The sequence below is a fragment of the Bacillus sp. z50 genome, assembly GCF_058313585.1.
In genome coordinates, this window is sequence record NZ_JBZFQL010000003.1 from 576,713 (window position 1) to 632,852 (window position 56,140).

59 protein-coding genes, 3 pseudogenes and 1 riboswitch (2 of these 63 cut by a window edge) are annotated in these 56,140 nt (G+C 38.0%); of the genes and pseudogenes, 33 read left to right on the forward strand and 29 right to left on the reverse strand.

Annotation, left to right across the window (positions count from 1 at the left end; genetic code table 11):
- The 7 genes in view from mnhG to AC4G3N_RS12160 are tightly spaced (at most 7 nt apart) and all read right to left on the reverse strand, a layout consistent with a single transcriptional unit that may run on beyond the window.
- Positions 1 to 101, reverse strand: the beginning of a protein-coding gene (gene mnhG, locus AC4G3N_RS12130; protein WP_066106612.1) for a monovalent cation/H(+) antiporter subunit G. 253 nt of this gene lie to the left of the window's left edge; only the first 101 of its 354 coding nucleotides appear in the window; the start codon lies at positions 99 to 101; its stop codon lies beyond the left edge, outside the window.
- Positions 88 to 369 (reverse strand): Na(+)/H(+) antiporter subunit F1, encoded by a 282-nt coding sequence (locus tag AC4G3N_RS12135; protein WP_066106615.1) that lies wholly within the window; start codon positions 367 to 369, stop codon positions 88 to 90. The genes mnhG and AC4G3N_RS12135 overlap by 14 nt, the downstream gene beginning before the upstream one ends.
- The gene (locus tag AC4G3N_RS12140) at positions 369 to 845 is read right to left on the reverse strand and encodes a Na+/H+ antiporter subunit E (protein ID WP_066106620.1); all 477 of its coding nucleotides are present in this window, start codon (positions 843 to 845) and stop codon (positions 369 to 371) included. The genes AC4G3N_RS12135 and AC4G3N_RS12140 overlap by 1 nt, the downstream gene beginning before the upstream one ends.
- Before the next feature lie 7 nt (positions 846 to 852).
- Positions 853 to 2,337, reverse strand: coding sequence for a Na+/H+ antiporter subunit D (locus tag AC4G3N_RS12145; RefSeq protein ID WP_139892294.1), 1,485 nt, complete (start codon positions 2,335 to 2,337; stop codon positions 853 to 855).
- Positions 2,330 to 2,671 carry a Na(+)/H(+) antiporter subunit C gene (locus AC4G3N_RS12150; protein ID WP_066106626.1) on the reverse strand — a complete coding sequence of 114 codons (342 nt, stop codon included), beginning with the start codon at positions 2,669 to 2,671 and terminating at the stop codon, positions 2,330 to 2,332. Before AC4G3N_RS12150 ends, AC4G3N_RS12145 begins: the two co-directional genes overlap by 8 nt.
- The gene (locus AC4G3N_RS12155; RefSeq protein ID WP_066106630.1) at positions 2,671 to 3,093 is read right to left on the reverse strand and encodes a Na(+)/H(+) antiporter subunit B; all 423 of its coding nucleotides are present in this window, start codon (positions 3,091 to 3,093) and stop codon (positions 2,671 to 2,673) included. Before AC4G3N_RS12155 ends, AC4G3N_RS12150 begins: the two co-directional genes overlap by 1 nt.
- On the reverse strand, positions 3,090 to 5,498 hold the full coding sequence (locus AC4G3N_RS12160) for a Na+/H+ antiporter subunit A (protein WP_139892296.1): 2,409 nt from the start codon (positions 5,496 to 5,498) through the stop codon (positions 3,090 to 3,092). The genes AC4G3N_RS12155 and AC4G3N_RS12160 overlap by 4 nt, the downstream gene beginning before the upstream one ends.
- A gap of 319 nt (positions 5,499 to 5,817) precedes the next feature.
- Between AC4G3N_RS12160 and AC4G3N_RS12165 the strand changes: the two are divergent.
- Positions 5,818 to 6,282, forward strand: a pseudogene (locus AC4G3N_RS12165) (DUF5366 family protein).
- A 546-nt stretch (positions 6,283 to 6,828) separates the two neighbouring features.
- On the opposite strand, the pseudogene AC4G3N_RS12170 reads toward AC4G3N_RS12165, so the two are convergent.
- Positions 6,829 to 7,647: pseudogene (locus AC4G3N_RS12170) on the reverse strand (transglycosylase domain-containing protein).
- Positions 7,605 to 7,829 carry a hypothetical protein gene (locus AC4G3N_RS12175; RefSeq protein ID WP_066106641.1) on the reverse strand — a complete coding sequence of 75 codons (225 nt, stop codon included), beginning with the start codon at positions 7,827 to 7,829 and terminating at the stop codon, positions 7,605 to 7,607. The pseudogene AC4G3N_RS12170 and the gene AC4G3N_RS12175 overlap by 43 nt, the downstream one beginning before the upstream one ends.
- A 117-nt stretch (positions 7,830 to 7,946) precedes the next feature.
- Here AC4G3N_RS12175 and kapD point away from each other — a divergent pair, with 117 nt between their 5' ends.
- A complete protein-coding gene (gene kapD, locus AC4G3N_RS12180) occupies positions 7,947 to 8,567 on the forward strand; it encodes a 3'-5' exonuclease KapD (RefSeq protein ID WP_066106643.1) in 621 nt (206 codons plus the stop codon).
- A 41-nt stretch (positions 8,568 to 8,608) separates the two neighbouring features.
- Here the strand turns inward: kapD and kapB are convergent, their stop codons facing one another.
- Entirely contained in the window at positions 8,609 to 8,995 is a 387-nt protein-coding gene (gene kapB / locus AC4G3N_RS12185; protein WP_139892300.1) for a kinase-associated lipoprotein KapB, read from the reverse strand.
- 129 nt (positions 8,996 to 9,124) lie between these two features.
- Between kapB and AC4G3N_RS12190 the strand changes: the two genes are divergently transcribed.
- Both AC4G3N_RS12190 and AC4G3N_RS12195 read left to right on the forward strand, forming a co-directional pair.
- Positions 9,125 to 9,865, forward strand: coding sequence for a peptidylprolyl isomerase (locus tag AC4G3N_RS12190; protein WP_077248121.1), 741 nt, complete (start codon positions 9,125 to 9,127; stop codon positions 9,863 to 9,865).
- A gap of 151 nt (positions 9,866 to 10,016) precedes the next feature.
- Positions 10,017 to 10,220 (forward strand): hypothetical protein, encoded by a 204-nt coding sequence (locus AC4G3N_RS12195; RefSeq protein ID WP_066106649.1) that lies wholly within the window; start codon positions 10,017 to 10,019, stop codon positions 10,218 to 10,220.
- A 108-nt stretch (positions 10,221 to 10,328) separates the two neighbouring features.
- On the opposite strand, the gene AC4G3N_RS12200 is transcribed toward AC4G3N_RS12195, so the two are convergent.
- Positions 10,329 to 11,498 (reverse strand): MalY/PatB family protein, encoded by a 1,170-nt coding sequence (locus AC4G3N_RS12200; RefSeq protein ID WP_066106652.1) that lies wholly within the window; start codon positions 11,496 to 11,498, stop codon positions 10,329 to 10,331.
- Positions 11,499 to 11,730: 232 nt separating this feature from the next.
- Here AC4G3N_RS12200 and AC4G3N_RS12205 point away from each other — a divergent pair, with 232 nt between their 5' ends.
- Both AC4G3N_RS12205 and AC4G3N_RS12210 read left to right on the forward strand, forming a co-directional pair.
- Positions 11,731 to 12,231: an Lrp/AsnC family transcriptional regulator gene (locus AC4G3N_RS12205; protein WP_066106655.1), complete on the forward strand. Its 501-nt coding sequence runs from the start codon at positions 11,731 to 11,733 to the stop codon at positions 12,229 to 12,231.
- Positions 12,228 to 13,394 carry an aminotransferase gene (locus AC4G3N_RS12210; RefSeq protein ID WP_066106660.1) on the forward strand — a complete coding sequence of 389 codons (1,167 nt, stop codon included), beginning with the start codon at positions 12,228 to 12,230 and terminating at the stop codon, positions 13,392 to 13,394. The genes AC4G3N_RS12205 and AC4G3N_RS12210 overlap by 4 nt, the downstream gene beginning before the upstream one ends.
- 930 nt (positions 13,395 to 14,324) lie before the next feature.
- Here the strand turns inward: AC4G3N_RS12210 and AC4G3N_RS12215 are convergent.
- Together AC4G3N_RS12215 and AC4G3N_RS12220 are read right to left on the reverse strand one after the other, a co-directional pair.
- Complete coding sequence (locus tag AC4G3N_RS12215) at positions 14,325 to 14,669, reverse strand: helix-turn-helix domain-containing protein (protein ID WP_490552361.1); 345 nt, start codon at positions 14,667 to 14,669, stop codon at positions 14,325 to 14,327.
- A 49-nt stretch (positions 14,670 to 14,718) separates the two neighbouring features.
- Positions 14,719 to 16,056: a sodium-dependent transporter gene (locus AC4G3N_RS12220; RefSeq protein WP_140461709.1), complete on the reverse strand. Its 1,338-nt coding sequence runs from the start codon at positions 16,054 to 16,056 to the stop codon at positions 14,719 to 14,721.
- A 248-nt stretch (positions 16,057 to 16,304) separates the two neighbouring features.
- On the opposite strand from AC4G3N_RS12220, the gene yugI reads away from it, so the two are divergent.
- Together yugI and AC4G3N_RS12230 are read left to right on the forward strand one after the other, a co-directional pair.
- Complete coding sequence (yugI, locus tag AC4G3N_RS12225; protein WP_140461708.1) at positions 16,305 to 16,709, forward strand: S1 domain-containing post-transcriptional regulator GSP13; 405 nt, start codon at positions 16,305 to 16,307, stop codon at positions 16,707 to 16,709.
- A gap of 203 nt (positions 16,710 to 16,912) precedes the next feature.
- On the forward strand, positions 16,913 to 18,115 hold the full coding sequence (locus AC4G3N_RS12230) for an ornithine--oxo-acid transaminase (RefSeq protein ID WP_187393487.1): 1,203 nt from the start codon (positions 16,913 to 16,915) through the stop codon (positions 18,113 to 18,115).
- Positions 18,116 to 18,159: 44 nt separating this feature from the next.
- Here AC4G3N_RS12230 and AC4G3N_RS12235 read toward each other — a convergent pair whose 3' ends face one another.
- Complete coding sequence (locus AC4G3N_RS12235) at positions 18,160 to 18,402, reverse strand: DUF378 domain-containing protein (RefSeq protein WP_066106678.1); 243 nt, start codon at positions 18,400 to 18,402, stop codon at positions 18,160 to 18,162.
- Between the two features lie 140 nt (positions 18,403 to 18,542).
- On the opposite strand from AC4G3N_RS12235, the gene AC4G3N_RS12240 reads away from it, so the two are divergent.
- The 3 genes from AC4G3N_RS12240 to AC4G3N_RS12250 all read left to right on the forward strand — a co-directional run bounded on the left by AC4G3N_RS12240 (position 18,543) and on the right by AC4G3N_RS12250 (position 21,788).
- Positions 18,543 to 19,706: an iron-containing alcohol dehydrogenase gene (locus AC4G3N_RS12240; RefSeq protein ID WP_066106679.1), complete on the forward strand. Its 1,164-nt coding sequence runs from the start codon at positions 18,543 to 18,545 to the stop codon at positions 19,704 to 19,706.
- A 146-nt stretch (positions 19,707 to 19,852) separates the two neighbouring features.
- Entirely contained in the window at positions 19,853 to 21,205 is a 1,353-nt protein-coding gene (locus tag AC4G3N_RS12245; protein ID WP_066106687.1) for a glucose-6-phosphate isomerase, read from the forward strand.
- Between the two features lie 157 nt (positions 21,206 to 21,362).
- Positions 21,363 to 21,788, forward strand: coding sequence for a YugN family protein (locus AC4G3N_RS12250; protein WP_148630737.1), 426 nt, complete (start codon positions 21,363 to 21,365; stop codon positions 21,786 to 21,788).
- 2 nt (positions 21,789 to 21,790) lie between these two features.
- Here the strand turns inward: AC4G3N_RS12250 and AC4G3N_RS12255 are convergent, their stop codons facing one another.
- From AC4G3N_RS12255 to AC4G3N_RS12285, 7 genes are all read right to left on the reverse strand, one after another.
- Positions 21,791 to 22,564, reverse strand: a complete 774-nt coding sequence (locus tag AC4G3N_RS12255; RefSeq protein WP_066106697.1) for a potassium channel family protein — start codon at positions 22,562 to 22,564, stop codon at positions 21,791 to 21,793.
- 30 nt (positions 22,565 to 22,594) lie between these two features.
- Entirely contained in the window at positions 22,595 to 23,716 is a 1,122-nt protein-coding gene (locus AC4G3N_RS12260) for a Ger(x)C family spore germination protein (protein WP_148630739.1), read from the reverse strand.
- 3 nt (positions 23,717 to 23,719) lie between these two features.
- Positions 23,720 to 24,838 carry a GerAB/ArcD/ProY family transporter gene (locus AC4G3N_RS12265; RefSeq protein ID WP_139892311.1) on the reverse strand — a complete coding sequence of 373 codons (1,119 nt, stop codon included), beginning with the start codon at positions 24,836 to 24,838 and terminating at the stop codon, positions 23,720 to 23,722.
- A gap of 7 nt (positions 24,839 to 24,845) precedes the next feature.
- The gene (locus AC4G3N_RS12270) at positions 24,846 to 26,306 is read right to left on the reverse strand and encodes a spore germination protein (protein ID WP_491090268.1); all 1,461 of its coding nucleotides are present in this window, start codon (positions 26,304 to 26,306) and stop codon (positions 24,846 to 24,848) included.
- Between the two features lie 260 nt (positions 26,307 to 26,566).
- Entirely contained in the window at positions 26,567 to 28,030 is a 1,464-nt protein-coding gene (locus tag AC4G3N_RS12275; protein ID WP_140461706.1) for a hypothetical protein, read from the reverse strand.
- Between the two features lie 128 nt (positions 28,031 to 28,158).
- Positions 28,159 to 28,569 carry a hypothetical protein gene (locus AC4G3N_RS12280; RefSeq protein ID WP_140461705.1) on the reverse strand — a complete coding sequence of 137 codons (411 nt, stop codon included), beginning with the start codon at positions 28,567 to 28,569 and terminating at the stop codon, positions 28,159 to 28,161.
- Positions 28,570 to 28,701: 132 nt separating this feature from the next.
- Complete coding sequence (locus tag AC4G3N_RS12285; protein WP_225983623.1) at positions 28,702 to 30,783, reverse strand: penicillin-binding transpeptidase domain-containing protein; 2,082 nt, start codon at positions 30,781 to 30,783, stop codon at positions 28,702 to 28,704.
- Positions 30,784 to 30,973: 190 nt separating this feature from the next.
- Here AC4G3N_RS12285 and AC4G3N_RS12290 point away from each other — a divergent pair, with 190 nt between their 5' ends.
- Positions 30,974 to 32,410 carry an NAD-dependent succinate-semialdehyde dehydrogenase gene (locus AC4G3N_RS12290; protein ID WP_139892322.1) on the forward strand — a complete coding sequence of 479 codons (1,437 nt, stop codon included), beginning with the start codon at positions 30,974 to 30,976 and terminating at the stop codon, positions 32,408 to 32,410.
- A 24-nt stretch (positions 32,411 to 32,434) separates the two neighbouring features.
- A complete protein-coding gene (locus AC4G3N_RS12295; protein ID WP_373925484.1) occupies positions 32,435 to 33,358 on the forward strand; it encodes an MBL fold metallo-hydrolase in 924 nt (307 codons plus the stop codon).
- A 46-nt stretch (positions 33,359 to 33,404) separates the two neighbouring features.
- Here the strand turns inward: AC4G3N_RS12295 and AC4G3N_RS12300 are convergent, their stop codons facing one another.
- Both AC4G3N_RS12300 and AC4G3N_RS12305 read right to left on the reverse strand, forming a co-directional pair.
- Positions 33,405 to 33,632, reverse strand: coding sequence for a sulfurtransferase TusA family protein (locus tag AC4G3N_RS12300; protein ID WP_139892323.1), 228 nt, complete (start codon positions 33,630 to 33,632; stop codon positions 33,405 to 33,407).
- Between the two features lie 21 nt (positions 33,633 to 33,653).
- On the reverse strand, positions 33,654 to 34,718 hold the full coding sequence (locus AC4G3N_RS12305; protein ID WP_139892325.1) for a YeeE/YedE family protein: 1,065 nt from the start codon (positions 34,716 to 34,718) through the stop codon (positions 33,654 to 33,656).
- Positions 34,719 to 35,114: 396 nt separating this feature from the next.
- Here AC4G3N_RS12305 and AC4G3N_RS12310 point away from each other — a divergent pair, with 396 nt between their 5' ends.
- The 5 genes from AC4G3N_RS12310 to AC4G3N_RS12330 all read left to right on the forward strand — a co-directional run bounded on the left by AC4G3N_RS12310 (position 35,115) and on the right by AC4G3N_RS12330 (position 39,583).
- The gene (locus AC4G3N_RS12310; protein ID WP_066106731.1) at positions 35,115 to 36,071 is read left to right on the forward strand and encodes an ABC transporter permease; all 957 of its coding nucleotides are present in this window, start codon (positions 35,115 to 35,117) and stop codon (positions 36,069 to 36,071) included.
- Positions 36,058 to 37,014 (forward strand): iron chelate uptake ABC transporter family permease subunit, encoded by a 957-nt coding sequence (locus AC4G3N_RS12315; protein WP_066106734.1) that lies wholly within the window; start codon positions 36,058 to 36,060, stop codon positions 37,012 to 37,014. Before AC4G3N_RS12310 ends, AC4G3N_RS12315 begins: the two co-directional genes overlap by 14 nt.
- A complete protein-coding gene (locus tag AC4G3N_RS12320) occupies positions 37,011 to 37,775 on the forward strand; it encodes an iron ABC transporter ATP-binding protein (RefSeq protein ID WP_066106739.1) in 765 nt (254 codons plus the stop codon). The genes AC4G3N_RS12315 and AC4G3N_RS12320 overlap by 4 nt, the downstream gene beginning before the upstream one ends.
- Positions 37,776 to 38,151: 376 nt before the next feature.
- Entirely contained in the window at positions 38,152 to 39,189 is a 1,038-nt protein-coding gene (locus AC4G3N_RS12325) for a siderophore ABC transporter substrate-binding protein (protein WP_066106744.1), read from the forward strand.
- A gap of 61 nt (positions 39,190 to 39,250) precedes the next feature.
- Positions 39,251 to 39,583, forward strand: a complete 333-nt coding sequence (locus AC4G3N_RS12330) for an antibiotic biosynthesis monooxygenase family protein (RefSeq protein ID WP_066106747.1) — start codon at positions 39,251 to 39,253, stop codon at positions 39,581 to 39,583.
- A gap of 131 nt (positions 39,584 to 39,714) precedes the next feature.
- Here the strand turns inward: AC4G3N_RS12330 and AC4G3N_RS12335 are convergent, their stop codons facing one another.
- Positions 39,715 to 40,404, reverse strand: a complete 690-nt coding sequence (locus AC4G3N_RS12335) for a polysaccharide deacetylase family protein (protein ID WP_066106751.1) — start codon at positions 40,402 to 40,404, stop codon at positions 39,715 to 39,717.
- Between the two features lie 150 nt (positions 40,405 to 40,554).
- Between AC4G3N_RS12335 and AC4G3N_RS12340 the strand changes: the two genes are divergently transcribed.
- From AC4G3N_RS12340 to AC4G3N_RS12380, 9 genes and pseudogenes are all read left to right on the forward strand, one after another.
- Entirely contained in the window at positions 40,555 to 40,857 is a 303-nt protein-coding gene (locus AC4G3N_RS12340) for a DUF6509 family protein (protein ID WP_139892327.1), read from the forward strand.
- A gap of 26 nt (positions 40,858 to 40,883) precedes the next feature.
- Positions 40,884 to 41,077, forward strand: a riboswitch (cobalamin riboswitch).
- A gap of 110 nt (positions 41,078 to 41,187) precedes the next feature.
- Positions 41,188 to 42,153 carry an ABC transporter substrate-binding protein gene (locus AC4G3N_RS12345; RefSeq protein WP_139892328.1) on the forward strand — a complete coding sequence of 322 codons (966 nt, stop codon included), beginning with the start codon at positions 41,188 to 41,190 and terminating at the stop codon, positions 42,151 to 42,153.
- Between the two features lie 152 nt (positions 42,154 to 42,305).
- Positions 42,306 to 42,917, forward strand: coding sequence for a TetR/AcrR family transcriptional regulator (locus tag AC4G3N_RS12350; RefSeq protein ID WP_490552346.1), 612 nt, complete (start codon positions 42,306 to 42,308; stop codon positions 42,915 to 42,917).
- A 29-nt stretch (positions 42,918 to 42,946) separates the two neighbouring features.
- Complete coding sequence (locus AC4G3N_RS12355) at positions 42,947 to 44,119, forward strand: acyl-CoA dehydrogenase family protein (protein ID WP_148630748.1); 1,173 nt, start codon at positions 42,947 to 42,949, stop codon at positions 44,117 to 44,119.
- The gene (locus AC4G3N_RS12360; RefSeq protein WP_491090269.1) at positions 44,079 to 45,296 is read left to right on the forward strand and encodes an acyl-CoA dehydrogenase family protein; all 1,218 of its coding nucleotides are present in this window, start codon (positions 44,079 to 44,081) and stop codon (positions 45,294 to 45,296) included. The genes AC4G3N_RS12355 and AC4G3N_RS12360 overlap by 41 nt, the downstream gene beginning before the upstream one ends.
- A gap of 113 nt (positions 45,297 to 45,409) precedes the next feature.
- Positions 45,410 to 45,775 carry an SCP2 sterol-binding domain-containing protein gene (locus tag AC4G3N_RS12365; RefSeq protein WP_066106771.1) on the forward strand — a complete coding sequence of 122 codons (366 nt, stop codon included), beginning with the start codon at positions 45,410 to 45,412 and terminating at the stop codon, positions 45,773 to 45,775.
- A 224-nt stretch (positions 45,776 to 45,999) separates the two neighbouring features.
- Positions 46,000 to 47,877 carry an AMP-dependent synthetase/ligase gene (locus AC4G3N_RS12370; protein WP_140461698.1) on the forward strand — a complete coding sequence of 626 codons (1,878 nt, stop codon included), beginning with the start codon at positions 46,000 to 46,002 and terminating at the stop codon, positions 47,875 to 47,877.
- 35 nt (positions 47,878 to 47,912) lie between these two features.
- A pseudogene (locus AC4G3N_RS12375) lies at positions 47,913 to 48,239 on the forward strand (steroid 3-ketoacyl-CoA thiolase); the annotation flags it as partial.
- Positions 48,239 to 49,018 (forward strand): enoyl-CoA hydratase/isomerase family protein, encoded by a 780-nt coding sequence (locus AC4G3N_RS12380; RefSeq protein WP_140461696.1) that lies wholly within the window; start codon positions 48,239 to 48,241, stop codon positions 49,016 to 49,018. The pseudogene AC4G3N_RS12375 and the gene AC4G3N_RS12380, both read left to right, overlap by 1 nt.
- A gap of 91 nt (positions 49,019 to 49,109) precedes the next feature.
- Here the strand turns inward: AC4G3N_RS12380 and AC4G3N_RS12385 are convergent, their stop codons facing one another.
- Positions 49,110 to 49,583: a hypothetical protein gene (locus tag AC4G3N_RS12385; protein ID WP_139892333.1), complete on the reverse strand. Its 474-nt coding sequence runs from the start codon at positions 49,581 to 49,583 to the stop codon at positions 49,110 to 49,112.
- Positions 49,584 to 49,697: 114 nt separating this feature from the next.
- Here AC4G3N_RS12385 and AC4G3N_RS12390 point away from each other — a divergent pair, with 114 nt between their 5' ends.
- Complete coding sequence (locus tag AC4G3N_RS12390; RefSeq protein ID WP_491090270.1) at positions 49,698 to 49,895, forward strand: YwbE family protein; 198 nt, start codon at positions 49,698 to 49,700, stop codon at positions 49,893 to 49,895.
- 80 nt (positions 49,896 to 49,975) lie between these two features.
- Here AC4G3N_RS12390 and AC4G3N_RS12395 read toward each other — a convergent pair whose 3' ends face one another.
- Entirely contained in the window at positions 49,976 to 50,713 is a 738-nt protein-coding gene (locus tag AC4G3N_RS12395) for a YqcI/YcgG family protein (protein ID WP_139892335.1), read from the reverse strand.
- 185 nt (positions 50,714 to 50,898) lie between these two features.
- Positions 50,899 to 51,396 (reverse strand): cupin domain-containing protein, encoded by a 498-nt coding sequence (locus AC4G3N_RS12400; protein WP_066106790.1) that lies wholly within the window; start codon positions 51,394 to 51,396, stop codon positions 50,899 to 50,901.
- Positions 51,397 to 51,837: 441 nt separating this feature from the next.
- On the opposite strand from AC4G3N_RS12400, the gene AC4G3N_RS12405 reads away from it, so the two are divergent.
- Together AC4G3N_RS12405 and AC4G3N_RS12410 are read left to right on the forward strand one after the other, a co-directional pair.
- Positions 51,838 to 52,368: an HD domain-containing protein gene (locus AC4G3N_RS12405; RefSeq protein ID WP_066106793.1), complete on the forward strand. Its 531-nt coding sequence runs from the start codon at positions 51,838 to 51,840 to the stop codon at positions 52,366 to 52,368.
- 183 nt (positions 52,369 to 52,551) lie between these two features.
- The gene (locus AC4G3N_RS12410; RefSeq protein WP_066106796.1) at positions 52,552 to 53,358 is read left to right on the forward strand and encodes a formate/nitrite transporter family protein; all 807 of its coding nucleotides are present in this window, start codon (positions 52,552 to 52,554) and stop codon (positions 53,356 to 53,358) included.
- Between the two features lie 314 nt (positions 53,359 to 53,672).
- On the opposite strand, the gene AC4G3N_RS12415 is transcribed toward AC4G3N_RS12410, so the two are convergent.
- Entirely contained in the window at positions 53,673 to 53,879 is a 207-nt protein-coding gene (locus AC4G3N_RS12415; RefSeq protein WP_066106799.1) for a hypothetical protein, read from the reverse strand.
- A 138-nt stretch (positions 53,880 to 54,017) separates the two neighbouring features.
- Between AC4G3N_RS12415 and AC4G3N_RS12420 the strand changes: the two genes are divergently transcribed.
- Positions 54,018 to 54,527 carry a GNAT family N-acetyltransferase gene (locus AC4G3N_RS12420; RefSeq protein WP_180349988.1) on the forward strand — a complete coding sequence of 170 codons (510 nt, stop codon included), beginning with the start codon at positions 54,018 to 54,020 and terminating at the stop codon, positions 54,525 to 54,527.
- 254 nt (positions 54,528 to 54,781) lie between these two features.
- On the opposite strand, the gene AC4G3N_RS12425 is transcribed toward AC4G3N_RS12420, so the two are convergent.
- Complete coding sequence (locus AC4G3N_RS12425) at positions 54,782 to 55,387, reverse strand: hypothetical protein (RefSeq protein ID WP_491090271.1); 606 nt, start codon at positions 55,385 to 55,387, stop codon at positions 54,782 to 54,784.
- A gap of 216 nt (positions 55,388 to 55,603) precedes the next feature.
- Between AC4G3N_RS12425 and AC4G3N_RS12430 the strand changes: the two genes are divergently transcribed.
- Together AC4G3N_RS12430 and AC4G3N_RS12435 are read left to right on the forward strand one after the other, a co-directional pair.
- Positions 55,604 to 55,783 carry a hypothetical protein gene (locus AC4G3N_RS12430; protein ID WP_066106805.1) on the forward strand — a complete coding sequence of 60 codons (180 nt, stop codon included), beginning with the start codon at positions 55,604 to 55,606 and terminating at the stop codon, positions 55,781 to 55,783.
- Between the two features lie 204 nt (positions 55,784 to 55,987).
- Positions 55,988 to 56,140, forward strand: the start of a protein-coding gene (locus AC4G3N_RS12435) for a kinase (protein WP_441294135.1). It continues 345 nt past the right edge of the window; the window shows 153 of its 498 coding nt (coding positions 1–153); its start codon is at positions 55,988 to 55,990; its stop codon lies beyond the right edge, outside the window.

Below are 56,140 nucleotides of genomic sequence, written 5' to 3' on the forward strand. Positions count from 1 at the left end.
TAGACATCGGGTAAACGGAGTATTCCAAGAGCTGATACAACGGTTAATATAGAACCGATTAAAACGATACAAACAAAAATATAGGAACTAATTTCGTTCATTTTCTATGATTTCCCCTTTCTCCAGGAATTTCGAAAAGGCAACCGTACCAGTGAACGAAAGAATACTGATCAGAAGGATAACCTCTAAAAACATGGATGTGCTGAGCAATAAAGATAGTATGGCAATCATGCAAATTAAGTTCATGCCAATAGCATCCAATGCCATTACACGATCAGGGATGCTTGGTCCCTTAATTACTCTATAAATTAGAATGAGCATCGAAATAGCTATACAGACTAAAGAAAGCTGAAGGATGAAATTAATCATTACTCACTCACCTCCAGAATAAGCCGCTCAAATGAATTTTTTATACTTTCTTGCATCTCTGGAATCTCCGATATGTTTAATGCATGGATGAATAATGTTTTGTTATCAGAAGAAATATCCAGAACTAATGTACCGGGAGTTAAGGTAATCAGACAGGACAGAAGAGTGATCTGCCAATCCGATTTAAGTTTGGTTTCATAAGTAAAAATTCCTGGCTTCAGTTCAAGCTTTGGTCTGATGATTGTTTTAAAAACGTCGAAGTTTGCAATCAATAATTCTCGTATAAATATCCCCAGAAGGTGAAGGACAGCCACTACCTTATGCAAATAAAACCGAGTCGAAAAAAAGCGTCTGAATAGAAAAAGAATAATCGCCCCAATTAAATAGCCGATAATAAAGGAAGCGGCTGTATTTGACGTCGTCAGGAACATCCAGGTCAAGGCTAGAATTACATTTAATAATATTTGATAAGACATATCTTCATCACTCCTTTAGTACGGCCTGAATGTAATCTGATGGATTCATTAAAACATCAACCGCATCAGAAACATACGTATAAACAACTTCAGAGCCCAATCCGTACAATATTGAGACTACAAGTAAAATGCCGATCGGCAATAGTAAAAAACGGTTATCTTTCTTGGAGAAGTTCTCATCGTAAACTTTTTTCTCTCCCCAGAACGCGAATATGAAAATGCGCATCACGGAATATAAAACAATTAAACTTGAGAATAGGACTACCAATCCTCCTACGTAATGCCTTTCATCAAAGGCACCCTGAATGATTAGTAATTTTCCTGTAAAACCGCTGAAAGGTGGAACCCCTGCTAACGATATAGCCGCTATGAAGAACATCCAAGCTAAAAGTGGAGATTCGTGAATTAACCCACCCATGCGCTTAATATTACTTGTCCCTGTTTTGGCCATCATTACTCCAATAAGCAGAAACAGGGCTGCTTTAATCATCATGTCATGAATTGTATACATAATTGAACCGGATATGGATGCGGTATTCATGATTGAAATACCGAAGATTATAACACCAATGGCAATTACGATATTGTAAATGATGATTTTTTTACCATCCATATAGGCCAATACACCGATACAGCCAAATACAATGGTTAAAATTCCAAGGTACTCCAGCAATGTATGCGTATAATCAGTATGATGATAAAACATAATGGTAAAGGTTCTTAGGATGGAATAAACACCAACCTTCGTTAATAATGAACCAAACAAAGCCAGGATTGGAATTGGCGGCGCAAAGTATGAGCCGGGCATCCAAAAATATAAAGGAAAAATGGCTGCCTTCAATCCAAACACGATTAGAAACAGAACAGCGATAACCGTGATGATTCCCGGCTGGTCTACTTCCGCAATTCTTTCTGAAATATCTGCCATATTCAGCGTACCTACAACAGAGTATAAGAATGCAACAGCAGCAACAAAAAGGCCAGAAGCAATTACATTTACAAGCAAATATTTAATAGACTCGCGAAGCTGTACTTTTGTACCACCTGTCACAAGTAATACATAAGATGACATCAGCATTACTTCAAAAAATACAAATAAGTTGAATATATCTCCGGTCAAAAATGCCCCGTTAACACCTACAATTAAAAATTGGATAAGGGCATAGTAGAAATATTTTTCACGGTTTGCATCAATATTTTTAAAAGAATAAATAATCGTTACTAATGTAATAAGAGATGTAGTTAAAACCAGTAAGGCTGCCAGCATATCCGCTACAAGACTAATTCCGAAAGGGGCATCCCAGCTGCCGGCCTGCAAGGTTAGAATGCCATTTGTTTTTACCTCTATTAAAAGTGAAAAGGTAACTACCAGGACCAGTATAGAAGAGGCCAAGGCGACTATTCGTTGGGCATTTATTTTTTTCGCAAGGAATAACAATAAAATTCCTGTCAATAACGGAAGTAAAATAGGTAATATAACAAGGTTATTCATATGACTTATTTCCTCTCAGTTGATCCATGTTATCCGTTCCAAGTTCCTGATAGGAACGATAGGCCAATACCAGGAAGAAAGATGTGACACCGAAGCTAATTACAATCGCTGTCAGGATTAATGCCTGTGGCAGCGGATCCACATAGGATTTGGCGTGTTCACTTAAGATAGGCACAGCTCCTTGTTTTAATCCTCCCATGGTAAGAACCAATAAATTCACCGCATGGCTCAATATGCTTGTTCCAATAATGATACGAAGCAAGCTTTTTGATAAAAGTAAATAGGTGGAAATCGTAAATAGAATTCCTATAGCAAAACACATTAAAATCTCCATCATTCACTCTCCCCAATCGTTTGAATAATGGTCATTGTCACGCCGATTACAACTAGATAAACACCCGTATCAAAGATAACTGCTGTATGAAGGGATGTTTTTCCAAGGAGCGGCAAATCAAAATAATCAAAGGCGTGCGTCAGGAAAGGAGCATCGAAGAATAACGCACCAGCTCCAGTCCCGACAGATAACAACAACCCCACAGCTATCAACGATAAATAATTTACCGGCAGAAAACTTTTTACGGTTTTTAAATCAAATGCCAGCAATAAAAGAATGATGGCAGAAGAAGTCATAAGACCACCGATAAATCCACCGCCCGGCGTATAGTGTCCGGCAAAGAAAATGTGTATAGAGAACAAAATAATAATAAAAGTTGCGATTTTAGTAACCGTCTGTAAAATTAAATCATTTGTTTTCATTCTTCCCCTCCTCTTTTCGTGAGACGGAGTTTAATCATGGTGTAAATTCCCATGGCTGCAATGGATAATACGGTGATTTCAAACATGGTATCCAAACCACGGAAGTCAACCAGGATTACGTTAACCATATTCTCTCCACCAGCTTCTTTGTACGTAACCTCTTTATAAAATTCAGAGATGGATTCAAATAGCTTCGTACTGTGAGAAGCCAGCGCGATAAGTGTCATCGTAATTCCGACACCGAGAGAGATTGCCAGGTTTGTCAATTTAAAACGCATACGCTTTTCCTTTGGTTTATACTTCGGCAAGTGATAGAAACAAAGCAAGAACAGCGATGTAGATACTGTTTCAATGACAAATTGAGTTAAGGCTAAATCAGGTGCCCTAAATAGAACAAATAAAAGTGATACCGTATAACCAACCGCTCCCATTAAAATGATTGAAGTCAGTCTCGATTTTGCAAATAGAATCATGATTGAAGCCAGAACTAAGATAAAGATCAAAATAACTTCGTATACCCCAATTGGAGTCATACTGGTTGTTTCGAATGCAAAGCTATCGGTTTTCCAAACCGTATAAAGTAAACTGATAATCAAGAAGCCAAATATATAAACTAAATAATCATGGATACTCCCGTTCATATATCCGCGGGTAATGAGACGTGAACCTGTATCCAGTGATCTTAATCCCATATTATATGCATTGTTTAATGTGTATTTATCAGAGAAATACGTATAAATCTTGCTCCATTTTGGATAGAACTTATACAAGATAATTCCTAAGATGACAACTCCGATTGTCATTAATAATGCGCCATTTACTCCGTGCCACATTTGTATATGAAGATGCGGAGGGTTTCCGTTTTCATAAAGGCTCGGCAGGATAGCTGCAGTAGCTGGCTCAATAATTGTTGAAGTAAGGATGTTTGGAAATAATCCAAAAATAATAACCAAGGCTGCAAGCGTGATTGGTGAAATCAATAATCCAATCGGTGCTTCATGTGGTTTTTTCGTTAATTTTTCAGGCTGAAGTTTGCCGCCAAATGTTCTAAATAAAAGAATCATACAGTAAACAAATGTGAATACACTTGCCAGCCATCCAATAACAGGGAATAAATTACCCCATGTTTGCAGGTTAAGAAAATCTGCTTTTGTTATATCTAATAGGCTGCCAAAGAACATTTCCTTACTCAAGAAGCCATTGAATGGAGGCAAGCCTGCCATTGAGAATGCTCCGATTGCAGCAATAGTAAAAGTGATTGGCATTATGGTCATTAATCCGCCCAGTTTACGAATATCCCTAGTTCCCGTTTCGTGATCAATTATACCGACTGCCATGAATAATGAACCTTTAAAGGTTGCATGGTTAATTAGGTGAAAAACAGCTGCCGAAACAGCGGCAATATATACATTATTCTCGGCTGATCCAAAATGGAGGGAAGCCGCACCGATGCCAAGCAGGGACATGATTAAGCCGAGCTGGCTGACTGTTGAGTAGGCAAGAATCCCTTTTAAATCATACTGACGTACTGCATTAAAGGAACCCCAAATTAAGGTTATGATACCGACCAGGCCGATAATCCATACCCATTCACCTGATAAAGCAAATATAGGGCTCAAACGTGCTACTAAATAGATACCTGCTTTAACCATCGTTGCTGAATGAAGATATGCACTGACTGGTGTAGGTGCTTCCATTGCATCAGGTAACCAAATGTGGAATGGGAATTGGGCAGACTTCGTGAATGCCCCTAATAAAACGAGTATCATCGAAAAATAAAAAAGAGGATGGTTTACCAAATCAGGAGCCATTGAAATTAATTCTCTGATGCTGAAGGTATTTCCCATTACAGAGAGGGTTATAAAACCTCCTAGCATGGATAAGCCACCTAAAAAGGTGATTAATAATGATTTTTGCGCTCCGTAGCGAGATCCTTTTCTCTCATGCCAATAGCCAATCAGCAGGAAGGAAGAAAGGCTGGTAAATTCCCAAAACGTATAAAGGACGATTAAGTTGTCAGATAGGACAACCCCAAGCATAGCCCCCATAAATAATAGTAAATAAACATAAAAATTACTCAGTTTTTCTTTTGTTTTGTCCATATAAAAGATGGAGTACAGAATAACTAGTGTACCAATACCTGTGATCAGCATAGCGAAGAGCAGGCCTAATCCGTCTACATAAACATCAAATGATATGTTTAGTGAAGGAATCCACTCAAAACTAGCTGTTATGGATTGATGATCCGTTATTTCAGGCAGGAACGTAAACAAATAACCAAATAATACGATAGGTATAATGAGTACGAACCATCCGGTATGTATTTTACGAGCATATTTGCCTATAAACGGAATACATATCGCAGCCAAAAAAGGCAGTAATATACTCAAGTGAAGCATTGACATAAGGACCTCCCTTAAAAAATTATAAAATATTGAAAAATTACAACAAAATGTACCAATCCGTACATTCAGCATAGCAAATTATACAGCAAATTTATATTAGACTGTACTTGAAAAGACTGGTATTCATGTGTTTTAACCATGTATTATATGAAGGAAAAAATTTAAAAATTTAATTCTCCTTTCCGATAAATGGTTTATAATGGGAAAATGTGAAGTATAAGGAATAATGAAAATGAAGAATACTTATGTAACAGGTTATTTTCCCTTATTATCGATAATGGCATTTAGTCTGTTCTTTGCTGTTCATCTTATGATAAGAATGATTGCATTTTTAAAAAGCAATGGGCTCTATTCAGGCATGACTGGATTGTTATCAGAGATCCATATTAAATTATCCTTTTTATTATTGTTCTTTATCTGTTTTTTTATGTTACTTGCTGCGTTAAAGCTTCTTGTCGATACCTTTTTGGAACTGTCACTTTTATTTTTCTCAAAGGATAAGGTGGGAGAAGACCTGCAAAAGCTGAGAGGGACTTCTATCATTTTTCTGATAGGTGGACTTATATCTATGTTATGTTGTCTTTGGTTGCTTGCAGGCTGCTTTTTACTTACTTCATTATTCGCTTTTATATACTTTCTGTATAAAATCAGTTCATCCTTATCGGGTACCTGATTGATAGGGATTATATTTTTTCATGTAACTATCTGGGCCGTTCTGTTATTGGCAGTCTGTCTCTCTGTCTTAAAATTATATAATAGTATAATGGCGGGACTTCCGCTGTAAAGGAAAAAGCATGATGAACCTCTAATAGAGAGAATACATCATGCTTTTCCATATTTGTATTTGCGGCTGACTTTTATTTAAAAAATCAATACTGGACGGCTGATCCTTGCCCACCCAGACCCCACCAGTATACGAAGCAGTCATCCCAATAAACCATAAATCATGATAATCATTTGTTGTACCGGTTTTTCCTCCTATATAAGCTACCTGTTTTTTGAAGCAATCGAACAGCTGCAGTATTAACCGATTTGGCCATTGCCTGATTGAGTGGAAGATTGCTATATGTTGAATGACCATAGTTCTCTGGGCAGTAATTTTCGATGCATATCGCTGAAGCGTCTATTTTTTGGATCCTTATTAGTTTTCAAATAAGGCGCATATACCAGCAATGGTTTAATCGTAGATCCTGGCTGACGAAAACTTTAATGGGCTCGATTAAATGTTGAGGGTTTATATGTTTTTCCCCCAATCAATGAGACAAGCTCATGAGTAGAATGATTAATAACTACCGCTGATGCTTCAACGTTTTTATAAGGCAGGATGCTACTAACGGCTAAATTTGGCTTTTTCTGAATATCTGAATCGAGAAAAAGTGTGGATCGTAATTCCTGAATGCAGCAGTTCCGTGATGCGGTTATCTAATTTCTCTGTTAATTGATTAGATTCTTGTTCAGATAAACCAGAAAACTGATAACCATCCTGCTCTGCGACCAGCTGACGAAATTCAGCCAGCGTGTAATCGGTATAATCAGGAAATTCTTGGATTCGTTTGGAAAGATTTAATTTTATTGATTCTTTTAAAATTTGCTCTTTTTCTCCATTCGTTATGAAATTCTTATTCTCAAGTTGCTGCAGAAGTCTAACCTGGCGTTTTTTTGTACTTTGGAAATTAGTCAGCGGGTCATAAAGACTAGGGTTATTAGGAATTGCCGCTAGAAAAGAGAGTTCACCATGCTTGAGATTCTTTGCTGATTTGGAAAAATAAAAATGAGCAGCAGCTTCAATTCCATAGGAACTGTTACCATAGTAAATCGCAATTATGTAAGTATTTAATAGTTAATCTTTTGAAAAATCACGCTCAAGCTGATAGGCGTAAAGCAGTTCAGTTAATTTACGATTATATGTACGTTCATTTGTGAGGAATAAATTTCGAGCGAGCTGTTGTGTAATGGTGCTGCCCCCTTGATGAATTCCCCCGCTTTCCGTATTAATTATGAACGCTCTGCTAATAGCTGATAAATCAAACCCCTTATGTGAATAAAAATGCTGATCCTCTGAAACTACGTAAATATCCTTTAAAATTTGAGGGATATCAGCATCCTTTATATATTTCCGATTCTCTGTTTGATAGATTTCTCTGATAATTGTCCATCGGAATCTGTGATTGTACTGTTAAGCTGCATGGCTGATTGATCTATTTGTAAATTGGTGTCCAAAACATGATTGAGGCTTTGCAATTTGGAAAACTCATTCAGTGTTAATGTACTCAATCCGTATAAGGATGGAACCAGTAATAAAATCATACAAAATCCAATTGATTTTCTCATTTTTACCCACCTGGAATTCTATTCGTATATTTAACTATATCGTATTGATTTTATGGTTAAAAGAGGAAAATTTGGAAGGAGCAATAGATTACACGAAAACAAGGAGGTTGTATCATTGTGAAGAAGGATGACCACTATTTATTCATAGATTTTGAATTTACAATGCCAGAGGATCGAAATAATCCGAATGGGTTCTTTCCTGAAATCATTGAATATGGAATTATCGAGGTAAAGAGTGGAACAATAGTCAATCAATACAATTCTTATGTCCTGCCCAGAGTATTTCAGTCGTTAACGAACCGATGTAAGAACTTTTTGCACATTACCGAAGATGATCTTAAGACAGGGGTGGAATTTGATGTTTTTCACAGTTTACTGCGAGAATTGGATCATCCTAACTCTCCAACGATTGCTACATGGGGAAACATGGATATGAAGGTGTTAAAGCAAAACTGTCAGTATTCAGGACATATATTCCCTTTAACGGGAAAGCAATTGGATTTATCGATTGAGTATCAAAAATTCTTTGGTGACCGAAATCAGACAGGCCTATGGAAAGCAGTTCAGCAATATGGGGACAAGGCTAAAGGCGTTTGGCATCGTGCTTTGGATGATGCCAGAATGACTTATGAACTGTTTACATTAATTGAGCAGGACAGGAGGTATGTGGATAACTATAAGCCAACGACAATCGGAGACGTTGTGGATTTTTCACAGTTATTTAATGGGTTGACGTAAAAAACCAAATCAGTAAAGAGTGATTTGGTTTTTTATGTTTATCATATTGGAAAATACTCGCGCTCTATATTCGATATAGCTGACAAAGACATATCTGACCACTTTGATTCTTCTTTTTGCAATTCCTGTTTTAATGTTTCAAGAGACTGGCGCAGGGATTCTGTGTAATCAGGAATTTCCCCTTTAAACGGTTTCACCATGTTTACCGGGATGTTGGTTTGTTCCCTGTAAGCTAAAGCCTTTCGCTCATGGAAAAAATCAACTTCTGTTTGTTTTGGATGATGAAGATCTCCCTGCATAGGGTGCTTTAATACAGCCAGTATTTTAACAACCATATATCCATTTGTTCGGATATTGGTGATTTCGCCTACATATTTACCGGTTTTATAATGTGCAATCACTTGGTCGCCAATAGTGAGTTCATTCATTTTTATCCCCCATTCATATCTGTTCTTCTCTATCATACCGATGTACCATAATCAATCCTATAAAAAGCTCTTCAGAAAGATGCTTTTTTTTTGAGAATCGTGTAAAGTGAAAAATTGGAGGTAGTTTAAATGAAATGGAAGACCATGATACTATTATTAATAATCCTCCTTGGTGCAGCGATTTGGAATCTGTATATAAAAGATAAGGTATTCCAATCTGGTGATCAAACAACTTTAAAGCTGGATCAAACCATTAAAGAGAAAGAAGGCGAAGATAAAATGACAGTATTACCTCAATTTACAGAAGTACAAGGTAATGAAAGATTAGTGGAGATGGTAACTAATAAAGGTTCCATCCAAATCAAATTATTCCCTGACCAAGCTCCTAAAGCGGTTGAAAATTTCCTGACTCATGCAGAAAATGGATACTACGAGGGGATCATTTTCCACCGCGTGATCAATGATTTCATGATTCAAGGCGGAGATCCAACTGGAACAGGAATGGGTGGAGAAAGCATTTGGGGTAAATCATTCGAAGATGAATTCACGATGGATTTATTTAATTTCCGTGGTGCTTTGTCTATGGCAAATGCCGGCCCTGGTACAAATGGAAGTCAATTCTTTATTGTTCAAAAAGGTGCTGTTGAAGCGAATCTAAAAGGACAAATGGAACAAGCGGGATATCCTCAGGAAGCAGTGGAAAAATACATGGAAATAGGCGGAACTCCTTGGCTTGACCACAGACATACCGTGTTTGGACAAGTTACTGAAGGAATGGATGTTGTAGATGACATCGCAACTACTAAAGTAGGTCCTAACGATAAACCGGTTTATGATGTAGTGATTGAAAAAATCAACATCCTAAAATAATCCCTATAATGTAAGTAGGCTGTCGATGACTCGGCAGCTTTTTTCTTATTTATAAATGAGGATAATCAAATATCACTTATACTCACCCTAGTCGTGTTATAATATGGTTAAAATTCAAATGTTTTCAAATCAGGAAAGGGTGTCTCAAAACATGTCTCAGCCATTAGCGTTTATTATAGGATTATTCTTGTATTTTCCTGAAGATAAAAGAGAATACATTCCAGCCGGATTAACGATGGCCATTTTTACATTGTTTGCAGTGTTAACGATGCGGTTTATCATTGTTTATAATCGTAAGCAGGTTCAGAAGGCAAAGGAATTGGAAGAAAAATTAAAAGAGCAAAATATTCAATGATGGCTGCACATGCAAAGTGTGCAGTTTTTTTTTGCCGAAATCTGAGTGGATTCTTCTTAAAATTAAACAAGCATTTGCCAGACTGATTGGCAAATGCTTGTTACATAATTAGTTGAGGTCTTGGAATGCTTCGTGCAATCTGCGCAAGCCCTCAGTGAGAGTGTCCTTAGAGCACCCTATATTCATTCGAACAAATCCTTGGCCATCCTGCCCATATTTCGCACCGGGTTCAAGAGCCAATTTCCCTTTATGGATGAGCCTTTCTGTGATTTCAATATCTGATATTCCTAAATCCCGTAAATCGATCCAAACAAGGAAAGATGCTTGAGGAATCATGATGTTTATTTTCGGTAAATGCTTAGAAACATAATCAGTCAGGATTTCAATATTCTCTTCAATTTTGGATACGGTCTCACTCACCCACTCAGCACCATGGGTGTAGGCCGCTTCCATGGCAGTATAGGCAAGTACATTAATGCCCCCAATACCTTGCTTGAGGAATTGCTGTTCCATTTTTAAGAGGTAATCTTTATTTTCACTTAGGATCAGAGAGCCATGCAATCCAGCGATATTAAAGGTTTTACTAGGAGCCATCAGTGTAATAACATCTTTGCTGATGATTCCGGCAGGTGTGTGAATATTGTCATAAAGAATCAGGTCAGCGTGAATTTCATCGGAAATGACAGGCACTTGATAGTGCTGACATAGGCTAATCATTCTCTCAAGGTCTTTCTTTGCCCAAACCGTTCCGCCAGGATTGTGCGGGCTGCATAAGATGAATAATTTTACTCCATTACGAAGCTTGTTTTCAAAGTCTTCAAAATCAATTTCAAATTGATTTTGGTTGATTTTCATTCTATTGGTAACAAGAGTTCGGCCATTACTTTTAACGACATTATGAAATGGACCGTAGACAGGTGTTTGAATCATCACTTGATCTCCAGCTTCAGTAAATGCAAGAACAGCTGCTGATAAGGACGGAACTACACCTGGACTAAAAGAAATATTTTCTCTTTTAAGCGACCATTTATGCTTTTCGTTCATCCAATTTATGATAGCCTGGTATACAGAATCGGAGGCATATGTATATCCGAATATTGGGTGCTGTATGCGGGTAATTAAAGCTTCCTGTACCTGAACAGGCGAAGCCCAGTCCATGTCTGCCACCCACATTGGCCATAAGTCACTGCCTGCGAATAATGAATCAACGTTATCCCATTTATACGAAGCTGTTCCTTTACGATCTATAATGGTTTCTGTATTTGTTGTACTGTTCATTTTTTCACCCCGCCTTTATATGATTCCCTTATTTTATCATATATTTACAGACTGGCAGTTTTAGAAGATTTATTAATTGGCTTGTTTTCTCAAATAAATATGGTATGTGAGATGAAAATAATTGATTACATATTCATATGTATAAAATGAGTGTTATAATGGAAAAAGTTTAATTTAAATTAAATTTTCAGATATCTTTATATCTAATGATACTTTTAATGGAGGTGAGGGTATGAACCTTACAGCTAAGGAAATTGAGATTTTGAATATTCTCGAAGAAAACGCCAGAATCCCTCTGGATGATATAGTAAAAATGACAGCAATGTCTAAAGAGGAAGTTGAACTAGCCTTAAAAAAACTGAAAGAATCCAATATTATTGTTGGCTATGCCGCTTTGGTCGATTGGTCGAAAGTTAAAGATCACGAAGGAGTTACTGCCATGATTGATGTGAAAGTAACCCCTAAAAGAGGCGTAGGCTTTGATGAGACAGCAAAACGAATTTATCGCTATGAAGAGGTCACATCCGTTTATTTAATGTCAGGTGCTTATGACTTATCTGTGGTCATTGAGGGCAAGTCGATGAATGAGGTAGCGCGATTTGTTTCAGACAAATTATCGACTCTTGATTCAGTTATTTCTACAACGACTCACTTTATTCTTAAAAAGTATAAACATGATGGGACTGTATTTGCACCTCTTGATGAGGATAAAAGGATTGTGATAACTCCATGATTAAAACGAGTTATCTATCTGATACGGCTCGAGAAATGAAGCCCTCCGGAATACGTAAATTTTTTGATTTGGCAGCAGGCATGGAAGGTATCGTTTCGCTTGGTGTAGGTGAGCCAGATTTTGTTACTCCGTGGCGATACAGGGAAGCTGCTATCCTCTCGATGGAAGAAGGCTATACGTCTTACACAGCAAATGCAGGATTGCTTGATTTACGCGAGGAAATTGCAGCCTATATGAGTAGACGTTTTCAGGTAACATACTCCCCTGAAAATCAAATTATTGTAACTGTAGGTGCAAGTCAGGCAATCGATATCGCCTTACGAGCCATTCTCAACCCAGGAGAAGAAGTAATAGTCGTTGAACCATGCTTCGTATCCTATGCTCCATTAGTGGCATTGGCAGGAGGTAAGCCTGTTTCGGTTGGAACCATGAAAGAATCTGATTTTAAACTGTTACCCGAACAGTTAGAAGCAGCTATAACACCGAAAACGAAGGCGATTATGATTTGTTCACCCAATAATCCAACAGGAACCCAATTGTCTAAGGATGATTTGAAAGCATTAGCTGAAATTGCTATTAAACATGATGTTCTTGTGATTTCCGATGAAATCTATGCGGAACTTGTTTATGATGACGCGTATACCAGCTTTGCAGCCATTGAAGGGATGTATGAACGGACGATTTTAATATCAGGCTTCTCAAAGGGATTTGCTATGACAGGCTGGAGGCTTGGTTTTGTATGTGCAAACAAAGAAATCTCAGAAGCTATGCTGAAAATCCACCAGTATGCGATTATGTGTGCCCCTACATCTGCCCAATATGCTGCTTTGGAGGCCCTGCGATATGGGGCGGGATATGTGGAAGAAATGCGTATGAGCTATAATCATCGAAGAAATTATATTGTTAGTTCATTTAATGAGATTGGTTTGAAGTGCCACACACCGGGTGGAGCATTTTATGCTTTTCCATCCATTGAATCTACTGGCATGAGCTCTGAAGAATTTGCAGAAAAATTATTGATTGAGGAAAAGGTAGCAGTAGTACCAGGTAATGTATTTGGTATAGGCGGAGAAGGGCATATCCGTTGCTCTTACGCTACATCTATCGATCAATTACGGGAAGCCTTAACCAGGATTGAACGATTTTTAAACAATCATTCATAAATTTCCTTAAGGACTTTTACTAAGAGTTTTCTGAGTATAGGGAAAAGATTTTCAAATATAAAAAATGAGGGGGCAACCATAAGTCGTTAAATGACCTATGGTTGCCCCTTTGTTTGGTTGAGGCCAACAGGATGTTGGTCACAAAGGCGTTGCCACACGACGTGGCGTTCTTAGTCTTTGTTCCTTGAAACAGTCGCCTCAGCCTTTTAATCAATCCAGCTTCAACTCCTAGTCCCTCGAGTCATAAGGATAGCCACTGCGGGAAGGAAGAACACCTCCCTGCGTGCCTCTCTCTTATGCTTTTCGGGCCTGGGCAGTCGCCTCAGCCTTTTAGTTAATCTAGCTTCAGGGCCTAGGAGCTCGGGACATAAGCATAGCCTCTACGGGGGAAGAACATCCCCTCCGAGCCTCTGTCTTATGCTCCTCGCTCCTGGGCAAGGCCCTTCAGCCTTTTAGTTAATCCAGCTTCGGCTCCTAGGAGCTCGAGTCATAAGCAAATACTCTGCGGGAGAAAAAACCTCCCTCCGAGTATTCGTCTTATGCTTGTCGCTCCTGGGTAGTCGCCTCAGCCTTTTAGTTAATCCAGCTTCAACGGCTAGAAGCTCAGGACATAAGAAAAGCCACTGCGGGGAAGACCATTCCCTTCGTGGCTTTCTCTTATGCTGCTCGCTTCTGAACGAGCCGTTTCAGCTTTTTAATAATCCAGCTTCAACTCCTAGTCCCTCGAGTCATAAGGATAGCCACTGCGGGAGGGAAGAACACCTCCCTGCGTGCCTCTCTCTTATGCTTGTCGCTCCTGGGTAGTCGCCTCAGCCTTTTAGTTAATCCAGCTTCAACGGCTAGAAGCTCAGGACATAAGAAAAGCCACTGCGGGGAAGACCATTCCCTTCGTGGCTTTCTCTTATGCTCCTCGCTTCTGAACGAGCCGTTTCAGCTTTTTAAGTTCCCCATTATCCTTAGGAAGTCGGCTTCGGTTATGTCTTGGGTTTTCTTTAGTATTAATTTCGCTCGCTTTTGCCCCATTGTGTTGATGAGGTGATGGAGTTCGGGATCTAGTTGGCATGGTCCTGTTGGATTGGCGTGCTCCATTAATTCGGAGGCAGGGCAATCCAATGCAGTTGAAATAGTCAGGAGAACCTGGAGGCTTGGTGTTAATTCATTTTCCTCGTATTGCTCAAGTTTGTGAGTGCCGATTCTGGAGCGTAACGCTAGCTCTTCCACACTCATTCCTTTGTCAATTCTGTACTTACGAATATTTTCTCCAATTGTAGCCATTATCAATCCCTCCCGATATTAATAGTTCTCCTTATATTCTACCACCTTACTAAATAATTCCAATAGAGTTCAGGAAGACTAATAAAATTGCGGCAGGGCATACGTAACGGACTAAGATATACCAACCGTTAAACATCCAGTATTTCAATTTCGAGCCATTTTGTAACTCTGTTCTGACTGCATTTTTATCCATAACGTAACCTATAAATATAGAAATAAACAGCGAACCGAGCGGCAGGGCAAGATTTGAAACAATAAAATCTGCCAGATCAAAGAAAGTTTTACCTGCAATATGAACATCGCTTAAGATTCCATAGGATAAAGCACTCGGAATCCCAACAATGAAGGTGATGATTCCAGCCAGCCATGCGGAAGATTTTCGTTTCTCGGGATTTTCTTTTGAAATGACTGCTACAACAATTTCCAAAATGGAAAAGGCGGAGGTAAGAGTCGCAAATAACAATAAGACCATAAAGATGATCATAAAAAATCCTCCGAATGCGATCTCATTAAATACAGCTGGCAGTATGACAAAAACTAGCCCTGGACCTGATGCAGGATCATATCCCAACGCAAATACGGCAGGGAAAATAACAAGTCCTGCTAATAAGGAGATTAAAATATTTAATCCCACAACAGAAAAGCCGGATTTCATCAAATTCTCGTTTTTCGGCAAATAGGAAGCGTAGGTTACCATTACAGATGTTCCCACACTAAGAGCGAAAAAGGCTTGTCCAAGTGCCAGCAATACGGATTCACCAGTGATTTTATTGAAGTCTGGCTGCAAGAAGAATCTAACACCTTCCATAGCTCCATCCAGGGTTAACGATCGAACGGCCAATATAATAAACAAAATGAATAATGCCGGCATCATATACTTGCTTGCCCGTTCAATCCCTTTTTTGATTCCTCCCTGAACCACCCATATTGTCAATAATATGAACAGAATCTGAGAAATGATTGATTCATATGGATTTTCAATAATGTTATTAAATAATGATTCATAATTAGCTACCCCTGTTATCTGCCCAAGTAGACTTCTGCCTAGATAGGATAAAATCCAGCCGCCTACCACACTGTAAAAGGATAGCAACAGAACGGAAGCAATTACACCCATCCACCCCAATAAAAACCATTTAGAATTAGGGGCTATAACTTTATAGGCACTGACTGCATCTTTTTGTGCATTTCGTCCAATGACAAATTCGGCAATTAAAATAGGAGCACCGATAAAAAGTGTGAACGCAATAAATAAAAGGAAGAAGGCTGCACCGCCATTTGTTCCAGCCATGTAGGGGAATTTCCAAATGGCACCCAGTCCAATTGCTGAACCGGCAGCAGCTAAAATAAATCCAATCTTTGATGACCATTGTTCATGTTTTTGCATGTATGCACCTCATAGCTTGTAATCTTATTAATCGTATAATAGTAGCATTATACAGGAATAATTGCCAGAATATTAAATCTGATTGAACAGGTAAGTTATTCCTGTCGGGAAAGGTGTTTATTATTAGGCGATAGGGTAAATAAAAATAGAAGAGTGTGTAGGTCATTTTTGATAATGGCTCAACATTATGCTATAATTTTATATTGCGTATATAAACGAAAAATTTAAACATTTATAGGAGTGTTATTATGACTACAAAATATGAAGTAGGTCAAATTCTTACCGGTAAAGTAACTGGCATTCAGCCTTATGGAGCATTCGTTGCCTTAGACGAAAATACACAAGGACTCGTTCATATTTCTGAAATTACGTACGGGTTTGTGAAAGATATTAATGATCAATTAAAATTAGGCGATGAAGTTAAAGTTAAAGTTCTTTCCGTTAATGAAGAAGCTGGAAAAATCGCTTTATCTATCCGTGCTACAGAAGAGCCGCCAGCAGTTAAACAGGAAGCTCGTAAGCCTAAGAAAAAATCTCAACAAGGTTCAGTTAAAATTCCGCCTGCTGAAACACCACAAGGATTCAATACACTTAAAGATAAATTGGAAGAGTGGATTGAACAATCCAAACGCGAAGATCTTATTAAAAAATAATTGAATTGATTTCTGAAACTGCCCTTATCACTTGTTTCGACTGTGATAATGGGCAGTTTTTTGTTGTTAACAGTTATTAATTCCAATTGTACGTAAATTATCGGATAATATAGACAAGACTCAACTTATCGTTTAATTGGGTTTTTAGTCGAATGGAATTATACCTTATACGAATGAAAAACTTAGATAGGGGGCCGATTCATGTGACAAAGACAACTGTTTCCAACGAAGTGATTGAACAAACAGAACAATATGGTGCCAGGAACTATCACCCATTGCCGATTGTTATAGCAGAAGCTGAGGGTGTTTGGGTGAAGGATCCAGAGGGAAACCGATATATGGACATGCTGAGTGCTTATTCGGCTGTAAACCAGGGACATCGTCACCCAAGAATTATTCGAGCTTTAAAGGAGCAAGCAGATCGTGTAACTCTGACGTCAAGAGCTTTTCATAATGATCAGCTTGGTCCATGGTATGAAAAAATTTGTAAGCTAGCAAACAAAGACAAAGCACTTCCTATGAATACTGGTGCGGAGGCGGTTGAAACAGCTTTTAAAGCTGCAAGAAGATGGGCCTATGATGTAAAAGGAGTGGAAAAGGACAAGGCAGAATTTATCGCCTGCACTGGGAACTTTCATGGCAGAACGATGCTCGCTGTTTCTCTTTCTTCTGATGAAGAATATAAAAGAGGTTTTGGTCCAATGCTGCCAGGCATTAAGCTTATCCCATTTGGCGATATAGAAGCTTTAAAGGAAGCGATTACTCCCAATACAGCAGGCTTTTTGATTGAGCCAATCCAAGGTGAAGCAGGAATTAATATACCTTCTGAAGGGTTCCTTAAGGGAGCATATGATGTATGTAAGGCTAATGATGTTTTATTTATTGCAGATGAGATTCAGGTAGGGCTTTGCAGAACGGGCAGGATGTTTGCATGTGAGTGGGAGGATGTTGTTCCTGATATTTATATTTTGGGTAAGGCCCTTGGTGGCGGAGTATTCCCAATTTCCTGTATTCTGGCCAATCATGATATTCTTGATGTTTTTAATCCGGGGTCCCATGGATCTACTTTTGGTGGTAATCCATTAGCCTGCGCAGTATCTATGGAGGCTATTGATGTGTTAGTTGAAGAGAATTTGGCTGGAAAATCCGAACAGCTGGGAGCCTATCTGAGTGAAGAATTAAGGAAGATCGAAAATCCTATTATAAAAGAAATCAGAGGCCGTGGTTTATTTATTGGTATGGAATTAACGGAATCAGCACGCCCATATTGTGAACGGTTAAAGGATGAGGGCTTATTATGTAAGGAAACTCATGATAATGTCATCCGTTTTGCCCCACCACTTATCATTACCAAAGAAGAGCTTGATTGGGCGATTTCAAAAATTAAAAAGGTATTGTCTGTATAAATGAATAGGCCCATCCAAATAAAGGGATGGGCCTATTCTAGATATTATGATTTTGATGGATTTGGTTGTTCCTGGCTGCTTGTTTGTTCGCTTGGCTTGAATAATAATCCAAGATTGACAAGGCCTGCAATTCCAACAAGTGCATAAATAACACGTGCGAAACCACCAGCTTGGCTTCCGCCCCCAAAAACAGTTGCAACCAAATCGAATTGGAAAAATCCGATAAGTCCCCAGTTAATGGCGCCTATAATTGTTAAGACAAGTGCGGTACGTTGTATACCACTCATTTGATTTCCTCCTTCAAAAAGCATGGTTCAGTTATAGAGTGGTTAAAAAAAGAAAATATTATACATGATTTTAGGTTTTATTAATGAAATTAAAGGAATTAAAGATAAAGAAAACGGAATAATAGGGAGGAAATAGAATTATGCAAAATTTTACATATAAAAATCCGACAAATTTAGTATTTGGTAAGGATACAGTTAAAGAACTGAAAAATTTAATACCAGCCGATTCAAAAAATATTTTATTAATTTATGGTGGGGGAAGCATAAAGAAAAATGGCTTATATGATCGTGTTGTTGATGAGCTGAAGCACAGAGAACTAACCTATCATGAATTATCTGGAGTAGAACCAAATCCGCGTATCTCTACTGTGCGCAAAGGTGTCGATATATGCCGAGAAAATGAGGTTGATTTTCTTTTAGCTATTGGCGGAGGTAGTGTTATTGATTGTACGAAGGCAATTGCGGCAGGTGTTGTGTATGAGGGAGATCCATGGGATTTAGTCACCAAGAAAGCCAAAGTAAAGGGCGCTATGCCGTTTGGTACAGTTTTAACACTGGCAGCCACAGGCTCTGAAATGAACTCTGGCAGTGTGATTACGAATTGGGAGACACAGGAGAAGCACGGGTGGGGTTCACCATATACTTACCCTCAGTTTTCTATCCTTGATCCGGTTAATACGTTCACAGTTCCTCGCGATCAGACGATTTACGGAATGGTTGATATGATGTCACATGTGTTGGAAACATATTTTAACCACACAGAAAATACACCTTTACAGGATAGAATGTGTGAATCAGTGTTAAAAACAGTTAAAGAAACGGCTCCGAAATTATTGAACGATATGGAAAATTATCAATATCGGGAAACTATTCTTTACTGTGGAACGGTGGCTTTAAATGGTACATTGAGTGTGGGTATCCGTGGCGATTGGGCAACGCATAATATCGAACATGCTGTTTCAGCTGTCTATGATATTCCTCATGCAGGGGGGCTTGCAATCTTATTTCCAAACTGGATGAAGCACTGTATGCACGAAAATCTTGATAAGTTAGTTAGATTGGGAACTGAGGTATTTGACGTTGATCCAGCTGGTAAATCAAAAGAGGAAATCGCTAATGATTGTATCCGTAATATAAGAGATTTCTGGACAGGAATCGGTGCTCCATCCCGATTGGCTGATTATGATATAGACGATTCCAAAATAGAGTTAATAGCAGACAAAGCAATGGTGAATGGAGAGTTCGGAAACTTTAAAAAGCTTAATAAAGAGGATGTACTATCTATTCTCAAAGCATCTTTATAGTTTGAAAAAAAGGTCTTCCTGTAAGACCTTTTTCTCAATGTTACGAAATGTAAACGCTTGAAATTTTTGAAGCTATTAGTCGCAACTTGATTATCATTTTCGGATTCTGTAAAGTGAAAATGAGGAAACTGAATGGAGGACAAAAAATGACTCATATTAAATTTGATTATTCAAAAGCACTAGAATTTTTCCAAGAGCATGAAGTGTCTTATATGAAGGATACTGTAAAGCAACTGCATCATACAATCCATGAAAAAACAGGAGCTGGTAATGATTATCTTGGATGGTTATCTTTGCCTTCTGATTATGATAAAGAAGAGTTTGCACGTATAAAGAAAGCAGCAGAAAAGATTAAAAACGATTCTGATATCTTATTAGTTATTGGGATTGGCGGATCTTATCTTGGAGCTAGAGCGGCAATTGAAATGCTTCAACACAGCTTCTTTAATATTCTGCCTAGTGAAAAGCGTAAAGCTCCGCAAATCATTTTTGCAGGTAACAATATCAGTTCTACATATATGCGCGATTTAATGGATCTTCTTGAAGGAAAAGATTTCTCGATTAATGTTATATCTAAATCCGGTACAACTACTGAACCAGCGATTGCCTTCCGTATTTTCCGTAAGCTATTGGAAGAAAAATATGGCGCAGAAGCAGCAAAGGGCCGCATTTATGCAACTACAGATAAAGCTAGAGGCGCTTTAAAAACAGTTGCTGATGAAGAAGGGTTTGAAACATTTGTCATTCCTGATGATGTAGGCGGACGTTATTCTGTTCTTACAGCTGTTGGATTACTGCCGATTGCTGCAAGCGGAGCGGATATCGATGTTATCATGAAAGGTGCAGCTGCAGCTGAGCAAGATTATTCTGAATCTGAATTAGAGAACAATGAGGCGTATCAATATGCAGTTGTTCGTAATCTTCTTTATCGTAAAGGGAAAACCATTGAGATGTTGATTAACTATGAGCCATCCTTACAGTATTTCTCCGAGTGGTGGAAACAGCTCTTTGGTGAAAGTGAAGGAAAAGATCAAAAAGGAGTTTATCCATCTTCTGCGAACTTCTCAACTGATCTTCACTCATTAGGACAATACGTGCAGGAAGGTCGCAGAGATCTGTTTGAAACAGTTATAAAAGTAGAAAAGCCACGCCATGAATTAGTTCTTGAAGAGGCAGCAAATGATTTGGATAACCTCAATTATTTAGCTGGACAAACAGTAGATTTCGTGAATAATAAGGCATTTGAGGGTACATTATTAGCTCATACAGATGGCGGAGTTCCGAACTTGGTTGTGAGCATTCCGGCACTTGATGAATATACATTTGGTTATATGGTCTACTTCTTCGAAAAAGCATGCGCAATGAGCTGCTATTTAATGGGGGTAAATCCATTTGATCAGCCAGGTGTCGAAGCATATAAAGTTAATATGTTCGCTTTACTTGGCAAAGCTGGCTTTGAAGAAAAGAAAGCTGAGCTTGAAAAACGATTAAATTCTTAATATTATGTTCGTGCAAAAAATACCCGGTAAATGAACCGGGTATTTTTTATATGTACCATAGTTGAGAATATTAGGTGTTGAAGGCTGCCAATACCAGACATACCTTTCCTTCTATCAGTGGATATTAATAAAGGATCTAAAGGAAGGAAGGGATAACATGATTGAAATACCATCACGTCTAACAAATACTATAACAAATTATGTGTATGCCCATCATCAGCTTGGAAGCCATGGGTTTATCGTTGGCGGGAACTGGGATTATAAGCATGGTTATTTTGATTATCTAATGGATGGCGGTAGTAAATCAAATTATATTAGGATTCCCTTTACCACCATTAAGGGGTCTATAGAAGATAAAAACGGAGTAATCCGCTTTGGGACTCCTTACTTATTATCTTATGAAGCTAAAACCGGTGCCCAATTTTATATGAATCACCACCCATATTCAGATGAATGTGAATTTGATCATTACTCAAATCCATCAGATAATGTGTACGGTGGTGATTCAGGTTTGGAAAGATATTTAGATCTAGGCAGAGTATTAGTAAATGAAGCGGAAATTGCTGTGTTGGGATATGAATAAAATTATCTTGAAGACGGCTCTTGTTCGACTGTTTCTATAATGGTTTGGCTAATAATCGTATTAGTTGCAATAATACGATCTGCACCAGCTCGTTTGGCATTTTTCATTTGAAAGGGAGCCATTATTTCACAAATACAAGTGGCTTCTGGATAAAGGCCTTTAATACACAGTAAGGAAGCGATGACATGCAAATCAGAAGCACGTTCAGTTTTCGAGCGATCTGCTGTTAAAATGATGAATTCACTCTCGGTTACATTTGCATGAATCCATGTCTGTTCATTTGTACTGTCATTTTTCAAAAAAAAGATATGAGTGTCTGGCATTGGATGAGATTCTAATGTCTCGTCTATGATGACTATATTTCTTCGTGGATTCTCCTTATGCCATGTATCGATTAGCATTTTAGTACATTCATTCCAACCAACTATAATAAGATGCTTACGTTTTGTATAGATGGCAGAACCAAGCTGCAGGGCTGTCTGCCGTTTAATCACATAGGATGACATAGATGCGTAGTAGTAAGAAACAAATGCTGCACCAATTAAGATTAATGTACTGGCAGTTAACCTCCCTAAAAGAGTTTTGGGCACAATTTCGCCATACCCCACAGTTGTAATTGATTCAATGGTAAACCATATTCCTTCACCAATGTTGGTAAATGTTGAAGGCTCAATCAGATGCATAAGGATTCCATAGACTAGAATAATGCCAACGATAATAATAATCAGACGAGCAACTAAATGAAGTTTATTGAAAATATACTGAGCAGTATTCATACGTCGTCCTCGCTCTTATCAAAAATCTATTCAATCTAAAATTCCATTGTCCACAACTTTTATTTTAACAGTTGGGTTAATCTCAACTTTTTTTAAATCTAACTTTCCATTCTTCTTATACTCATCAAACAATTTTGGATCCTTAACCATCAGCTTACGGCCAAGCGCGAGTGCATCGCAATTGCTTTTCACTAACGTATCAGTTACTTTTCTAGCTTGTTTCGTTAAGTCCTTAGAAATATGCTTCTCAAGGGTTTTAATTTCGTCCTCTTTAAGCAAACCCTTTGTATATTCAGATACAGAAACCCTTAAGTTTAATGAAACTGTATAGACCGGTTTAGAGTCCTTGATTTTTAATTTTATTTTATGGGTGTTTTTTCGAATAAAAAAGCTAACCTTTTCATCAATTTCATTTTTTTTCTCCGGATTATTTATTGTAAATTGAGTATAGGTTCCTTCTTTGCCAACCATTAATAAGTATAAAGAAGAGTCCTCCCCAATTAAATTTTTACCGGTATAACTTAAGTTATCGAATAAAGCTACTCCCTTTACTTTTACCAGGCCACCCTTAAGTTTTTCTACATAGGGAAGGACAAAATCCTGACCTGGATCAAACATGGCAGGCATAATCGTAGCTAATGATTGCTCAGGAATCATGGAATGGTCTTCTGCACTGTCGAGTAACTCTTGTATGGCTCTACTAATTAAAGTGCCCTTAATATACTCGTCTTTTAAAATGTCTCGTGATTTTCCTTTTGTAATCAAGACTTTTGCGTTTACATTACTTTTTGCATCACGATATAACACATCCAGCAGGGGATAGATATCTGTTTTCGCCAATTCCTCGCCTATTAAAACATTACTTAATTTATTTATTGAGAATTCGCCGGGCGTAATTTGATTCATTTTTTCCCTTAAAATTAATGGAGATGCTCCCTTTACTTTATAACTGGTATTATAGGGTTCTATTTGTCCCCCACCTGCAGGCTTTAATGCACGAATAATTGTAATTAATTCCAGTGGTTCCGGGCCTTTAGCTTTGTCAAAACCTAAACTGAATGCCAGGGAAGTTTTAGATAAAAAATTTTGGTCCCAGCATCCTGTGGTAGCAATCAATATTGATAATATTAAACCTATCTTTAATAGTTTCATGGATCAATCACCTGCCTGATTTTGATGACTCTGGTTTATTTTTCGAATCATAGCAATAGCCAGTAGAAGAATGGGAAACCCTATCATGAACACATAAGTAAAGGGTAGCAAATAATTATTAAGACGAATCATGTTATCCTGCGCTTCCGGAAAAAGGGCACATAGAAGTGAGATTATCAAAGTAATAACCAATACAATGATTTTTTTGTTCTTGAATCGAGTATTTTCTGATATTCCTATTCCTGCTATAAAAATATATAGGACATAGGAAACGAGCATTGGAGAAATCCAGGCGCACATAATAATCAAATCCATCCGTTCAAAAATGCTAAGTATCGTCAATATTTTTAGTAAATAGAGAACTGGAATTGGAACTAGACCTAATGAATATGTACCAAAATGGGCAAGACAGATTACTAATAAAACAAGATAAATCAATGAAATAGTCAGGATTGAAAAAGTAATTACTCTTTTTTTTGTTTTTAATTTGTCATGAAGAAGTGGTAATAATACAAGTAATGAACTTAGGCCTGCATAACCAATCCCCATATGATATGAACCATTCAAAATTTTAGTAACCGGAACATCCCCAACTGGCAGTAGAAATAAAAGATGCATTTTAGGAATGGCAAAAGAAATAGAGAACAGGAGAAAGCCTGTTAACGCCAGGAATGTTATGCCGCTGAACCGCGCGAGTGTAGTTATCGTCCCTTTGGCTATATAGAGTCCCATTAAAATAAAGATTAGGTAAACAACAAATAGCGGTGTGACAGGCAGTGTCCATTCCTTTGATAAATACGTAAAATATAAAGCCGTATAGGTAGCAAGGCCAATGAAATAGATGATATACAGCCAATTCATTATTTTTCCGATCCATTTGCTTGTTAGAATCTCTGTCATTTGGAATAGATTCTTATCCGGTAATCGTTTATGCAATGAAAAGATGACCCATCCAATTAGTTGAAAGAAGATTAAAGTGATGATGGCAGATATCCAGGCATTATGTTTACTATGCTCATTAACAAGATAAGGAATGGCAAAAATCATGACAGAGCTAACGGATTGGACGGTTAAAAAGTATAATTGGTGAGCTGACAATAACTTTTTATTAGAAGCTATCATAGTCCATTTAACTCTCCTTCTTAAATGGTATTTTGAATAGCATTTTCGACAAGCTTTTAAAATTAAACGGCGCGACCGGTGCTAAATAAGGTTTTCCCATAGATTCCAATTCACATAAATGATAGATAATTAAAGTGAATCCAATCGCTATTCCAACTAAGCCAAAAATATAAGTTATAATGATGAGCGGGAAGTTTAGAATACGAATCATTTGTGCGACTTCCTGATTTGGAATAGTAAATGCCGAAATGGCTGTAATCGCAATCACGATTAACATCGTATTAGAAACCAGGTTAGCCTGAACAATTGCAGTACCTATGACCAAAGCACCTACCACACCAATCGTTGGTGAAACGGAACTGGGTAAACGGATGGCGGATTCCTTAAGAAGTTCCAATATGACCACCATAATAAGAGCTTCGATTAAGGGGGAGTAGGGAATGTTCTCCAAAGATCCTTTAACATTTGCTACAAGATTTAACGGGATAATCTCGAAATCAAATGATACAAGAGCGATATAAAATGATGGTAAGGTAATGGCCAGAAATAAGGCAAACAGGCGTAAAATCCGTTCAAATGAGCTTATATAAAAACGGCTTTCAATATCATCCGCTGCATGAAAAAAAGTAAAGAATGTAATTGGCATCAGGAAGACAGTAGAGCTTCCTTCAGTCATTAAGCCAACGGCACCCATTGATAAGTGATGTGCAACCCGATTAGGTTTTTCTGTATTCAAAATTTGCGGAAATGGTGAATAAACTGAGTCTTCTATATAATTTTGAATAACTTCTGTATTGATAGCTGTATCAAGATGAATAGAGTCTAATTTTTTTTCTATTTTTTCTATAACCTCCGGGTCTGCTTTCCCATTTATATAAAAAAGAGCGGCAGTAGCCTTTGGATATGAACCAAGTGTTTTTGTTTTAACCACCAAGTTCTCCGTTTTGACCCTTTTTCTTATCAGATTTAAATTATCTTCAATTTTCTCTACAAACCCTTCATGAGAACCACGTATACTTTGTTCCGATGCAGGTTCCTCAATAGAACGAGTCTTAAAATCTGCTGCTTCTACTAAATAACAGGCTGTATCACCTTCTTTAAACAGAGCAATATTACCGTCGAGCATATTATTAATAATATCTTCAAAACAGGTATAAGCAGAAACATGTGCCACAGGTAAGTTAGCAGGGCTGAGTGAAGAGTTAATCACTAATGGTTCTATCAGAAAGTGATCAATAATATCCTTTTTAACGATTGTTTTGATGAATGCCATTCCATATTTTTGATCACCATTTGAGAAATAACGTGTATCGAAATCTTGTGTATTAGAAAAGGCTGTTTTCAGTTTTTCAATATTATCTTCTACATGACAGGTTGTTTGTAAGCTCCGTATATCTGGAGTAGATGCCTCGTTCGATTGTACTTGTTCGTTAGTCTGGTTTGTCGTTCTCTTTTTAAAGAATTTCATATCCATCACCTAAACCTTAATTGATAAACGTTAGTATTAGTTAACTAAGGAATATTATTCAATTGATTGCAGGTGTGCTGGATTATGAATTGCTGCAAAACTTGATTGAAAATAAGATAGCCAAAAGTAATAGTAAGCAAATTAGGCCTTTGATTCATGGATAATTCTGGAGTTAAATCTTTTTGATTTAGTTTAGAGGGGGAGGAATATAAAAACCTCCGTTTACATTGATTTAAACGGAGGTTTATCTGTTATAAAATTTACTTTGTATTTGGATACTCAATTTCCTTTCTCCATTTTTTACGGTCCCTTTTATCTATTATCCATAAAAAAATAAATCTAAGTCCTAAGATAATGGAGATAAATACACCGGTTAATGTTACAAATAATGCTAAGTATTCGAGCCGATTATAACTTGATAATAAACTGGACCAATTTATATTCCCTTTAAGCTGTTCAGAAACTAAATTCATTCCGAATATTCCAGTTATGACAGAATAGAGAGTTAAAATTTGTAAAAGCATATTACCTTGTTTAGATGTGAAATTTTCTTGATATTGATTTAAACTTTGCAGCGTTGCACGTGTATCCTCGAATAGATCGTCTACCTTAAACCTTTCTCTTAGCCGGATAAAAATATCACGGCCCTTCGAGTTGGTTGCCAGTTCAAAAAAATAATAATTGGATGAGAAGGCATTGATCGCATGAATTAATTTTTCCACTTGTTTTGTATCCTGTGAAATTCTCACACGTGAGTATTCGTTTGCCACCTTAAGCAAGGTGATTTTATGAAATAAAGTGAGCATTAATCCGTAATAGTATTCGCCATAAAAAGTACTGGCAATATTATTAAATGCTTCATTTGTACGATTGGTTATACAAGCAATTCCCTGTTCATCGGGTATGTAATAAGTAAACGGTGCCCAACGGGTATAAACGATCGACTCCATATATTGATCAATAAATTGTTGATTATTGCAACTGATATATGGCTTTTTATTTTGGGAATACCCATCCAGATTACCTAATCGGTAAACATCGTAATCCTCAATTTTTTCATCAGGTACTAATCCAATCAAGGACTGGACGTATAAATGATTATTTTCAAAAAATGGGAAGGATTCAAAGTAAGCATTATCTTCAGTGCTATCATCCATATATTTTTTAATTTCAGGCATGAGACAATCTAGCAAAAAGCGCTCAACATGTTCGAACTCCTGATCTTCATAGATTATTTTGGAAGTCGGCTGATTTTGTTCCATGATTCTAAATTCTGAAGCAAAATGAATAGCTTCAGTAAGATCCAATGATTGATCCTGGTCTTCCAAGTGAATACGTATGGTTAAAAAACCTAACTGATATGGACACACGGTTATATCAATGGATTCAACTACAAATCTTGTGTTGCAATACTTTGTCTTTAATGTACTAGGAACCTGATACATTTTCGAATACCGTTGAAATCCTTTTCCATCCTCCTTTTTAGGGAACATAATTCGATTTGTAAAAGGAAGAAAAAAATTTTCCATGTTCTCGTGATTTATTTCAAACCTGCCATAGAAATCATCTTCTTTTTCAAGGTTATCCAGTCTAAACCATTTAAACTGATTTTTTTTCAATTTCTCAACCAAATCATCTTCCTTTCCGCGTATAAGCGAAAATGGGAATACAAATTGGAAGTTGGCACTAGAAACCTGTTTTTCAGTTATCGAGAGCTCTTTCATGAGAAAAATTCCTTTCTAAGTACTTAATAAGCTTATTGAAGGTTTTTACCCTTGAAAGCGTAAAGTTAATCTGGATAAATTTTACGAAAAAAACACACAGATTGGATAAACCTGTGTGTTTTACTCTATTAATATTGGTAATATGGGTTTGAATATTGTGATGGATCTGTGGCAAATTCCTCATAGGAATACGGATCGCGACCTTGAGATGAAAAGCCTCCGTAACCTGATTGTCCTTGACCCCATCCTTGGCCCCACTGCTGTCCTTGCCAGCCGTGATGTGGGAATCCGTGGCCTCCGCCATATCCGTGATGTTGATGATGGTGATGGCCTGGATGGTAAGGCATATGGTGTCCATATCCTCCGCCTGAATAATGAGGGTATCCCATACCGCCGTGATATCCGTGATGATGTTGATGATGGCCCATACCACCACCATAATGACCGTGTTGCCCATGTCCATAACCGCTGCCATAATAGCCTTGTTGTCTCATTTCATGTGGGAAATTTACATTTTGCTGATCATATTCATTTGGCATTCCATTCACTCCTTCTGAACTGGTTCCTTATAGTATATGTGTCTATATAAAGAAGGAGCTTATTCGTCTAAAAGATGGGCGATGGCTCAAACAGAATGTATTGTATTATTTCCTTTTGTATGGTTTGTCTCTTTAATTTGCTTCCTTCTCTTTTTCCGTTCCAAAGTAGGCTCTAAATACCTTTTTCCCAATATCCATATTCATACGATGTCCATTTGATTGATACGCCCACGGTACTACAACACTTATAGCGATTTCCGGATTATCATGTGGTGCGTACGCAGCAAATGTGATATTCCATGTTTCCGGTTGTTCGGTTCCTGGTGTCCATTTTGGTCCATCATAGAAGGCTTCTGCTGTACCTGTCTTGCCAGCTGGTCTATATGGTTCTCTACCCATTTCTTTGTATCCGGTTCCTGTTGACGTTTGGGTAACAAGCCGTAACCCTTCTTTAACACGATTAATCCAATCTTCATTCATACTCAATTGGTTTTGGAATTTAGGTTCAATTTCTTGGAAGATTGGTCCAAGTTTTCCTTTTTCAAGTACTGGTTCACGAAGCTCCTTAACAACACGAGGCTGAATACGATATCCACCATTGGCGATGGTAGAGATATATTGCGCAAGCTGCAACGGAGTATATGTGTCATATTGCCCGATCGCCAAGTCCATCAGTTTACCGGCACCCAATTCTGTCCCCTTGTAGCCAATTTGTTCTCCGGGCAGATCGATACCTGTTCGTTTACCCAATCCAAACTCATAGAAATGATTTCGCATCATATCAAATGCTTCAGGTTTTACAGATAATGGTCCGTTCGGAACATAATTGCCTTCACCAATTGCAATAGCTGTTTTAAACATATACACATTGGATGATCGCTGTAAGGCAGTTAAGTCAGAAACGTACCCCATATTTGTATAGGATTTTTTTATAGGTGTTTCTTTTATGATCATTGGAGCATCATATAGAGTGGTTCCGGGATTAAGAACCCCTTCCTGATAACCGGTTAATACGGTGGCTGCTTTGACTGCCGACCCCATTGCATATGCAGTTGTATAAGTCCCTTGGGCAAAGTCCTTCATTTCATATTTATTTTTTTCGTCATCCCAAACATATTGTTTGCCTGCTAACGCTAATATTTCGCCAGTATTAGGATTCATGGCTACAACAAATGCTCGATCAAGATAAGGTGCATAATACGCTGCTTTTTTAGCTCTTAACTCTTCTTCAATAATGGTTTCCACTTTCTTTTGGAAATCTATGTCAATTGTCAGAACTAGGTCCTTTCCACGTTGACCATCACTAAGTTCTTCTATGGATAAAATATTTCCGCTTTTATCGAGTTTGTTTTTTGACTTAGCTTTTTGGCCATGTAAAATATCTTCATATTGAAGTTCAAGGTTTGAAACACCGACACGCTCGTTAAGACTGTATCCACGGGAAGAATAATATTCGACCTTTTCCTTTGGGAGACCTTCATCAGATGAGGTTGTTCTGCCAAGGATAGATCTTAAAGTACTGTCAAGCGGATATGCACGATTCCAATCGACTGAGGTATCGACTCCAGGCAATTCATCCAGATTTTCAGTGACCCGAGCCATTTCTTCATCGGTGACATCCTTATTCTTAACAATTTGTGGAGTCAAGTATGTTCCGCTGTTAAACTTACGGAAAATAGCGAGAGTTTTTAACTCTGCCTTTGTGAATGAAGATAACTCTTCTTCAGTGATACGCTCGAGCTGAAGTTTATATAATTCTTTATCCTTCTTATCAGAAAGCTCTTTTTTTGTTACTTTTTTCCCTGCTACCTTCGGATTCATAATAATCCAAAAGTCCTTGAGGTCCCGTTCTTTTATATCTTCCAGGTCATCTTTACTAATATCGATTAATTCAGATAGTTTCTCGGCTGTCTCTACCATTTCCTTTGTTTTTGCTGTTTTACTGCGCGTATAGGTGATTGCATTGACAGGTTGATTATCAACTATTAATTTATGATTTTTATCATAAATCAGGCCGCGTGGTACAGGTTTGTTAATGGTGATATCCTCTGTCCTTTCGACTTCTTTCTTGAAGGATTCACCATGAGCAATCTGTAAAAATCCTAATCGTAAAATTAAGGCTGTGAATAGTAAAAAGACAACAAAAAGTAATATATTTGTTCGCGTATTAACGGATTGCTTTTTTTTCTTTTTCTTTCGTTGGGGATTCTTCAATCTCTCAACCTCCAAAAATTATAAAAACTGTCTTATTTTCATTTTAATGGATTAATATGGATATTACTATTGATTTTGTTCTATTTTCATATTCAATTCGCAAGGGCGAAACAAATGATTGTTTTTAGATGAAAAAGAATGGGAAACTAGTAAATAGTATCTTTTTTACTTTAGGGAGGGGAATATAGGGATGAAGAGTATATGCTTTCCACAACAAATGTATATTAATGGAGAATGGAGAGACAGTGAAAATACAATAAATGTATATAATCCAGCTACATGCGAGGTGATAGGAAGCGTTCCGAATGGATCTGAATCTGATGCAAAGGATGCGGTTGAGGCAGCTTATAAGAGTGGAGTGGCATGGTCAAAATTTACTGCAGAGGAGCGGAGTACAAAACTCCGGGAATGGTCCAGATTAATAGATGTACATATAGATGAATTAGCAGAAATTATGACGCTTGAGCAGGGTAAACCATTTGAAGAGGCGAAAGGGGAATTACGCTACGCCAACAGTTTTATTACCTGGTTTGCTGAAGAGGGTAGACGTGTATACGGCGAGACAATCCCGGCATCTTCACCTAATAAACGGATATTCGTTCAAAAACAGCCTGTCGGGGTGATAGCAGCGATTACACCTTGGAATTTTCCGGCTGCCATGATTACGAGAAAAGTGGCACCGGCATTGGCAGCAGGATGTACGGTTGTTCTGAAGCCATCTGAAGAAACACCATTCACAGCCTTGAAATTGATTGAGTTGGCTGAAAAAGCTGATATCCCTGCCGGAGTCATTAATATTGTTACAGGTGATGCAAAGCGTATCGTGTCTGTTTGGCAGAAGGATTCAAGAGTCCGCAAAATTACATTCACCGGTTCGACTGAAGTAGGGAAGATTTTAATGAAAGATGCTGCAGATACGGTGAAGAAGATTTCTCTCGAACTAGGAGGACTTGCGCCTTTTATTGTAACAAAGCATGCTGATATTGAAAAAGCAGTTCAGGGAGCAATCGATTCCAAATTCCGTAATGCGGGTCAGACGTGTGTATGCGCCAACCGGATATTTGTCCAACAATCAATTATGGATGAATTTACTAATCTATACACGGAAAAAGTCAAACAATTAAAGGTAGGCAATGGATTGATAAAGGGAAATAATATTGGCCCGCTCATAAATGAGGAAGCCGTAAAAAAGGTTATGTCACACCTCGATGATGCGAAAGAAAAGGGCGCAACCATTCTTACAGGTGGATATGTTCCGAAAGACATGCCGGGACATTTTATAACTCCTGCAATTATCTCGGGTGCGACTGATGATATGCTGTGTATGAAAGAAGAAACCTTTGGCCCAATTGCTCCAATTTCAGTGTTTGATCAAGTTGAAGAAGCGGTAGAACGTGCAAATCATACACCATTTGGATTGGCTGCTTATGTTTTCTCGGATAATATTCGGGAGGCTGTTTGGATAGCTGAAAATCTGGAATATGGGATTGTTGGAGTTAATGATGGGTTGCCTTCAACAGCGCAGGCACCTTTTGGAGGATTTAAAGAGAGTGGACTGGGCAGAGAAGGAAGCCATTATGGAATAGATGAATATTTAGAGATTAAATACATTTCACTGGGTTTATAAAGAAGAGTGAGGGATTGTATCTATATGATGAAAAAATTTGAAAATCTTGATCGCGTAGGGAATGATCATACATTTCTGGATATGTATCGGTGGAATAAAGAACGGCGGAGAAAACAAAAGGATTTAAAAACTCAAATTAGCCGTGTTGATAACCCGCAGATTGAGGAGCTAAAAAGAAATCAATCCCGAACTTCTATAACCTGGATTGGCCATTCAACCTTTTTAATTCAAATGGCAGGGATAAATATTTTGACTGACCCAGTTTGGGCGAGGCGGATGGGTGTTCAAACCCGACTGACAGAACCGGGTTTGAAGATAGATGACCTACCATCAATCGATGCCGTTTTAATTTCTCATGGACATTATGATCATCTGGATTTCCCGACCATCCAAAAATTGAAGGGTGACCCGGTTTATTATGTACCCATTGGTCTGGGAAAAGCTTTCTTAAAAAGAGGGTATGGGAAAGTTCATGAAGCAAACTGGTGGGAGACATTCGTACATGGAGATGTATCTTTTCATTTTGTTCCTGCGCAGCATTGGACAAGACGAGGGGCTTTTGATATGAATACTTCCCACTGGGGAGGATGGGTGATTGAAAAAGTCAATACATCTGAAAAGGTCTATTTTGTTGGAGACACAGGTTATTTCAGAGGATTTAAAGATATAGCGGAGAAGTTCCAAATCAATTATGTACTTATGCCAATTGGAGCATATGAGCCTGAATGGTTTATGGCAAGCTCTCATATTAATCCTGAAGATGCTATCAAAGCATTTTTAGAATTGAAGGGGGACTATTTTATCCCTATGCATTACGGTGCCTATCGATTGGCTGATGATACAGGACCAGAAGCATTAGAGCGATTGTTGGATGAGTGGAGCAGGAGACAGTTGCAGAAAGAACAATTGAAGGCATTACTAATAGGAGAGACTTTGTGGGGGAATTAACAAGGGGCAGTCGCTAATATATTTATGCGACTGCCCCTTGTTTAATTTATTGGCCTTTTTTCAAGACGATTTGCCATTCGGCACTGCCTGTTTGTTCAAAATTAGTAATCTCATGACCTTCTTTTGCGGCCCAGCGCGGAATGCTTTCTGTTCCTTGGGTGCAATCAAAATTGATGATTAATTCTTCGCCAACAGCCATTTCTACCATTGCCACTTTCGCCTCTTCTAGTGGGAAGGGGCAAACCATTCCGTTTGTCTCGAGTACTTTTGCCATAATGTATACCCTCCTATTAAATTAGGCCACCGCTGTATTACCGGTACCTGCTTTTTGTTTTTTTTGTTTTCGGATAATTGTAAAGTAAGTAGCCGTCCATGTTCCTAATAAGAAGAAGACAACAGCAACCCAGCCTTGCCAAGTAAACAGAGCAGTATTTACAAGCCCATTTCCGATGGTACATCCGCCTGCAAGCGATGCACCAAAGCCCATGATAAGTCCACCGCTAGCATTGTATGCAAGTGTTCTTTTATCCGGAAGGCGCCATTTGAATTCATTGCTGCCGCGAGCGGCAATATAGGATCCAAGGCCAATACCAAGTACAAGGAAAACTCCCCAGTTTAATAGGGATGTATCACCATTAACAAAGAATGTTAACAACTGTGCGGTTGGAGTTGTGATCCCAAGACCGGCCATTCGCCCTGTTGCTTCACTTAAAGGCCATGCAAGAATAGCGATGAGGCCAACGAGCAGCGCCGTGATGAATGGATGCCAGCGTTTCTCAAATAAAATATGGGCAATCCCTGTTTTCTGTTGTTTCATTTTAAAGGATGGCAGCTTAGGCTGTTTTAAGTTACGGTATACGAAAAATCCAATAAGTAATGCAAAAGCAATGACAAGTACCCATGGAGATAGGTTGAAAGTTTCATGGATATACGTATCGCTGGTTCTATAGGATAGTACATTTCCGCCCACAGCGCTTAATATCCCAAACTTAGTCATTGCGGCACCAAGTGCATAGCCGCCTAATGCAATCCAGCTCCCAATTAACCCTTCACCAGCCCGATACCAAGTACCAGTAGCACATCCTCCGGCTAGAACCATACCAATTCCGAAGATAAATCCGCCAACAATCGTTCCTAACCACGGAAATGCATCCGCTTGGATGGTGATGATTCCGTTAGCTGCAAGTGCATATACACCAATTGCCTGAATGGCAATAACGATCATGGTTGCGAGAAACATGCGTCCATCCCTAGCGAGAAGCAGGTCACGGTATGCTCCGACAACACAAAAACGTCCTCTTTGTAAGACAAAGCCTAAGAGAAGTCCGACGATAAGGCCATAACTAATAATTTGTATCATGATGAGATCCCTCCGTTGTTTGGATAGATGTATATTACAATAAACCTTATAAGATTACTACGAATTAAAGGAAGATTGTATAAAAATGATTCTTAAGTAGGAGTTTAAATGGATTTCACCTGTAACTTAGTAGGAATGCCTTTTTTGAGTTTTTATTACAAAAGCCTAAGTTGATGAAACCTTTCAGCGATCGTTGGGTTAAAGGAATATTATTTTAGAAGCAATTTTATAGGTGCTTAAAATCGTTACAATTTTCCTGAATTTTCATTTTATCATTGGTAATGATTATCACTAGATGTTGATTTTACTATTTTCATTGACTATAATTAAAGACGACTCAATAATGATTATCATTATCAGTAATGTTGTTGAGAAACTAATTTGACGGGGATTGCAATGAGACTATGGATGTTAGTATTAGTAACTATTATCCTATCCTTTATTTCGCTATTTATAGGGGCTATTGATATTAAACCGAGTGATTTACTAGATTTAGATTCAGACAAGACGCAAATCTTCTTGATGAGTCGATTACCACGGTTAATGGCCATTATTTTAGCTGGTGCAGGAATGGGAATTGCGGGCTTAATTATGCAAAGCTTAAGCCGAAACAAGTTTGTATCACCGACAACGGCTGGTACGCTAGATGCAGCAAAACTAGGTGTCATTGTCTCTATGGTGTTTTTTACTAATATGTCCTATATGGGGCAAATACTATTTAGTTTTGCATTCGCATTAATTGGTACATTTATTTTTATGAATTTACTTGAGCGCATTAAATTCAAAGATGTCATATTCGTCCCTCTTATCGGAATTATGTACGGTAATATCATCGGGGCGATTTCAACATTCATTGGATATGAAGCGGATGTTCTGCAAAATGTAGATACGTTTTTCTTGGGGAGTTTTACCTTGATCGTTTCAGGACGCTATGAACTGTTGTATGTAGCGGTTCCAGCAATTATCATTGCTTATCTATATGCAAATAAATTCACAGTAGCTGGTATGGGTGAGGATTTTGCGAAAAACCTGGGTTTAAGTTATCGTACAGTGTTAAACATTGGTCTAGTTATCGTAGCGGTAATTTCTACAACAGTCATTTTAACGGTAGGGATTATTCCGTTTTTAGGGTTGATTGTACCAAATCTGGTTTCCCTTTATCTGGGCGATAATTTACGTAAAACAATCCCTCATACAATATTCATGGGGGCGGCATTCTTATTGGCATGTGATATTCTAAGCCGATTGATTGTCCATCCATATGAGATACCTGTAAATACTACAGTTGCAGTAATTGGCAGTGCGATCTTCTTAATTATGTTGTTTAGGGGGAAAGCATATGCGAAAAAATAGTGTAAAGCTAATTATTTTAGCTGTTATTGCAATTGGATGTATGGCTTTATTTGCTTTCTATAATATTCAGGGCGGTTTTAGTTACGCCTTTCCAAAGCGTATTGAGCGCATAGTTGCTATGGTTATTACCGGAACGGCAATTGCGTATGCAAGTGTTATATTCCAAACCATTACACATAACCGTTTATTAACACCATCTGTTATGGGGATCGACTCGATGTATGAAGTCGTTCAAACTGTCATTTATTTTACGGCAGGGTCGGCTTCAATCTTCGTTGTAAGCCGTTACTTAAACTTTAGTGTAGCAATCATTGCGATGGTAGTATTCGCATTGATTTTGTATCGTTTTTTATTCAGGGCAGATAAATATCCAATTTTTCTTCTATTATTAGCAGGTATGATACTTGGAACATTACTCGGAAGTCTGGTAACGTTCATGCAAGTTCTAATTGATCCTGTGGAATATGAAAGTTTGCAAGCTCGCTTGTTTGCCAGCTTTATGAACGTGAAGACGGAATTACTGAGCATTGCTATTGTTATTTTATGTACCGCCTTTATATATGGCTATCGGTTATTACGTGATTTAGATGTTGTATCACTAGGTCGAGATAACGCGATTAATCTTGGTGTCGCCTATGATAAAATCGTGCTGAAAGTGCTGATTCTATCGTCTATTTTAATCGCTACTTCTACCGCACTGGTTGGACCTGTAACATTTTTAGGATTAATTGTGGCGAATTTAGCCTATCAATATTTGGCTACATATAAGCATTCGATATTAATCATTGGGGCAAGCTTGATCAGTATTATTGCGCTTGTCGGAGGACAATTTCTTGTTCAGCATGTTTTCCATTTGAATACAACGATTAGTGTCGTTATTAACTTTGTCGGTGGGATTTACTTTATTTACTTATTACTAAGGGAAAGTAGGAAAGCAGGATGATTGATATTAAAGGGCTTTCTAAAAGCTTTGGGAAAAAATCTGTTATTGAAAATGTAACATTGCAAATCCAACCAAGAGCTATCACTTCTTTTATTGGTCCAAATGGCGCTGGTAAATCAACGTTATTATCAATGGTGAGCCGTCTCTTAGATGCTGATACAGGTGAAGTATTTTTAGATCAAACTGACGTTAAGAAAATGAAATCAGATGCTTTTGCAAAGCGGGTGGCTATTTTAAGGCAGACCAATCACTTGAATATTCGTTTAACCGTACGCGAGCTTGTTTCTTTTGGACGCTATCCATATTCAAAAGGGCGGCTGAATGCAGATGATGAACGAATTGTAGACCAAGCACTGGAGTATTTAAATTTAACAGATATGCAGGATAAGCTGTTGGATGAGTTATCAGGCGGTCAAAAACAACGTGCCTTTATTTCAATGGTTATTGCACAAGATACGGATTATATTTTATTAGATGAGCCATTAAACAATCTGGATATGAAACACTCTGTGCAAATTATGAAAATACTGCGCAAGCTGGTAGATGAGTTAGGGAAAACGGTTGTAATTGTCTTGCATGATATCAACTTTGCTTCTGTATACTCTGATCGCATAGTGGCGTTAAAGGATGGGCGTCTGATAAAGGACGGTCCAGCGCATGAGATTATTAACTCAGAATCCTTGCGTGATGTATATGACATGCATATTCCTGTACAAGAGCAAGATGGATGTCGTATATGTGTATACTTTAATTCACATTAGATTCTAAAATAGATTCTGGCCTTATATTTTTGGAACAATTGACAGCAGCAAAATCTTGTTCAAGTTAAGGGTCGTATACTTAAGTTTTCGCGAAGACTCCAAAATAGCTGTTATTTTGGAGTCTTTTTTTATAGTATTTCTTTTGCTGAGCACATTTCTAACTGATATTTAACTTTTCAAGGAGAGAATATCTCGAGAATGATACGAAATCATCCATGTCTAATTCTCGTTAGGTCAGATAGGAAAAATAAAATTATTTATCAAACACTTCAAAAGAGTTGACATATTTTGTGATTCTCATTTAGAATGATAATGTCGATTGAAAATGATAATCGTTTTCAATTACCAACAGCGTATTTTAGGAGGAGAACAAAGGATGAAGAAATGGAAAACTTTAACTGCTTTGGCAGCGTTAACATTAATGTTGACAGCTTGTAACTCAGGTGACGAGTCAACAACAGGGGAGTCTTCTGAGACAAAACCAACAGAAGAAAAAGAAACTGTCGAAAGTTCTAAATTTCCAATGACAGTATCTTCCTTAACAGAATCACGTGAAGATGAAGAAAAGGGTACGACAACTACATTTGAAGAAGTAAAATTAGATAAAATGCCAGAACGCATTATTGCTCTGGATTATGGCTTTTTAGATACACTTGATGCATTAGGTGTTGAAGGAATCGTAGGCGTAGCTGCTGGTGGCGGTAAAGGAAATATGCCAGCGCATTTAAAAGAAAAATATGTTGCTGAGGGTGTTGCCGATGTTGGTACACTAAAGCAAATCGATTTTGAAGCAGTAGCAGCTGCTGAGCCGGATGTTATTTTCATCTCTGGTCGTCAAACACCATTTTATGAACAATTAAAAGAAATCACACCTAACGTTATTTTCATTGGTTCTGACAATGATAATTACATAGAGGCTGTATATGAAACAGTTGATTTAGCAGCTCAAATCTTTGATAAAGAAGAAAAAGGCAAAGAATTGAAAGCTTCATTACAAGAAAAAGTTGATGCAGTAAAAGAAAAAGCTGCTGGTTATGAAAATGCATTGGTAGCGATGTACAATGACAAGAAAATCTCCGGTTTCGACAATGGTGAAGATTCACGTTTCGCATATGTATATAATGACTTTGGCTTCAAGCCAGCAACAACTGATATCGAAGCATCTTCCCACGGTTCTGATTTCTCTTATGAGTCAATCCTTTCTGTTGATCCAGAAGTATTGTTAATTATCGACCGTACTGCTTCTGATGTAGAAACAATTAAAAAAGATATTGAAAATGATATTATCAAAAAAACCAGTGCTTACAAAGAAGGCAAAATTGTCTACTTAGACGGTGTTAACTGGTACTTCTCAAGTAACGGTGTAACGACTGAAGCAGAAAAATTAGATGAAATCTTAAATGAATTAAAATAATCTTCATAACAAGGAGCATGTCTCAAGTGGGGCATGCTCCTTTAATAAGGGGCGATTATGTATGTTTGTTCAAATCCGTAAGTGGATAGTGACAGAGGGAAATTCAGACAAGATATTGGAACGCTTCAAAAAGAAGCCAGATCAAGGTCCGTCGTTAATTGAGCAGCGTGAAGGCTTTATAAGTCGGGAGTTATTAGTGAAAAAAACAACGCGTGGGGAAGAAGAAGTTGTCATGATTATCCGCTGGGAATCAGAGGAAGCATGGAAAGCATGGGAAAAGAGCCCTGAGCATATCGCTGGCCATAAAGCGAAAATCAAGGAGCACGGAGGTAAGCCCCCAAAGCCAGAATACGTAATCAATATGGAACATGGCAATTACCTTGTAGTCGAATAATAAAAAACAAAACGCCCCTACCTGAAAGGGCGTTTGTTTTATAATGTAAACCTTATTTCAGGTTAGAAAAGAAGCGTTACAGAATAATGGACAGCATTTGCGATTTGAACTGATAGGAGTATTTATCATTTTTAAAATTCAAAAGTTGGTGTGGACTCATCCATTATTTTAAAGGTGTATCCCTTATGTTTCAGACGGCGAATGATTTCCGGAAGCCCATCCACGATTGTTGTATTGCCGTTAAAATCATGCAGGAGGATATAGAGATTTTCTTTTTCACCTACCCCTTGCATAATTAATTTAAGTAATTTTTTTTCTGGAATTGGAGGATTTAATCCATCGTTAGCATCGCAGTTCCAATCATAATATTTATATCCTCTTTTTATTACCTCAGTCTTTAATTGATCCATTAAATCAGTCCCGGCATATTGTTTTGCGACATAGTTATTGGAGCCGCCGGGGAATCGTAGGATTTTCGGGCTTACGCCTACTTCCCTTTCCAAAAATTCTTCCAGTTGAGTAATGTCTTTAAAAAAAGTATCCTTGGATCGATAGATTTTGGAATAATTATGAGAATAGGAATGCAGTCCAAGAGCGTGTCCATTTTTTACGATATCTTTATATAAATACATATGTCCCGGGCTGGCTGTTCCCGTTACAAAAAAGGTTGCCTTAACATCCTGAACTTTGAGGATATCGAGGATTTCCTGTGTGATGTTTGAGGGACCATCATCAAAACTGAGGTAGGCTGTCTTTGCAAATGTTTCAGATGGAATAAGAAGCTGGATAATGAGCAATGTGAGAACAGATAGAGTACGCATAATAAACTCCTATGGATTAAGTGATTTTAATATAGTTTTTGATTCTTGTTAAAAAATATTCCTAAACGGAGTTGAATAATTGGGTAAAATGTTTAATAAAGAGATTGAACATGTATAATAGACATAAGCATTTTAGAAAGGTTGATAAAGATGATCGAGATACAAAGTTATACAGTTGAGAAACTGGAAGACCCGTTTGGTATCCTTTCTGGAGAAAGGTTCGAATATGTACTGGAGATTTCCGTTCCCGAGGAAGATGAACTATATACCGATAAGGGTCTTCTGTTGCGTGTTATATATGTAATGGATGAAAATCAGGACCAAATTTCAAAATATGAGTTTATAGAAAGTGAAACACAAAGTATTTTGGATTTTGAGCTTGAGGAAGATGAATTATCGATGGTTTTACAATTTTGCAGGGAACATACTGATGTTGAATATGAAGAAGAATGAAGATAGCTGATTATATAAAAAATATAAATATTGAATAGTGTAAGAGTGCCTTATTTATTAGGATAATAGGGAAACCGGTGCAAATCCGGTGCAGCCCCCGCTACTGTATACGCGGATGAAATGATTTGTAAACCACCGGCTCTTTGTTTAGAGCATGGGAAGGTAAATCAGAGTAAATTGATGCGTCAGCCAGGAGACCTGCTCTTTCTTTTGTATGTACTATTTTTCGGAGGGAAAAGTAGGCGTCCAATCCTGTTATTTTAATGTGGATTTTCGCCTTAGCTTTTTTCGAGCTAAGGCTTTTTTATTATGTTGGAAAGGGGAATAACTATGCTAAAAAAGCAAAACTATTTATTTTTATTTATGCTAATGCTTACGCTATCTATGTTAATGTTTGGGTGTTCGTCAACTGAAGATGACTCAAACCAGAAGAAAGAGGTTTCTGAATCAACGTCCACAGCCTTTCCTGTTGAGGTAAGGGATGGATCCGGAGAAAGCATCAAGATTGAGGAAAAGCCGGACACGATCGTATCCTTGCTGCCAAGCAATACTGAAACGGCCTATGCACTAGGTCTTGGAGAGAAAATCATTGGTGTATCAGATTATTGTAATTTTCCTACAGAAGCTGCTGACAAACCTAAGGTCGGCGGGTTAGAAATCAATATTGAAAAAGTGTTGGAATTAAATCCGGATCTTTTATTGCTTTCTGCCAGTCATTTTAATAATGCTAAGGATACCATTAAACAATTCCAGACAGCTGGTATTGATGTTATTATCGTACCTGACGCCAATTCGTTTGATGGTGCATATGGAACAATTGAATTGATTGCTAAAGCAACCGGAACATCAGACAAAGCTGATGAAATTATTTCGGATATGAAAAAAGAAGTAGCAGAAATTAAAGAGAAAGCAAGTGCTATAAAAGATAAGAAGAAGGTTTGGATTGAAGTATCTTCCTCACCGGATTTATATACAGCGGCTAACGGAACCTATATAGACGAAATGCTTGATATCATTCAGGCAGAGAATATTGCCGCTGATCAAGAGGGTTGGGTAACAATGAATGAAGAACAAGTCATTGATCGCAATCCTGATGTTATTCTTACTACATATGGCTATTATATTGAAAATCCAGAAGAAAAGGTATATGGAAGAAAAGCTTGGTCCGAGGTACCTGCCGTTCAAAATAAGCAGGTTTATGATGTAGATAATGACACAGTGTCAAGACCGGGACCACGTTTAACAGAAGGCTTGCAATTGATAGCTGAAAAAATCTATCCTGAAATATTTAAATAAACATTTTCATTTAAGAGCCGCCCATTTTACTTTGGGAGGCTCTTTTTTTGTTGAAGAAAATAAATTAAATTTTCTAACAATTTTGTTGAAATTTCCCTTTTGTGTAGGTATGATGATACCAATACGTATTCGTACTCACACATGGGATTGGAATGATAAGAATGTTATATGTAAATGACCTGCCGACCGAAGCAAGAGATAAAATGCTATATGCAGCCCTGCAATTATTCACTACAAGAGGTTACAAGAATACATCAGTTCTGGACATAGTTGAGTATGCACATGTCTCGAAAACAACGTTCTACCAACAATTCGGCAATAAAGAGACTTTGATTGTTGCACTTTGTGAAAGTTTGATTGGAGAAGTTGCAGAAGAGATTAAGCTTGCAGCTTTACGGGAACCACGCATTGGTTATAAAGCATATGCCGGAATTCTTCGCTATTTGGAAATTTGCTTTTCCAATAAGGCTGTTGCCAATTTTATTTTACTCGAATCAGTCGGAGTTTCTTTCGAAGTAGAACTGGTCAGACGAGAAGCACTTAAAAGTTTCGCAGATCTTATCTTTTTTTTTGCTTACCAGGAGTTTCCGGAGAATGTGAATGAACAGGAAGTTAGGATCATCTCTCAGGCAATGGTTGGAGCAATCAATGAGGTCGTCATTCAAAAATTCCGGGAACCAAATCACCAAAAGACAGATGTAGAATATCTTGCTAGATTATTAAACCGATTGGTCATGCGCTCATTTAGCAGTCTCTCAAATTAATAAACTATTGATATGAAGGAGGGAGAAAGTTGGTTTCTTTTTTACCAAGTGAGGAAGAAAAGGCATTTGTTGATGTAGCAAAGGATTTTGCAATTCAAAAGATCCGTCCCTATGCCAGGCAAACGGAAAAAAATCAGGGTGTAAGTGAGGACGTGGTCAGAAAGTTGAGTGACCTTGGATTATTAAATTTGGAACTGCCTGAATCATACGGTGGCCTGGAATTGCCGCTCGTTTCCCAGGTACAGATTGTTGAGGCGCTTGCTTATGGTGACCTTGATACTATTCAGGGGCTTCCAGGAGCCGGGGAGGGAGCATCGTTTATTCGACTAAAAGAGGATCATAACGCATTTTCTTTTTATCAAACTCAGTGTGAAACGGGAATTTGCCCAACAGTCGCCTTTGTTTATCCCAATCAACATAAACTCCAAATTAAAAAAATAGACAATGGATACATCATTGATGGAGAAACGAGTCCGCTGAAAAATGCCAGAAAGGCTGAATATCTATTAATTGCAGGAACTGCTACTAATGGTGAAGCGGTGTTGTTCTGGATAGATCAAGACAATAATCATTCTTGGAGAGTGCTTGACGGTGATTATCGCTTGGGGCTATTGAGTGCCGGCTTTTCGAGAATTCAGCTTAAAGAAGTAAGCGTTTCCAAAAACAATATTTTGGCTAGTGGTGCCGAAGCTGAAACTTGGATGGATCAATCATTGAGCCGTGTACGTACGTTAGAGGCTGCAAAAGAAATTGGTGTTATGGCAGCTGCCCTTGATTACACAGTTGAATATACCTCCCAGAGAAAAGCGTTTGGGGTAGAAATCGCAAAATTCCAGGGTGTTTCTTTTAACCTTGCACAAATGGCTATCCAGACGGGTGCAGCAAGGCATCTTGTTTTATATGCGGCAAAACAAATTGATGAAGGTGAAACTGATGCTGTTTTCCACAGTATCCAGGCACTTAAAAAAGCCCATCAATCGCTTCGATATGTAACAGATTCAGCTGTACAGCTCCTTGGTGGGCATGGATATGTTCAGGACCATCCTGTTGAGAAGTGGATGAGGGACGCTCAGGCACAAGTCGGTTGGTTTGAACAAGAGGGCGATTTAGAAATCAGGGCAGGAAACTGGATCATGTATGGTAAGGAGAGGGGGATGAGTAATGATCACATACGAGTTGACGCCACATCAAAGTCAAGTTAAGGAAGTGGTCCATTGGTTTGCTGAAAATGAAATGCGACCGGTATCCATGATTGCCGATCAATTAAAGAAAGTACCGGATGATTGGCTGGATAAAGTAAATCAACTCGGAATTTCTTTAAGCATGTCTTCTTTTGGAGAGTCCAATGATGATAAAAAGAAAAAAGATTTTAAAAAAGCGAAGGAGCGCCAAGGAAATCGATTGGGAGTCATTGCCTCTGAGGAATTAGGCTGGGGAGATTGCGCGATTGCCTTGACGCTACCCGGGCCAGGGCTTGGAGGTCCGCCTGTTCAGCATAGCGGCACACCGGAACAAAAGGAACGTTTTTTATCCATTTTCTCCAGAGATGAGAAACCGAAGTGGGGAGCATATGCTTTGACTGAACCAGAGGCAGGTTCTGATGTATCCGGTTTACAGACGACAGCTGTTAAAGTGGACGGCGGTTATGTGATAAACGGGCAGAAGATATTTATTACAAATGGCAAAAGAGCTTCCTGGGTTGTTGTATTTGCTACGGTAGACCGCAATTTAGGTAGGGCTGGTCACCGGGCATTTGTTATAGAAAAAGGTACACCCGGCTTCTCATGCTCGAGATTGGCGGAAAAAATGGGTCTTCGTGCTTCTGAAACAGCAGAACTTGTGTTTGAGGATTGCTTTGTTCCGGATGGAAACCTTTTAGGTGGAGAAGAGGCCTATGTCAATAAAGCGAATGGATCAGGTGGCTTCAGGGTTGCTATGAAAACATTCGATAACACAAGGCCCATAATCGCAGCTATGGCTACCGGAATTGCAAGAGCGTCCTATGAATATACATTGGATTTTGTAAAAAGAGAATATCCTCAGCACGGCAATCATTATCATCAAGCCCTGAGACTCTTCTCAGAGATGCAGCAAAAAATTCAGGGAGCTCGTCTGTTAACCTGGGAAGCTGCCTGGAAAGCAGATTTGGGAAAACCGAATGCAAAAGAAGCAGCCATGTGTAAGGCCTATAGTGGAAAGATTGCTTTGGAGGTTACTTCAGCCTGTCAGGAAATACTCGGTCCATATGGTCTTGAGGGACATCTAGTCGAGAAATTATATCGTGACGCAAAAATTTATGACATTTTTGAAGGGACTAATCAAATTCAGCAATTAATTATTGCGCGTCATCTGTATGAACCATATGGTATTCGTGTGTAATGATTTTATAAATACGTTCAGGAGGTGGTGAAACGACAGGACAAAAATGCTGCATCTAAATAAAACTGAAAAATAAAAAAATATCCTTTAATAATAAAGGGAGGAATTTTAAAATGGGAAAAGCAATTGAAGATTATACATTAAGAGAGTCTTTTGAAAAAATTGAGGAAGCACTTAAAAACGATCCTCAGCCAATTCAAGGAATTACGACACGCTATCAATTCACAATCACCGGTTCCGAAGAAGGAATCTATCAGCTTAATATACACGATGGTCAGGCAGAGGTAGTCGAAGGAGAAGAAACACCAGCGGATTGTACACTCACCATGTCTGTCGAAAACTTCCGCCAATTCCTTCTCGGCAAACTAAACGGAACCGTAGCCTTCATGTCCGGCAAACTAAAAATCAAAGGCGACATCGGAAAAGCAATCAAACTAGAAGGAATACTGAAACAATATAACGTAAAGGAATATTTATAAGAAAGGCTGAGGCGACTGTTCAGCTCCGACAAGCATAAGAGGAGTCACGTAGGGAGGTGTTCTCCCTCCAGCAGTGGCTACACTTATGACTCGAGGAGCTAGGAGCCGAAGCTAGATCTCGCTAAAAACGGAGACCATGTAAGGTGGACCAAAGACTAAAAACGCCACATCGTGTGGCAACGTCTTCGTGACCCTACGACGTGTAGGCCTAAGGGAGGTGTTTTATGAAACCTGCAAATTTGGTAGAGATGGTTTGGAGAACAGCCGAAAAAAATTCACAAAAGAATGGTTTTTTGGTTAAAGTAGCAGGTGAATATAAGGGGATCACATACAGGGATTTTTGGATACAGGTTTCACAAACGGCTGCCGGACTGGCACATTATGGGGTTGGCTTTGGTGATCATGTAGCCATATTATCTGATAATAATCCTTACTGGGCTATAAGCGATATAGCGATTATGAGTTTGGGTGCAGTCAGTGTGCCAATCCATTCAACTTTACCATCTGATCAGATTTCTTACATTCTCAGTAATGCAGACTGTAAGTTTCTTTTTGTAGAAAATCAAAAGCAACTGCAAAAGATTCTTGCTAATTCTACTCTCGATAAACTGATTATCTTTTATCCCGGTGATTCCTTAGCAGAAAAGAAAGAAGATATGCTGACAATGGAACAATTAATGTCAGCAGGTGAAAAACATCCTTTATTTAACTGGGAAGATGAGTTCCAGGCAATAACAAGAGATGATTTAGCAACGATTATTCATACCTCGGGAACAACTGGTTATCCAAAAGGTGCAATGTTAACGCATGGAAATATTTTATCAAATGTTGAAGGCGTTCAATTTTGGGTGTTGGAAGCCCGGCCTGACGACATCATGTTATCCCACTTACCACTATCCCACATATTTGAACGTATGGCAGGTCAATTTTTTCCTTTGTCAGTTGGTGCAACAATTGCTTATGCAGAAAATATTGATACCGTACAACAAAACCTTCTAGAAGTACAACCTACCATCCTAGTCAGTGTCCCATTGTTATTTGAAAAAGTATATGCCCAGGCTCAAAAGATGGTCGAATCCGGTACCCCTATTCGCAGAAAAATTTTTGACTGGGCACTTAAAGTCGGAAATACAAGATATAAATATTATTTATCCAGTGCTACAGATGTAATGGTTCGTAAAAGTGAACTACCGAAAGAGTTTAGGAGAAAGTGGAAAATAGCTGATAAACTTGTCTACCAAAAAGTAAAAAAACAATTGGGTGGAAGAATCAGAGGCTTTATATCAGGCGGAGGAGCTTTAAATCCAGAAATCGGGAAGTTTTTCTGGAGTGTTGATCTTCCGGTCCTTGAAGGATATGGCCTGACAGAAACCTCCCCCGTTATCTGCGTAAATCCGTTTTCCAGAACCAAAGTTGGAACAGTAGGAAAACCATTGCCGAACCTGGACGTCCATATCTCAGATGATGGTGAGGTACTTGTTAAAGGCCCAAGTATCATGAAAGGTTACTATCATGATGAAGAGGCTACCAAGGAACACTTTGAAAATGGGTGGTTCAAGACTGGCGATATAGGCGAGTTTGATGAAGATGGCTTCTTAAGAATTGTGGATCGAAAGAAGCGGATTATAGTACTTACTTCGGGGATAAATGTGGCTCCACAGCCTGTGGAAAATGCACTTCACCAAAGTATTTATATAGAAAATGCCGTTTTGGTTGGACAAAATCAGAAGTATGTAATCGTCTTATTAACTCTAAATTATGAAAATCTTAAGAGCTGGTGCAAAAGGAAGGGCATTCGTGGTTCTGTCAATGAGTTGGTTACGAATAAAAAAGTACAGGAATTGATTACGAGAGAAGTAAAATCCAATACTCATAAATTCGCACGCTATGAACAGCCCAAAAAACTAATCATTGTAACGAAAGAATGGACTGTGGAGGGTGGGGAGATGACTCCGTCCTTAAAGGTACGTTTTAAAGAAATAGAAGAAAAGTATAAAGAAGTTATTGAACAAATGTATGAAGAAGACGCATATGCAGAGATCGAGGTAGCTGCTAATGAAGTAGCAGTTGGCCTGTCATTGCCTAAATCGAAAGGAGATTAATAAGTATGTCATTTTCACTGGAAGGAAAAGTAGCTCTTGTTACCGGTGCTATTATCCCGGCAACACAAAAGGTATTGGATAAGGCAGGTCTTTCCATGGATGATATCGATATTTTTGAAGTGAATGAAGCCTTTGCTTCAGTTGTATTAGCATGGGCGAAAGAGCTGAAACCAGACATGGATAAAGTAAATCCGAATGGAGGAGCGATCGCATTGGGCCATCCTCTGGGCGCAAGCGGAGCTCGTCTTATAGCTACTTTACTTAATGAATTGGAAAGAACAAACGGAAGATTCGGACTTGCAACCATGTGTATCGGTTTTGGTCAGGCAATTGCCGTAATACTGGAAAGGGAGGTAGGGTAATGGGGCAAAATTGTTTGTTGGAAGTAACAGATAGGGTGGCAATCATTACGATCAATCGACCTCCCCTAAATACATTGAGCAGAGATACATTATATGAGATTGGCACCTATTTGGATGATATCGAAAACAATCATACAATTAGAGCTATTATAATAACCGGAGCAGGAGAAAAATCTTTTTCAGCTGGTGCAGATGTAAATGAATTTGCAGATTTAGCGGATCCGGAAAAAGCGAGGGCAACGATTCAAGGGATGCATGATCTATTTAACCGAATTGAGTCTTTCTCTAAACCTATCATTGCAAGCATAAACGGTCGTGCGCTGGGTGGTGGGAATGAATTGCAAATGGCTTGCCACTTGGTAATAGCTGCAGACACAGCAGAGTTTGCTCTTCCAGAAATAAAGCTCGGAATTATGCCTGGCTATGGGGGGACCCAACGGCTGCCAAGATTGATTGGCCGCAGGCGGGCTCTTGAATTAATCTTAAGTGGTGAAAAAATTTCGGCGATAAAAGCATTGGAGTATGGTTTAATCAACAAAGTTGTGCCTGCTAAAATGCTGAAGTATGAAACTTTAGCGATTGCAGCCAATTTAGCTGAAGGGCCGCCGCTTGCGCTTAAAGGGATCCTTGATTCTGTGGGGAGAGGTACAGAAGTTTCCTTAGAAGATGGAATCTCAATTGAACTAGAGAATATGCTGAAAATAGCCCGTTCGGAGGATGCGATGGAGGGAATCAGTGCCTTCTTTATGAAGCGAAAGGCAGAGTTTTCAGGTAAATAAATTAGATAGTGTCTGCATGGTCCGTTTATTTGTTGGATTAAATAGGAACAGCCCATTGGATTATGGATTACCAACGGGCTGTTAGGTTCGTTTACTTTACTTTATGGAATCCTTCTTCCATTAAATAAGATTTTGCTTCATTGTAGGATGGGAATGTGCCATCTAGGTTTAAGCCAGCATATACATTCCACATATCCTCTTCTGCTATAACGGTAAGAGTATGTCCTTCGTTATTCCTCCAGATTTCTTCTTCACCTGCTATATCGCCAGCATAATCTTCATAAGGATCAGTAGATAGAAGCTCTATGGATTTAGCTATGATAGTTTCTAATTGCTCAGCGGAAAAATCCTTGATATTCACCAATCCCTTTTGACCCACACGGTACCCAGGAATGCCTTCTGCATAAACGAAACCATTACCGTTTGGATGCAGGTGATAAACAACATTCGATTTATCTAATTTGCTTTCAGGATATTGATAGTTGATACGCCCAAGTGAAACATTTTTACGTTCGAGTTCCTTAAAGGACTCTATAATTGCAATTTTTTCTTCAAAAGTTAACATATTGCCTCCAAAAAAGTGGATTTTACTATTTGTCCATTATACCATTAGTGGATAGATTACGTTATGCTCAATGAATGTATTTATGGATCGAGATAAATAAGGGAGGTTAGAAAAATGAACAATGGAAAGAATCGTAGTGATATACGAGCAGGACAGGAAGTCGATATCGTGTTAAAAAAAGACCAGCGCTCAGGTGCATTAACTCGCGGTATCGTTAAAGATATTTTAACCAATTCAGCAACACATCCGCATGGCATTAAGGTACGGTTAACGGATGGTCAGGTAGGACGGGTTCAGCAGATTATTAAATAATGTATCGAATCTTGAAGGCGTACAAGCTCCCACTCTATAAAAAAGAAGCTGATTCAATGATCAGCTTCTTTTTTATATGATTATGAATCTTTATGGTGAAATGGACATTTCCCAGCGATTGGTTCTATATCATCACCGATAAAGTATTGCTTCCATTCATTATGGTTTTGATCCCCATAATGACTGATATCCGGATGCTTAGGGAGCTGATCCCATTTCTCTACTCGTTCACGAACTTTCTCTCTGGACATGATTCCGCCTTTTTCAGTCCCTTCAAGTCCTTCAAAAATCATTCGCGGTTGAAAGCCAAGAACTAAACTATTACCGAGGTCACGGGTTTTCCGTTGCTTGTAGGCAGGGCAATTGCCGAAGATAAAGAATGGTTCACCGGCAAAGTGAAAGTCCCAAAGGAAATGTTCAGGATCCTTCGGTTTATCCTCAGGCCAAAGCTTCGGATCATGCTCGTGTAAATACTGTAGGATTCTCCAAAAATAATCTCTATAGTAAGGGATATCGCGTTCCTCTTTTTCAGGTTCAACAAAAACAAATAAACCGTGTCTTATATGAGGTGGATTCTTAAATAGTTCAAGAAAGCTTTCTACTGCTTTTGGAAGAGAGGACCAATCATTATGAGTCATATACGCATAACGGAGTTCTCCTTTATTTTCTGCTTTCATACCAAAGTAACATGGAAATGTTGGGTTTGTAACAATGTTATGAAATGTTTGGTATTCTTCTGTTACCCATTGTGGTACTATTTGTGGATTGGTCATATCTTGTTTTTCTAATAAACTTAAATTTGTTTTTGTATCCGGCATATAATAATTCCCCTATATATTCATTTTAGTAAGTTCTTTATTCCCTATTAATAGTCTTTGAAACATTTTGAAAGACAGTAAAATATTGTTTTGCGGAACGCTAAAAAATCAGGAGATTAATCGCTGAACAATTTAAAGTCACACTACTTTATCAAACGGTATAACATGCATATCTTCTTTTGAAATTATACCTGCCACTCTTTTATCAGAGGACCATCCTTACCGTTAATAGGATCAGTCTTTGGGATGGGAACCTTGCTAATTTCCTCTAATACTTCAGGACGTTCATTTTCTTTCCCGTATTTAGTGTTATAGTCCATCCCATTTGGATAAGCTCCAACGACAGAAAAGTCAGAGCTGGCTCTAAGGCGTTTATGGCCGGTTCCGGCTGGAAGAATAATCACATCACCTGACTGAACATGAATCTTCCTTCCTGTTTCACCGCCAATCATAAGGGTGGCTTCACCTCTAATAACCCCTAGTACCTCATGAGAATTACTGTGATAATGATGATAGTCAAATACCCCATTTGTCCAACTATTTAGCCATTGATTTTCATTAAATAGGCTTTCCATAGTGGATTCAGGGCTGTCTACAGCTTGATCATATAGAATGACTGGTAAGTTTGGATTATTAGGTATCCTACCATCATCCTCGAAGAAAAAAGTTTGATACTGATTCATTTGTACTCCTCCTCCTGTATTCACAAAATTCCCTTTTTAGATGATGATAAACAAGTCAACCTGGATATTTTTGTATGGGAGTTTTTCGGAAATACTTATGTTTTTTCTAAACTAGTATCTGCCCAACTACGAATTTTGCCGTTTTTAAAGACAGGGCATGAACATACAATAATGAATAATAACTTGGTCCATGTTAATATCTTGACAAGCTGCCACGGTTTTCCAAGATTAGCGATAATACTAGCCATAAAGTGCAAAAGAATGAATGCGAATAAGGGTGTAAAGGAAGGCTAATTGTAAAATTTCGTTTAAAAGTACAGAAACAAGATAATTTTATAGAATAATAAATTCCTTTTAAACAGTGAAGTATCCATGCTATAATGCACAAAAATATATATTTATCTCTATAAATATACAAAAATAACCAGGGAGGGAGACCTTATGAGAGAAGTAACTTTACTTGATATATTTGAGCATCGCATTGCTCAAAAATATTTAAATCGTTCTGGCTTGGCACATGCAATTGCCGTTGCTTACCATGCCTTTCATTTAGCGAAAGAACAGAATATCGATGTCGATTCTGCAGCAAAAGCAGGTCTGCTCCATGACATTGGACATTTTACTTGGTACCGTAATGGTAAATGGGATTATGATTTATATAGAAAGAACGATATACATCCAATTAAGGGCGCTGAAAGAGCGCATAAATTATTAATAAGGCTTGGTGAAAATCCGGTTCAGGCGAAAACGATCTCCCTCGCAATTTTATTTCATACAGATTCCTTTTTACCTTCAAATGATATTGTTAGAACACCTCTTCAACAGATTGTTAAATGGGCAGATGAAAAAGATGAAGAGGAAGGCGGCCTTCACCATTATCGGAAGATTGAGTATGAAAGAGCGAAAGCCAGTATTATAAAACTCGATTCCATGATTGATGAAGAATTAAAAGAACATAAAAAAATGATATAAATTAAATCCCCATCTGTAAAAAACGGAGGGGATTTTTTAGTTAACATCATTAGAATTTGAATTATTCATAAAATGTTCTCTTTAAGCATTTCTAAAATACGAATATAATAAACTTGGATAGATTGATAATTATTTCCATATGATGATGTGGAAGACGTATTACATAGATTGGAGAGAACATACATGAGTTTCAAAACTCCACAGGAAATTGCCATAGCAGCAGTAGAAGCAGGTGTGAAGAAGACCAGTTTACCTTTAACAAATTTATTACTATTGGGATTTTTGGGCGGTGCTTATATATCTGTGGGTTATTTACTATATATCCGAGTAACCGCAAGCTTGCCTGAAGACTGGGGGACCTTTGGAACATTTATTGGTGCATCTGTTTTCCCACTTGGACTTATTTTAATTTTAATTGCAGGCGGAGAATTATTGACTGGTAATATGATGGCAGTGCCAATGGCCTGGCTTGCCAAACGGATTCCTTTCTCACGATTAGTTCACAATTGGTTTTGGATTACGATTAGCAACTTCGCAGGTGCTATTTTTGTAGCTTATTTCTTTGGCCACTTAGGAGAGTTTACAGCCAGCGGTGTCTTTCTCGAAAAAACGGTGGACGTGGCTGCTCATAAAATAGATGTTGATTTTTGGCCGGCTCTTATTTCAGGTGTTGGTTGTAACTGGCTTGTGGCATTAGGTGTTTGGCTTTCATACAGTGCAAACGATATCGCAGGGAAAATAGCAGGGATATGGTTTCCAATCATGGCATTTGTAGCAATTGGCTTTCAGCACGTAGTAGCGAATATGTTTGTGATTCCGGCAGCAATATTTGAAGGTTATTTTACCTGGATGGATTATTTTAATAACTTTGTACCTGTCTTTTTGGGGAATGCCATAGGCGGATCTATTCTTGTTGCTTTTGTTTACTGGAAATCCTATCAATCCTATATAAACCCTACCACCAAGAAAATAAAATCGGAAAGTATGTAACAATTGTGAGAGGCAGTCGGTCGTTTCACTATATGATACTCCTATAATATGTTCAAAAAACACTTAGATTTAATAAAATCCGTGTTTTTATTTCATCTGTTCCATTTTGGGCTAGATAATCATGCCGATCAACGCCATCCCATATTTATAAAAGTGTAGTAGTATTACTGCATAACCATGTTACCTAAATATGAAGAAAAAGGGCTAAACAACATAGCGCCTTTTTCAAGTTTGCAGTCAAGAATATTATTTTGTTATTTAAGCCTATGATGAACGTGGGAATCAAGATAGCCTGTCTGATATTAAAAAACAGTTCAATCTTCTTCACTCTGTCGGGCAGCCCATAGAACAATGGCTAATATCATAAACAATATTTCCATTAAAGGATCGTTTGTTACGGCTTTTAATAGCACTAAAAGGATGACCCCGTTTACAGGATTTTCGTCTGTCAGCATAATCACAATAATATCCAGCAGCGGGAGGGCGAAATCCAATATATTTAAGTCATTTTCAGATTCCATTCTTACAGTCCCTTCCGTTTTTTTATCATCGTATTCGAAATAAATGAAGAAGTGCGTTTTTGCTGAGACAAAGGGCGTAGGAAAAGAGCGTGGCAGGATACATATCTAAATAATTAAAAGCAAGTGGAGAGTGATAATTTGAGTATTGAATTGCTCAAGGCAGATGAAAAGGATGCAGCAGCTTTATTTGCCATCCAACGCAAATCGTTCATGCCTTTATTAGAAAAATATAAGGATTACGATACGAATCCTGCAAATGAAAAAGTAGATCGGCTGATCCTACGATTAAACAATCCTAATGGTGTATTTTATAAAATTATGTTCAATAAACAGCTAGTTGGAGCCATTAATATTCTGTGGAGAGAGGGGACCGAAGAATATAAAATCAGTCCCATGTTCATTTTACCTGAATATCAGGGGATGGGAATTGCACAGGAAACAATAAAAATCATTGAAGATTATTATTGCAAAGCAAAAAGCTGGGAACTGGCCACGATAAAAGAAGAAGAACGGAATTGTCATCTATATGAAAAAATGGGTTATATAAATACCGGTGAACTCCGAAAATTAAATGAGAATACAACACTGATTTTCTATAAAAAGCTTATGGAAGAGCAAGCAGTAGGTCATAAAAGTGAAGAAAGATAATTAATCAATTGTATTCAAATCTGGGGAAAGGCTATTTATACCTTCTTTAAAAATAAGTTATTATCTCCCCTTAACTGAAGATTCTCGGTGTTTTATCGAGATGAAATTTTTTTAAAATAAATTGCTCCGAAGAGGAAATAGTATAAGAGAGGGAACCAATTGAATTGTTTTACGAAAAGCAGAATTTGTATAGTGGAAATACTATTCATTCATGAAAAGAGCTGCCTTCATCGGGAAGACAGCTTAAAATTGGCTTACTTATTCTCTTCTGTTTTATTCTCATCTGTTTGGATATCATCCGGATAAACGATGGTATCAAATGTTTTGGAGGTTTCTTCGTTCTTTAGCTGGAAGGTAACCTTATAATCATCTTCATTTACACCATTAAATAATTGATAGTACAGTGATTGATAAGCTAAATTGAAGAAGGCAAATCCGTCTATACTGCTGTTTTCATAAAGCTCCTGATCCATTTTAATCGTATACTCTGTAAATGATTTATTGTGTTCTATCTTTTTAATTGAAGGAAAGTCTTCATCGGCTTCTATTTCTTTAATGGAAGTGTCTATTGTATCTCCCATCTCTTTCAGCATTTCCTTATGCTTAGATTTGGACATTTTATATGTAACCGATCCATCATCATTTACAATTACTTCTTTTACCCCGTCCTCTTTAGCCTCTTTCTTTAGTTTCACCATATCTGTGTCTTCAAAAAATGATGCAGGTAATGTCACTTCAACATTTACCATTCCCTTATTGACATCCACATTATCGGAATTTTTATTTTCCTCATCCTTTGATGAGCAAGCAACCAGCATAATACTCAATACTAATAGAAAGAGCAGTTTACCACTTTTCATTATGAACCCCCTGAGATGTAATTAATCTTTTATTAACGTAACAAATTTAATAGGTAGTATCTAAATATTCACCGAAAAATATATACTGAAGATTTTGGTAAATTAACTAATGTAATACTTATTTTATGGATAGTAAATAGATTTGATACACAAAAGCATTATAGATAATATAAGAAAAACTTCTATGTTAGAATAATCACAAAGGAGGCAGATGCTATGAATACAGTTCCCTTAATAATTGCTGTTATTGCAGGTATTCTTTATGGTTCCGTACGTTCCGTGAAAAATCAAAATAGTAAAGATGAATCTGCAAAGAAGGAAGCAGGCCTTTACTTACAAAGTATTGTGGTTTGTATTGCTGTTTATTTAATAGTGAGCTTCGTTCAGAGTATCTAAAGACTATACATATTCACTTAAGTAAGGATTTTGATCTAAATTTAAAAGACCGTTTAAGCAGTAGAGACATAAAGTCGCTTTCCTAATTTATAGGAGGCGACTTTTTTACTTAGATGATAAAAAGGAAAATGATTAATCATACCGAATTATTATTTTCATAAGAGGCTTATAGAGAAATAAAAAACATAATAGGGAATGGGATTGATGGAATCAAACTTAATTATTCTAAGAGGAAACTCCGGAAGTGGAAAAACAACCATTGCTAAAAGCATTCAAGATCAGTTAGGAAAAGGTACCCTGTTAGTTTCTCAAGATAATGTTCGGCGTGAGATGTTGAAGGTTCAGGATAGAGAAGGA

What these genes read in the sequence shown, in the direction of transcription:
- AC4G3N_RS12135 (WP_066106615.1), bottom strand. Translation starts at nt 369, where the DNA reads ATGATTAATTTCATCCTTCAGCTTTCTTTAGTCTGTATAGCTATTTCG.
- AC4G3N_RS12140 (WP_066106620.1), bottom strand. Translation starts at nt 845, where the DNA reads ATGTCTTATCAAATATTATTAAATGTAATTCTAGCCTTGACCTGGATG.
- AC4G3N_RS12145 (WP_139892294.1), bottom strand. Translation starts at nt 2,337, where the DNA reads ATGAATAACCTTGTTATATTACCTATTTTACTTCCGTTATTGACAGGA.
- AC4G3N_RS12150 (WP_066106626.1), bottom strand. Translation starts at nt 2,671, where the DNA reads ATGGAGATTTTAATGTGTTTTGCTATAGGAATTCTATTTACGATTTCC.
- AC4G3N_RS12155 (WP_066106630.1), bottom strand. Translation starts at nt 3,093, where the DNA reads ATGAAAACAAATGATTTAATTTTACAGACGGTTACTAAAATCGCAACT.
- AC4G3N_RS12160 (WP_139892296.1), bottom strand. Translation starts at nt 5,498, where the DNA reads ATGTCAATGCTTCACTTGAGTATATTACTGCCTTTTTTGGCTGCGATA.
- AC4G3N_RS12175 (WP_066106641.1), bottom strand. Translation starts at nt 7,829, where the DNA reads ATGAGAAAATCAATTGGATTTTGTATGATTTTATTACTGGTTCCATCC.
- kapB (WP_139892300.1), bottom strand. Translation starts at nt 8,995, where the DNA reads ATGAATGAACTCACTATTGGCGACCAAGTGATTGCACATTATAAAACC.
- AC4G3N_RS12190 (WP_077248121.1), top strand. Translation starts at nt 9,125, where the DNA reads ATGAAATGGAAGACCATGATACTATTATTAATAATCCTCCTTGGTGCA.
- AC4G3N_RS12195 (WP_066106649.1), top strand. Translation starts at nt 10,017, where the DNA reads ATGTCTCAGCCATTAGCGTTTATTATAGGATTATTCTTGTATTTTCCT.
- AC4G3N_RS12200 (WP_066106652.1), bottom strand. Translation starts at nt 11,498, where the DNA reads ATGAACAGTACAACAAATACAGAAACCATTATAGATCGTAAAGGAACA.
- AC4G3N_RS12205 (WP_066106655.1), top strand. Translation starts at nt 11,731, where the DNA reads ATGAACCTTACAGCTAAGGAAATTGAGATTTTGAATATTCTCGAAGAA.
- AC4G3N_RS12210 (WP_066106660.1), top strand. Translation starts at nt 12,228, where the DNA reads ATGATTAAAACGAGTTATCTATCTGATACGGCTCGAGAAATGAAGCCC.
- AC4G3N_RS12215 (WP_490552361.1), bottom strand. Translation starts at nt 14,669, where the DNA reads ATGGCTACAATTGGAGAAAATATTCGTAAGTACAGAATTGACAAAGGA.
- AC4G3N_RS12220 (WP_140461709.1), bottom strand. Translation starts at nt 16,056, where the DNA reads ATGCAAAAACATGAACAATGGTCATCAAAGATTGGATTTATTTTAGCT.
- yugI (WP_140461708.1), top strand. Translation starts at nt 16,305, where the DNA reads ATGACTACAAAATATGAAGTAGGTCAAATTCTTACCGGTAAAGTAACT.
- AC4G3N_RS12235 (WP_066106678.1), bottom strand. Translation starts at nt 18,402, where the DNA reads ATGAGTGGTATACAACGTACCGCACTTGTCTTAACAATTATAGGCGCC.
- AC4G3N_RS12240 (WP_066106679.1), top strand. Translation starts at nt 18,543, where the DNA reads ATGCAAAATTTTACATATAAAAATCCGACAAATTTAGTATTTGGTAAG.
- AC4G3N_RS12245 (WP_066106687.1), top strand. Translation starts at nt 19,853, where the DNA reads ATGACTCATATTAAATTTGATTATTCAAAAGCACTAGAATTTTTCCAA.
- AC4G3N_RS12250 (WP_148630737.1), top strand. Translation starts at nt 21,363, where the DNA reads ATGATTGAAATACCATCACGTCTAACAAATACTATAACAAATTATGTG.
- AC4G3N_RS12255 (WP_066106697.1), bottom strand. Translation starts at nt 22,564, where the DNA reads ATGAATACTGCTCAGTATATTTTCAATAAACTTCATTTAGTTGCTCGT.
- AC4G3N_RS12260 (WP_148630739.1), bottom strand. Translation starts at nt 23,716, where the DNA reads ATGAAACTATTAAAGATAGGTTTAATATTATCAATATTGATTGCTACC.
- AC4G3N_RS12265 (WP_139892311.1), bottom strand. Translation starts at nt 24,838, where the DNA reads ATGATAGCTTCTAATAAAAAGTTATTGTCAGCTCACCAATTATACTTT.
- AC4G3N_RS12270 (WP_491090268.1), bottom strand. Translation starts at nt 26,306, where the DNA reads ATGAAATTCTTTAAAAAGAGAACGACAAACCAGACTAACGAACAAGTA.
- AC4G3N_RS12275 (WP_140461706.1), bottom strand. Translation starts at nt 28,030, where the DNA reads ATGAAAGAGCTCTCGATAACTGAAAAACAGGTTTCTAGTGCCAACTTC.
- AC4G3N_RS12280 (WP_140461705.1), bottom strand. Translation starts at nt 28,569, where the DNA reads ATGCCAAATGAATATGATCAGCAAAATGTAAATTTCCCACATGAAATG.
- AC4G3N_RS12290 (WP_139892322.1), top strand. Translation starts at nt 30,974, where the DNA reads ATGAAGAGTATATGCTTTCCACAACAAATGTATATTAATGGAGAATGG.
- AC4G3N_RS12295 (WP_373925484.1), top strand. Translation starts at nt 32,435, where the DNA reads ATGATGAAAAAATTTGAAAATCTTGATCGCGTAGGGAATGATCATACA.
- AC4G3N_RS12300 (WP_139892323.1), bottom strand. Translation starts at nt 33,632, where the DNA reads ATGGCAAAAGTACTCGAGACAAACGGAATGGTTTGCCCCTTCCCACTA.
- AC4G3N_RS12305 (WP_139892325.1), bottom strand. Translation starts at nt 34,718, where the DNA reads ATGATACAAATTATTAGTTATGGCCTTATCGTCGGACTTCTCTTAGGC.
- AC4G3N_RS12310 (WP_066106731.1), top strand. Translation starts at nt 35,115, where the DNA reads ATGAGACTATGGATGTTAGTATTAGTAACTATTATCCTATCCTTTATT.
- AC4G3N_RS12315 (WP_066106734.1), top strand. Translation starts at nt 36,058, where the DNA reads ATGCGAAAAAATAGTGTAAAGCTAATTATTTTAGCTGTTATTGCAATT.
- AC4G3N_RS12320 (WP_066106739.1), top strand. Translation starts at nt 37,011, where the DNA reads ATGATTGATATTAAAGGGCTTTCTAAAAGCTTTGGGAAAAAATCTGTT.
- AC4G3N_RS12325 (WP_066106744.1), top strand. Translation starts at nt 38,152, where the DNA reads ATGAAGAAATGGAAAACTTTAACTGCTTTGGCAGCGTTAACATTAATG.
- AC4G3N_RS12330 (WP_066106747.1), top strand. Translation starts at nt 39,251, where the DNA reads ATGTTTGTTCAAATCCGTAAGTGGATAGTGACAGAGGGAAATTCAGAC.
- AC4G3N_RS12335 (WP_066106751.1), bottom strand. Translation starts at nt 40,404, where the DNA reads ATGCGTACTCTATCTGTTCTCACATTGCTCATTATCCAGCTTCTTATT.
- AC4G3N_RS12340 (WP_139892327.1), top strand. Translation starts at nt 40,555, where the DNA reads ATGATCGAGATACAAAGTTATACAGTTGAGAAACTGGAAGACCCGTTT.
- AC4G3N_RS12345 (WP_139892328.1), top strand. Translation starts at nt 41,188, where the DNA reads ATGCTAAAAAAGCAAAACTATTTATTTTTATTTATGCTAATGCTTACG.
- AC4G3N_RS12350 (WP_490552346.1), top strand. Translation starts at nt 42,306, where the DNA reads ATGATAAGAATGTTATATGTAAATGACCTGCCGACCGAAGCAAGAGAT.
- AC4G3N_RS12360 (WP_491090269.1), top strand. Translation starts at nt 44,079, where the DNA reads ATGATCACATACGAGTTGACGCCACATCAAAGTCAAGTTAAGGAAGTG.
- AC4G3N_RS12365 (WP_066106771.1), top strand. Translation starts at nt 45,410, where the DNA reads ATGGGAAAAGCAATTGAAGATTATACATTAAGAGAGTCTTTTGAAAAA.
- AC4G3N_RS12370 (WP_140461698.1), top strand. Translation starts at nt 46,000, where the DNA reads ATGAAACCTGCAAATTTGGTAGAGATGGTTTGGAGAACAGCCGAAAAA.
- AC4G3N_RS12380 (WP_140461696.1), top strand. Translation starts at nt 48,239, where the DNA reads ATGGGGCAAAATTGTTTGTTGGAAGTAACAGATAGGGTGGCAATCATT.
- AC4G3N_RS12385 (WP_139892333.1), bottom strand. Translation starts at nt 49,583, where the DNA reads ATGTTAACTTTTGAAGAAAAAATTGCAATTATAGAGTCCTTTAAGGAA.
- AC4G3N_RS12390 (WP_491090270.1), top strand. Translation starts at nt 49,698, where the DNA reads ATGAACAATGGAAAGAATCGTAGTGATATACGAGCAGGACAGGAAGTC.
- AC4G3N_RS12395 (WP_139892335.1), bottom strand. Translation starts at nt 50,713, where the DNA reads ATGCCGGATACAAAAACAAATTTAAGTTTATTAGAAAAACAAGATATG.
- AC4G3N_RS12400 (WP_066106790.1), bottom strand. Translation starts at nt 51,396, where the DNA reads ATGAATCAGTATCAAACTTTTTTCTTCGAGGATGATGGTAGGATACCT.
- AC4G3N_RS12405 (WP_066106793.1), top strand. Translation starts at nt 51,838, where the DNA reads ATGAGAGAAGTAACTTTACTTGATATATTTGAGCATCGCATTGCTCAA.
- AC4G3N_RS12410 (WP_066106796.1), top strand. Translation starts at nt 52,552, where the DNA reads ATGAGTTTCAAAACTCCACAGGAAATTGCCATAGCAGCAGTAGAAGCA.
- AC4G3N_RS12415 (WP_066106799.1), bottom strand. Translation starts at nt 53,879, where the DNA reads ATGGAATCTGAAAATGACTTAAATATATTGGATTTCGCCCTCCCGCTG.
- AC4G3N_RS12425 (WP_491090271.1), bottom strand. Translation starts at nt 55,387, where the DNA reads ATGAAAAGTGGTAAACTGCTCTTTCTATTAGTATTGAGTATTATGCTG.
- AC4G3N_RS12430 (WP_066106805.1), top strand. Translation starts at nt 55,604, where the DNA reads ATGAATACAGTTCCCTTAATAATTGCTGTTATTGCAGGTATTCTTTAT.